71 protein-coding genes (1 of these 71 running past the window's edge) are annotated in these 52,514 nt (G+C 61.5%); 28 read left to right on the top strand and 43 right to left on the bottom strand.

Going from position 1 to position 52,514, the window contains the following annotated elements; translation table 11 throughout:
* The 27 genes from GGD62_RS38170 to GGD62_RS38040 all read right to left on the bottom strand — a co-directional run.
* Positions 1-2,433: the 5' portion of a phage tail tape measure protein gene (locus GGD62_RS38170; protein WP_183713949.1), read on the bottom strand. 129 nt of this gene lie to the left of the window's left edge; 2,433 of the gene's 2,562 nt are visible here — the first part of the coding sequence; the start codon lies at positions 2,431-2,433; its stop codon lies beyond the left edge, outside the window.
* Position 2,434: 1 nt separating this feature from the next.
* The gene (locus tag GGD62_RS38165) at positions 2,435-2,572 is read right to left on the bottom strand and encodes a hypothetical protein (protein WP_183713946.1); all 138 of its coding nucleotides are present in this window, start codon (positions 2,570-2,572) and stop codon (positions 2,435-2,437) included.
* 20 nt (positions 2,573-2,592) lie between these two features.
* Complete coding sequence (locus GGD62_RS38160) at positions 2,593-2,883, bottom strand: phage tail assembly protein (RefSeq protein WP_183713943.1); 291 nt, start codon at positions 2,881-2,883, stop codon at positions 2,593-2,595.
* Between the two features lie 63 nt (positions 2,884-2,946).
* Positions 2,947-3,450, bottom strand: coding sequence for a phage major tail tube protein (locus GGD62_RS38155; protein ID WP_183713940.1), 504 nt, complete (start codon positions 3,448-3,450; stop codon positions 2,947-2,949).
* 12 nt (positions 3,451-3,462) lie between these two features.
* Positions 3,463-4,872, bottom strand: a complete 1,410-nt coding sequence (locus GGD62_RS38150) for a phage tail sheath C-terminal domain-containing protein (protein ID WP_183713937.1) — start codon at positions 4,870-4,872, stop codon at positions 3,463-3,465.
* An 85-nt stretch (positions 4,873-4,957) separates the two neighbouring features.
* Positions 4,958-5,635 (bottom strand): hypothetical protein, encoded by a 678-nt coding sequence (locus GGD62_RS38145; protein WP_183713934.1) that lies wholly within the window; start codon positions 5,633-5,635, stop codon positions 4,958-4,960.
* Positions 5,632-6,579: a hypothetical protein gene (locus tag GGD62_RS38140; protein WP_183713929.1), complete on the bottom strand. Its 948-nt coding sequence runs from the start codon at positions 6,577-6,579 to the stop codon at positions 5,632-5,634. Before GGD62_RS38140 ends, GGD62_RS38145 begins: the two co-directional genes overlap by 4 nt.
* A 6-nt stretch (positions 6,580-6,585) precedes the next feature.
* The gene (locus GGD62_RS38135; RefSeq protein WP_183713926.1) at positions 6,586-9,801 is read right to left on the bottom strand and encodes a DUF4815 domain-containing protein; all 3,216 of its coding nucleotides are present in this window, start codon (positions 9,799-9,801) and stop codon (positions 6,586-6,588) included.
* Entirely contained in the window at positions 9,801-10,499 is a 699-nt protein-coding gene (locus GGD62_RS38130) for a hypothetical protein (RefSeq protein ID WP_183713923.1), read from the bottom strand. The genes GGD62_RS38135 and GGD62_RS38130 overlap by 1 nt, the downstream gene beginning before the upstream one ends.
* Positions 10,483-11,334, bottom strand: coding sequence for a hypothetical protein (locus GGD62_RS38125; protein ID WP_183713920.1), 852 nt, complete (start codon positions 11,332-11,334; stop codon positions 10,483-10,485). The genes GGD62_RS38130 and GGD62_RS38125 overlap by 17 nt, the downstream gene beginning before the upstream one ends.
* The gene (locus tag GGD62_RS38120) at positions 11,334-12,191 is read right to left on the bottom strand and encodes a baseplate J/gp47 family protein (RefSeq protein ID WP_183713917.1); all 858 of its coding nucleotides are present in this window, start codon (positions 12,189-12,191) and stop codon (positions 11,334-11,336) included. The genes GGD62_RS38125 and GGD62_RS38120 overlap by 1 nt, the downstream gene beginning before the upstream one ends.
* A complete protein-coding gene (locus tag GGD62_RS38115; RefSeq protein ID WP_183713914.1) occupies positions 12,191-12,604 on the bottom strand; it encodes a GPW/gp25 family protein in 414 nt (137 codons plus the stop codon). Before GGD62_RS38115 ends, GGD62_RS38120 begins: the two co-directional genes overlap by 1 nt.
* 53 nt (positions 12,605-12,657) lie before the next feature.
* The gene (locus tag GGD62_RS38110) at positions 12,658-13,374 is read right to left on the bottom strand and encodes a hypothetical protein (RefSeq protein ID WP_312014329.1); all 717 of its coding nucleotides are present in this window, start codon (positions 13,372-13,374) and stop codon (positions 12,658-12,660) included.
* Between the two features lie 113 nt (positions 13,375-13,487).
* On the bottom strand, positions 13,488-14,015 hold the full coding sequence (locus tag GGD62_RS38105; protein WP_183713908.1) for a hypothetical protein: 528 nt from the start codon (positions 14,013-14,015) through the stop codon (positions 13,488-13,490).
* Position 14,016: 1 nt separating this feature from the next.
* Positions 14,017-14,370, bottom strand: coding sequence for a hypothetical protein (locus tag GGD62_RS38100; protein WP_183713905.1), 354 nt, complete (start codon positions 14,368-14,370; stop codon positions 14,017-14,019).
* Positions 14,370-14,813: a hypothetical protein gene (locus GGD62_RS38095; RefSeq protein ID WP_183713903.1), complete on the bottom strand. Its 444-nt coding sequence runs from the start codon at positions 14,811-14,813 to the stop codon at positions 14,370-14,372. Before GGD62_RS38095 ends, GGD62_RS38100 begins: the two co-directional genes overlap by 1 nt.
* On the bottom strand, positions 14,813-15,871 hold the full coding sequence (locus GGD62_RS38090; RefSeq protein WP_183713902.1) for a major capsid protein: 1,059 nt from the start codon (positions 15,869-15,871) through the stop codon (positions 14,813-14,815). Before GGD62_RS38090 ends, GGD62_RS38095 begins: the two co-directional genes overlap by 1 nt.
* 39 nt (positions 15,872-15,910) lie before the next feature.
* Entirely contained in the window at positions 15,911-16,273 is a 363-nt protein-coding gene (locus GGD62_RS38085; RefSeq protein ID WP_312014328.1) for a head decoration protein, read from the bottom strand.
* An 11-nt stretch (positions 16,274-16,284) separates the two neighbouring features.
* The gene (locus GGD62_RS38080; RefSeq protein ID WP_183713899.1) at positions 16,285-17,577 is read right to left on the bottom strand and encodes a S49 family peptidase; all 1,293 of its coding nucleotides are present in this window, start codon (positions 17,575-17,577) and stop codon (positions 16,285-16,287) included.
* Positions 17,574-19,190, bottom strand: a complete 1,617-nt coding sequence (locus GGD62_RS38075) for a phage portal protein (protein WP_312014327.1) — start codon at positions 19,188-19,190, stop codon at positions 17,574-17,576. The genes GGD62_RS38080 and GGD62_RS38075 overlap by 4 nt, the downstream gene beginning before the upstream one ends.
* Positions 19,187-19,393, bottom strand: coding sequence for a hypothetical protein (locus tag GGD62_RS38070; RefSeq protein WP_183713896.1), 207 nt, complete (start codon positions 19,391-19,393; stop codon positions 19,187-19,189). Before GGD62_RS38070 ends, GGD62_RS38075 begins: the two co-directional genes overlap by 4 nt.
* Before the next feature lie 52 nt (positions 19,394-19,445).
* Complete coding sequence (locus GGD62_RS38065; protein WP_183713893.1) at positions 19,446-20,315, bottom strand: macro domain-containing protein; 870 nt, start codon at positions 20,313-20,315, stop codon at positions 19,446-19,448.
* The gene (locus GGD62_RS38060; protein WP_183713890.1) at positions 20,312-20,818 is read right to left on the bottom strand and encodes a TIR domain-containing protein; all 507 of its coding nucleotides are present in this window, start codon (positions 20,816-20,818) and stop codon (positions 20,312-20,314) included. The genes GGD62_RS38065 and GGD62_RS38060 overlap by 4 nt, the downstream gene beginning before the upstream one ends.
* Before the next feature lie 221 nt (positions 20,819-21,039).
* Entirely contained in the window at positions 21,040-21,312 is a 273-nt protein-coding gene (locus GGD62_RS38055) for a hypothetical protein (RefSeq protein WP_183713887.1), read from the bottom strand.
* Positions 21,313-21,327: 15 nt separating this feature from the next.
* Positions 21,328-23,274, bottom strand: a complete 1,947-nt coding sequence (locus tag GGD62_RS38050; RefSeq protein ID WP_183713884.1) for a phage terminase large subunit family protein — start codon at positions 23,272-23,274, stop codon at positions 21,328-21,330.
* Between the two features lie 174 nt (positions 23,275-23,448).
* Entirely contained in the window at positions 23,449-24,030 is a 582-nt protein-coding gene (locus tag GGD62_RS38045) for a terminase small subunit (protein ID WP_183713881.1), read from the bottom strand.
* Positions 24,031-24,032: 2 nt separating this feature from the next.
* Positions 24,033-24,614, bottom strand: a complete 582-nt coding sequence (locus GGD62_RS38040) for a deoxynucleotide monophosphate kinase (RefSeq protein ID WP_183713878.1) — start codon at positions 24,612-24,614, stop codon at positions 24,033-24,035.
* A 728-nt stretch (positions 24,615-25,342) separates the two neighbouring features.
* Here GGD62_RS38040 and GGD62_RS38035 point away from each other — a divergent pair.
* The 7 genes from GGD62_RS38035 to GGD62_RS38005 all read left to right on the top strand — a co-directional run bounded on the left by GGD62_RS38035 (position 25,343) and on the right by GGD62_RS38005 (position 28,146).
* Positions 25,343-25,588 carry a hypothetical protein gene (locus GGD62_RS38035; protein ID WP_183713875.1) on the top strand — a complete coding sequence of 82 codons (246 nt, stop codon included), beginning with the start codon at positions 25,343-25,345 and terminating at the stop codon, positions 25,586-25,588.
* 50 nt (positions 25,589-25,638) lie between these two features.
* A complete protein-coding gene (locus tag GGD62_RS38030; RefSeq protein WP_183713872.1) occupies positions 25,639-26,049 on the top strand; it encodes a hypothetical protein in 411 nt (136 codons plus the stop codon).
* An 11-nt stretch (positions 26,050-26,060) separates the two neighbouring features.
* The gene (locus GGD62_RS38025; RefSeq protein WP_183713868.1) at positions 26,061-26,300 is read left to right on the top strand and encodes a hypothetical protein; all 240 of its coding nucleotides are present in this window, start codon (positions 26,061-26,063) and stop codon (positions 26,298-26,300) included.
* Positions 26,301-26,303: 3 nt separating this feature from the next.
* Positions 26,304-26,903, top strand: a complete 600-nt coding sequence (locus GGD62_RS38020; RefSeq protein WP_183713865.1) for a hypothetical protein — start codon at positions 26,304-26,306, stop codon at positions 26,901-26,903.
* Entirely contained in the window at positions 26,903-27,532 is a 630-nt protein-coding gene (locus GGD62_RS40665) for a hypothetical protein (RefSeq protein WP_210318056.1), read from the top strand. Before GGD62_RS38020 ends, GGD62_RS40665 begins: the two co-directional genes overlap by 1 nt.
* A gap of 10 nt (positions 27,533-27,542) precedes the next feature.
* Positions 27,543-27,827 carry a hypothetical protein gene (locus tag GGD62_RS38010; protein WP_183713862.1) on the top strand — a complete coding sequence of 95 codons (285 nt, stop codon included), beginning with the start codon at positions 27,543-27,545 and terminating at the stop codon, positions 27,825-27,827.
* 109 nt (positions 27,828-27,936) lie between these two features.
* Positions 27,937-28,146, top strand: a complete 210-nt coding sequence (locus GGD62_RS38005; protein WP_183713859.1) for a hypothetical protein — start codon at positions 27,937-27,939, stop codon at positions 28,144-28,146.
* A gap of 453 nt (positions 28,147-28,599) precedes the next feature.
* Here the strand turns inward: GGD62_RS38005 and GGD62_RS38000 are convergent, their stop codons facing one another.
* The 5 genes from GGD62_RS38000 to GGD62_RS37980 form a co-directional block, all read right to left on the bottom strand.
* Positions 28,600-28,884: a hypothetical protein gene (locus tag GGD62_RS38000; protein WP_183713857.1), complete on the bottom strand. Its 285-nt coding sequence runs from the start codon at positions 28,882-28,884 to the stop codon at positions 28,600-28,602.
* A gap of 541 nt (positions 28,885-29,425) precedes the next feature.
* The gene (locus tag GGD62_RS37995; protein ID WP_183713854.1) at positions 29,426-30,067 is read right to left on the bottom strand and encodes a hypothetical protein; all 642 of its coding nucleotides are present in this window, start codon (positions 30,065-30,067) and stop codon (positions 29,426-29,428) included.
* Complete coding sequence (locus tag GGD62_RS37990; RefSeq protein WP_183713851.1) at positions 30,067-30,444, bottom strand: hypothetical protein; 378 nt, start codon at positions 30,442-30,444, stop codon at positions 30,067-30,069. The genes GGD62_RS37995 and GGD62_RS37990 overlap by 1 nt, the downstream gene beginning before the upstream one ends.
* A 57-nt stretch (positions 30,445-30,501) precedes the next feature.
* On the bottom strand, positions 30,502-31,530 hold the full coding sequence (locus GGD62_RS37985) for a PIN domain-containing protein (RefSeq protein WP_183713848.1): 1,029 nt from the start codon (positions 31,528-31,530) through the stop codon (positions 30,502-30,504).
* Positions 31,531-31,580: 50 nt separating this feature from the next.
* Complete coding sequence (locus tag GGD62_RS37980; RefSeq protein WP_183713845.1) at positions 31,581-32,432, bottom strand: hypothetical protein; 852 nt, start codon at positions 32,430-32,432, stop codon at positions 31,581-31,583.
* A 493-nt stretch (positions 32,433-32,925) separates the two neighbouring features.
* Here GGD62_RS37980 and GGD62_RS37975 point away from each other — a divergent pair, with 493 nt between their 5' ends.
* The 13 genes from GGD62_RS37975 to GGD62_RS37915 all read left to right on the top strand — a co-directional run bounded on the left by GGD62_RS37975 (position 32,926) and on the right by GGD62_RS37915 (position 38,029).
* The gene (locus GGD62_RS37975) at positions 32,926-33,309 is read left to right on the top strand and encodes a hypothetical protein (protein ID WP_183713843.1); all 384 of its coding nucleotides are present in this window, start codon (positions 32,926-32,928) and stop codon (positions 33,307-33,309) included.
* 81 nt (positions 33,310-33,390) lie between these two features.
* Positions 33,391-33,639: a hypothetical protein gene (locus tag GGD62_RS37970; protein WP_183713840.1), complete on the top strand. Its 249-nt coding sequence runs from the start codon at positions 33,391-33,393 to the stop codon at positions 33,637-33,639.
* Positions 33,636-33,902, top strand: a complete 267-nt coding sequence (locus GGD62_RS37965) for a hypothetical protein (protein WP_183713837.1) — start codon at positions 33,636-33,638, stop codon at positions 33,900-33,902. Before GGD62_RS37970 ends, GGD62_RS37965 begins: the two co-directional genes overlap by 4 nt.
* A 44-nt stretch (positions 33,903-33,946) precedes the next feature.
* Positions 33,947-34,621: a hypothetical protein gene (locus GGD62_RS37960; RefSeq protein ID WP_183713834.1), complete on the top strand. Its 675-nt coding sequence runs from the start codon at positions 33,947-33,949 to the stop codon at positions 34,619-34,621.
* 2 nt (positions 34,622-34,623) lie between these two features.
* Positions 34,624-35,037, top strand: coding sequence for a hypothetical protein (locus tag GGD62_RS37955; protein ID WP_183713831.1), 414 nt, complete (start codon positions 34,624-34,626; stop codon positions 35,035-35,037).
* Entirely contained in the window at positions 35,034-35,288 is a 255-nt protein-coding gene (locus GGD62_RS37950; protein WP_183713829.1) for a hypothetical protein, read from the top strand. The genes GGD62_RS37955 and GGD62_RS37950 overlap by 4 nt, the downstream gene beginning before the upstream one ends.
* The gene (locus tag GGD62_RS37945; protein WP_183713827.1) at positions 35,278-35,529 is read left to right on the top strand and encodes a hypothetical protein; all 252 of its coding nucleotides are present in this window, start codon (positions 35,278-35,280) and stop codon (positions 35,527-35,529) included. The genes GGD62_RS37950 and GGD62_RS37945 overlap by 11 nt, the downstream gene beginning before the upstream one ends.
* Entirely contained in the window at positions 35,529-35,735 is a 207-nt protein-coding gene (locus tag GGD62_RS37940; protein WP_183713824.1) for a hypothetical protein, read from the top strand. The genes GGD62_RS37945 and GGD62_RS37940 overlap by 1 nt, the downstream gene beginning before the upstream one ends.
* A 10-nt stretch (positions 35,736-35,745) precedes the next feature.
* Positions 35,746-36,093: an HNH endonuclease signature motif containing protein gene (locus tag GGD62_RS37935; protein WP_183713821.1), complete on the top strand. Its 348-nt coding sequence runs from the start codon at positions 35,746-35,748 to the stop codon at positions 36,091-36,093.
* Between the two features lie 11 nt (positions 36,094-36,104).
* A complete protein-coding gene (locus GGD62_RS37930; protein WP_183713819.1) occupies positions 36,105-36,524 on the top strand; it encodes a lytic transglycosylase domain-containing protein in 420 nt (139 codons plus the stop codon).
* A gap of 335 nt (positions 36,525-36,859) precedes the next feature.
* Positions 36,860-37,102, top strand: coding sequence for a hypothetical protein (locus GGD62_RS37925; protein ID WP_183713816.1), 243 nt, complete (start codon positions 36,860-36,862; stop codon positions 37,100-37,102).
* Positions 37,103-37,222: 120 nt separating this feature from the next.
* Positions 37,223-37,480 (top strand): hypothetical protein, encoded by a 258-nt coding sequence (locus GGD62_RS37920; RefSeq protein ID WP_183713812.1) that lies wholly within the window; start codon positions 37,223-37,225, stop codon positions 37,478-37,480.
* Positions 37,481-37,768: 288 nt separating this feature from the next.
* The gene (locus GGD62_RS37915; RefSeq protein WP_183713809.1) at positions 37,769-38,029 is read left to right on the top strand and encodes a hypothetical protein; all 261 of its coding nucleotides are present in this window, start codon (positions 37,769-37,771) and stop codon (positions 38,027-38,029) included.
* 13 nt (positions 38,030-38,042) lie between these two features.
* On the opposite strand, the gene GGD62_RS37910 is transcribed toward GGD62_RS37915, so the two are convergent.
* From GGD62_RS37910 to GGD62_RS41225, 10 genes are all read right to left on the bottom strand, one after another.
* Positions 38,043-40,550, bottom strand: a complete 2,508-nt coding sequence (locus GGD62_RS37910) for a bifunctional DNA primase/polymerase (protein WP_183713806.1) — start codon at positions 40,548-40,550, stop codon at positions 38,043-38,045.
* A 12-nt stretch (positions 40,551-40,562) separates the two neighbouring features.
* Entirely contained in the window at positions 40,563-40,913 is a 351-nt protein-coding gene (locus GGD62_RS37905; protein WP_183713802.1) for a DUF6511 domain-containing protein, read from the bottom strand.
* The gene (locus GGD62_RS37900) at positions 40,900-41,166 is read right to left on the bottom strand and encodes a hypothetical protein (RefSeq protein ID WP_183713799.1); all 267 of its coding nucleotides are present in this window, start codon (positions 41,164-41,166) and stop codon (positions 40,900-40,902) included. Before GGD62_RS37900 ends, GGD62_RS37905 begins: the two co-directional genes overlap by 14 nt.
* 10 nt (positions 41,167-41,176) lie before the next feature.
* The gene (locus GGD62_RS37895; protein WP_183713796.1) at positions 41,177-43,111 is read right to left on the bottom strand and encodes a DEAD/DEAH box helicase; all 1,935 of its coding nucleotides are present in this window, start codon (positions 43,109-43,111) and stop codon (positions 41,177-41,179) included.
* Entirely contained in the window at positions 43,111-43,746 is a 636-nt protein-coding gene (locus tag GGD62_RS37890; protein ID WP_183713793.1) for an MT-A70 family methyltransferase, read from the bottom strand. The genes GGD62_RS37895 and GGD62_RS37890 overlap by 1 nt, the downstream gene beginning before the upstream one ends.
* Complete coding sequence (locus tag GGD62_RS37885; protein WP_183713791.1) at positions 43,743-44,000, bottom strand: hypothetical protein; 258 nt, start codon at positions 43,998-44,000, stop codon at positions 43,743-43,745. Before GGD62_RS37885 ends, GGD62_RS37890 begins: the two co-directional genes overlap by 4 nt.
* 5 nt (positions 44,001-44,005) lie before the next feature.
* Positions 44,006-45,118, bottom strand: a complete 1,113-nt coding sequence (locus tag GGD62_RS37880) for a hypothetical protein (RefSeq protein ID WP_183713788.1) — start codon at positions 45,116-45,118, stop codon at positions 44,006-44,008.
* Between the two features lie 101 nt (positions 45,119-45,219).
* Positions 45,220-45,810 carry a DUF669 domain-containing protein gene (locus tag GGD62_RS37875; protein ID WP_183713785.1) on the bottom strand — a complete coding sequence of 197 codons (591 nt, stop codon included), beginning with the start codon at positions 45,808-45,810 and terminating at the stop codon, positions 45,220-45,222.
* A gap of 42 nt (positions 45,811-45,852) precedes the next feature.
* A complete protein-coding gene (locus tag GGD62_RS37870; protein WP_183713782.1) occupies positions 45,853-46,635 on the bottom strand; it encodes an ATP-binding protein in 783 nt (260 codons plus the stop codon).
* Between the two features lie 12 nt (positions 46,636-46,647).
* Positions 46,648-47,154, bottom strand: a complete 507-nt coding sequence (locus GGD62_RS41225) for a helix-turn-helix domain-containing protein (protein ID WP_246800462.1) — start codon at positions 47,152-47,154, stop codon at positions 46,648-46,650.
* A 133-nt stretch (positions 47,155-47,287) separates the two neighbouring features.
* On the opposite strand from GGD62_RS41225, the gene GGD62_RS37860 reads away from it, so the two are divergent.
* The 8 genes from GGD62_RS37860 to GGD62_RS37825 all read left to right on the top strand — a co-directional run bounded on the left by GGD62_RS37860 (position 47,288) and on the right by GGD62_RS37825 (position 51,010).
* A complete protein-coding gene (locus GGD62_RS37860; protein WP_183713779.1) occupies positions 47,288-47,983 on the top strand; it encodes a S24 family peptidase in 696 nt (231 codons plus the stop codon).
* A 90-nt stretch (positions 47,984-48,073) separates the two neighbouring features.
* The gene (locus GGD62_RS37855) at positions 48,074-48,481 is read left to right on the top strand and encodes a hypothetical protein (RefSeq protein WP_183713775.1); all 408 of its coding nucleotides are present in this window, start codon (positions 48,074-48,076) and stop codon (positions 48,479-48,481) included.
* Between the two features lie 4 nt (positions 48,482-48,485).
* Positions 48,486-48,755 carry a hypothetical protein gene (locus tag GGD62_RS37850; protein ID WP_183713772.1) on the top strand — a complete coding sequence of 90 codons (270 nt, stop codon included), beginning with the start codon at positions 48,486-48,488 and terminating at the stop codon, positions 48,753-48,755.
* A complete protein-coding gene (locus tag GGD62_RS37845; RefSeq protein ID WP_183713769.1) occupies positions 48,752-49,906 on the top strand; it encodes a DNA-directed DNA polymerase in 1,155 nt (384 codons plus the stop codon). Before GGD62_RS37850 ends, GGD62_RS37845 begins: the two co-directional genes overlap by 4 nt.
* The gene (locus GGD62_RS37840) at positions 49,899-50,390 is read left to right on the top strand and encodes a hypothetical protein (RefSeq protein WP_246800460.1); all 492 of its coding nucleotides are present in this window, start codon (positions 49,899-49,901) and stop codon (positions 50,388-50,390) included. The genes GGD62_RS37845 and GGD62_RS37840 overlap by 8 nt, the downstream gene beginning before the upstream one ends.
* A complete protein-coding gene (locus GGD62_RS37835) occupies positions 50,377-50,589 on the top strand; it encodes a hypothetical protein (protein ID WP_183713766.1) in 213 nt (70 codons plus the stop codon). Before GGD62_RS37840 ends, GGD62_RS37835 begins: the two co-directional genes overlap by 14 nt.
* Positions 50,589-50,813, top strand: a complete 225-nt coding sequence (locus GGD62_RS37830) for a hypothetical protein (protein ID WP_183713761.1) — start codon at positions 50,589-50,591, stop codon at positions 50,811-50,813. Before GGD62_RS37835 ends, GGD62_RS37830 begins: the two co-directional genes overlap by 1 nt.
* On the top strand, positions 50,810-51,010 hold the full coding sequence (locus tag GGD62_RS37825; protein ID WP_183713757.1) for a hypothetical protein: 201 nt from the start codon (positions 50,810-50,812) through the stop codon (positions 51,008-51,010). Before GGD62_RS37830 ends, GGD62_RS37825 begins: the two co-directional genes overlap by 4 nt.
* Here the strand turns inward: GGD62_RS37825 and GGD62_RS37820 are convergent.
* Entirely contained in the window at positions 51,000-52,358 is a 1,359-nt protein-coding gene (locus GGD62_RS37820) for a DUF6538 domain-containing protein (protein ID WP_183713754.1), read from the bottom strand. The genes GGD62_RS37825 and GGD62_RS37820 overlap by 11 nt on opposite strands.
* Positions 52,359-52,514 lie beyond the last annotated feature (156 nt).

Below are 52,514 nucleotides of genomic sequence, written 5' to 3'. Positions count from 1 at the left end.
GCTGCGCGAGACCGTCGTGTTGTTCTCGCTCGAACTGGCGACCGCCGACGCGCCATCCGAGGTCAGGCGGCGCAGCGTGTCGTTGGGCTCGATGCGGCCGGACATGCCGGGAACGAAAAGCTCGGGGCCTTGCTCGCCGACAAGGTAGGGCTTGCCGAAGCTCACAGGCCCGCCCATAGCGCGAGCGCCAGCGATGGGCGCAGGGGCCGCCCCGCCAGCCGGGGCTCCCTTGCCCCCGCCGCCGCTGCTAAAAATGCCCTTGATGGCGCTGCCCAGGGACATCGCCTTGTCGATGGCGGTGCCGAAGAAACCAATGAGGCTTTGGATCGCGGAGATTACCGACCGAACGCCCGCCGCTGCAACGCCGCCAACCGTCTCGCCCCACTCGCGCCACTTCGCGTTGGTCGCGTCGAGCGGGCCGAGCAACTGCGTCATCCAGTTGTAGACGGAGCCCAGGCTATCGGCGATGGCCTTCACGGCCGGACCGGCCGGGCCGAGACCTTCCATGAAGCCCTTCCCGAACCCCGCGAAGAACTCCTTGATGCCCGACCAATTGTTGTAGACCCACACGCTCAAAGCCGTCAGGGCGACGACCAGCGCCGTGATGATCAGACCGACCGGATTAGCGACCAGCGCCCACATGGCGAGGCCGATGGCCCGCAGAGCCGTCAGCGGGAAGAGCAGGATCGACCGCCCCAGGGCGAGCAGAGAGCCACCGAGAGCCGAGAGCGTCGCCCCTGCCCCGAGGGCCGTCAGCATGCGGAAGCCAAGGGTCATCGCCGCCAAGCGGCCTACGGCGGCAGCGCCGACGCCAGCGATCACCCCGGCGAGCAGCCGGAAGGGCAACAGCATCCCGAGCACCGCAAAGTTGATGCCGCGCATTGCGAGCAGCCCGACACGCCCGAGCGCGCCCAGGACGAAGAGCAGCGGACCGGCGGCGGCAGCCGCAGCGGCGAAGTAAACGCCGGTCTTCAACAGCGCCGGGTTCGAGGCCGACAAGCTTTGCAGCGTGTCGGCGAGCTTCGTGAAGGCGTTGGCGATGTCGTTGCCGACCGACTCGACGATGGTGTTGCGGAACTTCTCCCAGGCAGCCCCGAGCTTGAGCAGGACGGCGGGCAAGCCTTGGTTCGCGATCTTGTATTGCTTCTGCGAGTAGCCGTCCGACTTCTCTTCGACTTCCTTGATCATTGCGGGCAGATCGGCCTTCAGCAACGCCATGTAACGCGAGATATGGCGCGCTTCGAGAATCTGCGCGATGTCGCCGGTGGTCGCGACACCCTCGTCCATCTTCTTCTTCAGGTCGGTCATGAACTTCGTGATGTCCACCTTCGACCCGGCAGCCGCGACGGCATCGTTCACGGACTCGGAAATCTTGTCGGCATCGACCGCAGACGAACTGCCGATCGCTCCCTGAACCGCCTTGGTGATCGCGGCCGACAACCCCGCGTGATCGCCCTTGTTGTTCTTGATCGCATCGACGATCTGACCCTTCACGCTGCTCGCGTCGATGCCATCGGCCTTCAGGTTCTCAAGGACCGTGTCGGCAGTGACGGGGCGCGCCTGGGTGTAGTCGGACAGGTTCATGCCGATCCGGCTCAACGCCTTCATGCCACCCTTCGGCATCTTGACCAGACGCACGATGGCCGAGCGCAGTGCGACGCCCGCTTCGGAGCCGAGCACACCGGCCTTCGCGAAGGCCATGACCATCGCCGTGACGGAGTCCAGCGAGTTGCCGGTCGTCGCAGCGACGCCGCCCGCATACTTGAACGACTCCGAGATGTCCTTCATAGACGCGACGGTCGAAACGGCAGCGTAGACCATGCGGTCGGTCACGACCTTTGAAGACTTCATCGCCTGCTCATAGGTCTTCATGGGCATGCGGAATTGCGTGATGGTCTTGCTGAGCGACGCGCCGACATCGGCAGGCGTCATATCGCCCGCCAGTGCTGACGCAGCCAAGACCTGTTCGAGCGCGCCCTTGGCCTGCTCGAACGTGAAGCCCGCCTTCAGAAGCTCGGTCGCCGACTTCATGATGCCGGTCGCGCCGCCAGCGTCATACCGGCCAGCCAAGTCCTGCGCCATCTTCGAGAGCTCTACGCGCTGCTCTTTGGTCGCTTCGCCCAACGCCTCGACCATGTTGCCCGCCTTGGCGAACTCGGCCGCGTCCTTGATCATGCTCGCGCCGAACCACGCAGCGGGCGCGGTGACGCCGAGCGATGCGTTGCGGCCATGGCGCTGCATCGCGGCCATGCGCTTCGAAGTGTTGGCGAGATGTTGGTTCACGGCCGCGAACGGCGCGTTCATTTTTGCAGCCATGCCAGCGAGCGAAGCCCCCAGGCTGTTAACCTGGGTCTTCGCTGCGTTGACTGCGGCGTTGAGGCTGGGGCTGACCTTGCCTCCGATGTTGACGAATACGGAGAAGCCGGTCGCCATGCTACTTTGCCTTCATCGCCCTGTTGATGTCGGCCTGAAGCTTCGTCGCGTCTTCAAGCCAGCCATAGAAGTCGTCGAGGGACATTTCCTCGACTTCCGAGATCGTGAAGCCGCCTTTGGTCAGCCGAATGAGCGTCAAAATCCCCTTGCGGAGATCGCTTAGCTCGACTGACCCCCACGAAAAGCATCGAGTTGCGCGCCCAGCTTCATGGCGTCGATCTCGTCAAGCTCGGCGATCACGTCCGGCGAGACGTTGCAGAGGTCGGCCAGAAGCAGGATGCCCTTGTCGGCATCGTGGCCCTTGAACTTGGCGGCCTTCAGCGAGTCCTTGGTCTTCGGCCGACGCATGGTCAGCGACGAATAGGTCTTGCCGTCCTTGTCGAAGGGGAAGTCGAGCGTGATATCCGCCGACAGCCGCATGTCCTTCTTCGCTTCAACTTCGTCAGTCACAGTCTAAGTCTCCCGCTCAGTTGTGGCCGACCCGCCGTAGCGAGGTCGGCCGTTGGTGGTTGGTTACATGCCCATCGCAGTGCGAATGGAGGCAAGCTGATCCACGCCGTTGACAATGCGGATCATGTTGTCGATGTCGATCTCGACGACGACGGTGTCCTGAATTTGAATCTTCAGGTACCGAATGGACATCTCGGCTTCGTTCTGCGTCAGGTCGCCTGCTTTCCAGGTGCCCAGCGTGTTCTTCTTGAAGCCGCCGTGGAGATCGACAGTCATCGGGACCGCAGTCTCGCCGTCGCGCTGAAGAGCGCCGCGAAGCTGGATACGGGCGGCGTTGCCGTCCATGTTGCCCCAAAGGCCGAGAATCTGGTTGGCGTATTCGCCGAAGGTGAACTTGGCGGTCAGAGTCTCCAACCCCATGTCCAACTCGACATTGCCGTCCATACCTCCGCCGCGATACTCTTCGGTCTTCACCGAAAGTTCGGGCAGTTCGACCTCGCTCACGCGACCGGCATAGCCGACGCCATTCACGAAGCTGTTGAAGTTGCGAAGTACGCGCGGGATCATCTTTCGTCCCCGTTATGCGAAGAGGTTGCGGATGTAGTCCGAGACGAGATGCGACCGGAAGGTCACGCGCTCGGCCGGGTACGGCGGGGTGAAGTCATACGAGAACGTCACATGACCCTGGGAGATGTCGGCTTCCGTGTTGAACTCGGGATCGACCCAGCAGTCGCCGCCGAGGATTGCACCACGCACGCGAAGCTGGCGCATGTACGCCCTCACCGATGCGGTCACGTCTTCGAAATACTGCTTGGTGATCGCGCGATCCACCGCCCAGCGATGGGCCTTCGCGATGGAGATGTCGATCATGTCTCCGGTGCGCGAGACGGACAGGAAGGCGAACTTCGGATCGGCCGAGCAGGTGCGGTTGCCCCACAGATACCAGCCTTCGTCGCGGATGAACGTCGCGATCTCGTTCTCGTTGAGAATGTTCGCGCGGCTGTTCTTGTCGCCGTAGGCGTAGTCGATGGGACGACCGAGGCCGCCGATGCCATAGATTTCCTTGTTCGACGGCGACTCCCAAAAGCCCTTCTCGTTGTCCACGCGCGAGATCAGGCCCGCTACTCGGGCGGACGAGCGTTCGAGCGAATAGGTGTTGGTCTTTACGGACCAGCCGGACACGGTCGGATCGACGATGAACACGCGACGGGTGCCGTGGTCGTTGCGATAGGCGAACGCAGCGGCATCAGTCGTCGAGGGACCATCGGCGATGATGTGCGCCTTGAAGCCATCGGCGAGTTGCTTCAACTCGCTGACGACCGGGTTCGCCGCAGCGCCGATCTGGATCGTCACGGTCGCGCCGGTGCCGTCGCCGTTGATGGTCGCGGTCAAGGGCGAGACGATGCCGTAGCCGAGCGACTGAAATTCGAGGCCGGTGATCTTGCCGCCGGTGACGATCGGCGCCGCGGTCGGCAGCACCGCGCCCGCACCGCCGCCGGTGAAAGAAACGGTCGCCTTGGTGTAGTTCTGGCCCTGCGCGGTCACGGTATGACCGGCGACGCCGAGCGGACGCTGATGCGTGAAGCCGGGCGCGATCAGGATCATCGGGGAGACGCCGCACTCGGCTTCAGCCGCGCGGAAAACGTGAATGCCGGTGAACGCGCCAGTGTCGGCATCGACGCCGCCGATGACCTTCGAAAGCTGCTCGTTCTCGGTCTGCGCGTCCGCGACGCGGACCACGACGATGAGCGCACCGCCCTGGTCGTAAATCGCGTCGATGGCTTGCGGCAGCGTGCCGGTCGCGCCGATCATGGCCGCCGCCTGACGACGGTTGACGAGCACAGGCGTATCGAGGGGGAACGCCACTTCGTTCGCGGCGGGAGCGGTGCCGATCAATCCAATGACGGACGAGCGGACGGTCTGGATCGGCCGGGGGCCGCTATCAACGACGACAGTCTCGACGCCGTGAAGGAAATCGGTAAGGGACATCTGTTCTCTCAATCCTCAGTATTGGGATTGAGCGTACCCTAGCGACCACCCTGCTCGGCGTCGGGACCGTTTCGGTATCCCTTCGTTATGACCAAGTGAACGTGATGGAAGCGCCGGTGCCGGGCTGCCCAGCGTAGCCGCCACCGAAGAAGCCGGGATCGACACAACTGCCGCCGCCGCCCGGTGCGCCGACAGTGCCGGACAGGACCGCGCCCGGCGTTAGCTGGCCCACAGCGAAGGTCTTGCTGGCGAGGCCGCCTGCGCCACCATTTCCGCCGCGCCCGCCACCATACGAGGGAGTGTAGGAGCCAGCGCCGCCAGCGTTGCCGCCGCCGGTGGTGTTGGTCGTGCCGCCAGACGCACCGCCAGCAGCGCCAGCGCTGCCATTGATCACCTCTTCGACACCGTCGATGTAGTTCGATTCCGTTCCCGGCTGCCCCCCGTTGGCGACGAGCCCGTTCCAGCTCGTAGCGCCGCCAGCGCTCCCCGGCGTGCTCGGGTACCGAGTGCTGTCATAGTCGGTCGAGTAGTAGAAGCCGCCGCCACCGCCGCCTGCGCCACGGAGAGTGACAGTGAGGGTGTTGAAGTTGGGTACGGTGAAGTTGAACGCGCCCGCCGTGCTGAAGGTCCGCGAGCCCGGAACAACCGGCGGCTTGGAAGCCCTGGGGATGGGCATCACCCCAGGGATGATCGCACGCGGCCGAATGATCGAAGGGCTCACGAGAAAGCGCTTCGACTTCGGAATGAGAAGCCGATTGCTCATGCGATCTTCCCGCCGCTGTAGAGGATGGTGTCGGCGATCCGCTGACCAGACAAGTAGACGTACTGGTCAGTCGTGGTCGGTGCCGTGCCGCCGATGGGATACCACGTCGCCGCATCGGGAGACGATTGGTTGCCAAGAGCGATCGTGAGGCTCGCGGTGCCTTTGCTGATACGGATGCCGAACGCCTGACCGTCCTTCAAATTGGTCGGAACGAGCGTGATGTTGCCCGTCGCCTGAACATGGAAGTTCAGACGAGAAGCAAAGTCGAGCGATACGGTGCCCGACGCCCCGCTGATGGCCAGCGGCGCCGCCGATCCCCACAACGAATTGACGCTCAGCAACTTGCTTGCAGTGTTCGAGCAGAAGTCGGCGACCGTTGAGACCGCGCCGGACGCGAGCTTCGCATAGGTGATCACGCCATCTGCGATAAGCGCTGCGGAGTCGATGGTCGCCTTCAGCGCAAGAGCGGCGAGGCCCAGGTTGGTCCGCGCCGTGGCGACATTGGTCAGATCGGAGAGATTCGCCGACTTCGAGAGCTTCGCGCCGATAGCCGCATTGAGCACGTCCATCGTGTCGCGGTCATTCTCAATTGCTGCGGCGATCTCACCGAGCGTGTCGAGCGTCGTCGGCGCGGTGCCGACAAGGTTGGCGATTGCAGTCGAGATCGCGGAGGGTACGGTCGCGCTGATACCCGCCGAGATCATGTCCTTCACACGCTTCACGACGGGGACGGCAGCCGTCGAAGTGCCGGCGTTCGCCTCCGCTTCCGTGGCGAGACGGACGATGCCCACGACGGTCTCGGACGCGACCGCCGAGTCGCCCTCCATCGCGGTCATGTCCGCGCTGATTTGCTCGATGGCTTCGCGGATTCGCTGCGCATCCTCACGCGCGATGTTGTCAGGATGCGGAAGCGGATAGCCGCGCGTAGAGTTGTCGTTCGGCATGGCGTATTAACCCGTGGTGGACTTGACCGCGACGGCGCGGATGTTGCGAGCATTCGAGCGAGCGGCGGGACCGCCACCGATCTTCACGTAGGCGCGCGACACGGCGAGATTGACGTGGTCGAGCATGTACTGACGCTCTTCCCAGCCATCGCCAAGCTGCGTCGCCTTTTCGAGCGTCAGCGCATTCGGGGCTGACCACACCGGCAGGCCAGCGTTGACGCCGGTCTGAATCTTCGCCTCGAACGTCGAGTTGCCGGGCAGATACACGTCGAGGATCAGGCGAACCTTCGAGTCGGTGCCTGCCTCAAAAGCGCGCGTGATATAGTCGCCGGTGGCCTGGATCGCGCCCGCCACAACCTGAACGTAGGGGAGCATGATCGGCCAGAGGTTCGTCTTTCCGGTCACGCGCAGACGGACCTTCAGCGTGCCGGTGATGGCCTGGGGCAGCGAAACGTTGACCGCAGGGGCGGTCACGTACTTCGCACCATTCGGAGCCTCGAACTCGACTTCGATAGCGGTGCCTTCGGGACGCTCGGCCGCGAGCAGCGGCATCAGGTCCGAGCAATCCACGACGGGCAGATCGCCGACCTCAATCGTGCGAACCGCTTGGGCGAACTTGGCGCAGCGAAGGCGGAAGCCCAGCGAGCGGCCAGGCTTCGGCAGCCAGGTACGCGAGTCCGAGCCGTCGAGGAAGGTGCCCAGCGGGAAGGCGTTGCTCGTCACCCAGCCGTTGATCTGGTCAAAGCCGCCCAGGTCTGCGATGGCAACCGAATGGGTCGAGTCTTCGGTCAGAAGCGTGATGGCGTAGCTGCGATCTTCGCGCAGGGTGACGGGACGTTCGAACGAGGCGAACGTCCAATCGCTTTCGACACGGGGAGCAACCGAGAGCGGATCGATGACCTTGACGTTGTGCATATCAAGGATCGACTCTGCGACGACGCGCTCGGTCGGAAGGCCAAGCTCGACCTCACGGATTTGCACCCTCACCGGCTTATTCTTGTCGCCAACCTTGGTGAACTTAACGTCCACGCCGAGCGCCTGCCGGGGCTCGCTCAGACGGAAGGTCTGCGCCAGCGGATCGGCGCTGTACCAATAGGTGGTGACGATGGTGCGCTCGTTGGTGATCGTGGTCAGCCAACCGTAGGCCGTGTAGAGCGCGTTCGCGGTCGAGCCGCCGACGCCCTCGAACGCGACGTGCTTCACGCCGACCGGAACGTTCGCCGGAATCTGGAACGCCGAAGTCAGCGTGCCGTGTTCATCGGCGCGGATCGTGCCCGCCGGAGTCACGTCGATGTCGTCGAACGTCACCTTCTTCAGGACTTCGTTGTAGCCCCACTTGTGGATGGTGAAGCCCACCGAGCGCTGCCGAATGGTCTCTTCAGCCACCGTCGCGTTGTTGACGATGCGGTCCGTGGTCTCGGTCGTGGTGCCGATCAGCGGCCCAGCGGCGAAGTTGGTGCGCTGCCACGCGACCCTCGACGTGAAGACCGAGGTCCAAACGTCCTGCGTGTCGGTCCAAAGATCGACGGACGGGTTGAGCGCGACATCGGTGGCCGGGGGTCCGAACGATGCATAGGGGTTGATCTTCGACTCGCCGGTGATCTGGCGCTGCTCGAACACGTTATCGAACGTGTAGGTGAGCGCCGTATCGGCGGGCATCGTCGTGACGGTCGGGATGATCGGCAGCCAGAGCAGGCCGCCGAAGATCGCGCCGGTCTGCGGAAGGCCCTGATCGCGCATGTCGTCGTCGAGCAGCGGATCGACGAAGACGCCCCGCTTCGATGAGACTTCCTTGCGATCCACGTCTCGCTGAAGGCGCTCTTCAGCAACCAGCGCGTAGAGATCACTGACCATCGTTTCGAGGCTGCGCAGATCGGCGAAAGGCATGCGGACGGTCGCGACCTGCTTGATGGTCGGAACAAGGCCCCAATTGTTGTAGACATCGGCCAGCTTGTGCAGCGTCGGCGCAACCGTAGTCGGCTGCGGAGCGTACAGGGAGCTAATGCCCTTCAGGTAGGAGATCACGCCTTGCTGATCGACCACGATGGCGTCATAGCGCGGCAGCTTGGTCTCGTACTTGATGAAGGCGGTCGTGTCGTCGGCAGCGCCGGTGATGTCGAACCCATCGCGCGTGATGTTGGTCGGCTCGGCGCTGGTCAGGTAGCGATACGTGACCTGATAAGTCGAGCCCGGCGCGACCTCCGCGCCGCTCGGCGACCAATCGACGGCCGCGCCGGTCAGCTTGTAGTCGGCGGTGGGCGCATAGACGGTCGCTCCCTGCTTGACCTGCCGGATCGAGAGCACGGTCGGATCGGGGAGCGTGTCCGACGCGCCGGTGAAGGTGCCGTGCGTCAGCGTCACCGTCTTCTCGGCGATGATCGTGACTTCCTTGATCGAGGCGATGGGCGCGAAGCGAACCTTGATCGTCTGCGTGCCGGAATTGACAGCATGCGGCTCGTCATCAAGCAGCATGATCTCGGGCTCTTCCGTAACGCGCAGGCGAGCGGACGCAGGCCGGGTCCGCTTGTAACCCCAAACGTTGATGGTTCCTTCCGAGATCGTGAAGGTCTGCTTGCCGGACTCGTCGAGGCCCAGCGCCTTGACGTTGAAGCCTTCCACGACATAGCCGCCGTGCGCCTCGCGGTCATAGCGCGCGAGCAGGTTCACCCAGGCGTCGTCCATGCCGGGTTCGTTCGGCGTGTCGATAGTGCCGTCCTTGATCGTATAGATCGGGAAGAAGTCGCCTTCCTCGCCGTCGCCCTCATAGCCCCAGCGGCCGAGCATCGCCAGCGCCGAAGCGCCGGGCTCGCCCTGCGCTCGCGTACCCGGAGCCATACCCTTCAGCGTCGGGTCCTGCTCATAGGTCACGGTGAAGGTGCGCAGACGGATGCCGATGACGACCGTGCCGACAGCCGAGATGACGAGCTTGCGGGCTTCGATATCATGCACCGCCCCGCGAATGTAGACCTTGGCCGCCGCCAACTGCGCCTCGACCTTCGCGTTGATGATCGGGCCGAGCACGATTGCGCCACCGCTTACCAGCGAACCGTCGCGCCAGAACGCATCGGCGACGCCCTTCAGCCGGTTCGCCTCGATGTCCTGAATGACGTTGATTTCGTTGGAGGTCAGGAAGCGGTCATAGTGCGCGGCAAGACGCTGATAACCCTTCGTCTTGTCGAAGGTGTTGATGTATGCCGGAAGTTGGTCGCGAGCGTCTGCCATTAGATCACCAGAACGTATGAGAATCCCTGCCGCTCACTCGGGGAGCGAACCTTGCCCGCGAAGCGGTCGAGCAGGAGTAAGTATCCCGGCTCGGCGACCTGATCGGGAGTCAAGTACAGTTGCCCTTCAGGCACTCCGGGCTTGCGCGTGCCATCCACGAAGATGCCGACCTCGCGGATCGTTTCGTTGGCAGCTTCGAGGTAGTCGAAGAGCACGCTGCAATAGAGATAGCGCGTTGCAGTCGTCGAGATCGTCCAACGCTGGCCGCCCGGCGTGCTGATGTTGCCGTTGTCGTCCGGCACGACGAACTCAACAGACGATGCGATGCGACGGCCCACTTCGTTGACCAAGGCGATCTCTCCCGAGCCCAGGGCGGGCGTGCCGTATTGAACCTGCGCTTGGACGGTTCCGCCCGGCGCGATCTGACCGCCGTTGACGCGCGTCACCGCGCCGGTGTTGGCGTTGAACGTGTAGTCACGCGGCGTCTCATAGGTGAGCGCGTTGCCAATGTCTTTCAGGGTCAGCGCCGAGATCGGCGTGTGTTCGAGCGTGAAGCGCTCCGGCGAACCGGAGAACGTCGCGTTCTTGACTTCCGTCCGCCCCCACCAAGAGTCCCCTCGCCCCCAGGCGAAAAACATGGTGCGAGCTTTCAGGGCGGCGGCGAGACCTTCGCGCCCGCTATTAACCAGAAGTGCCATCGGGTCCTCCGTAAATCGTGAACTGTTCAATGTTGGAGTAGGAGACGCTCGGCCAGGGCGTTCGCGGCCAAGGCATCAGAACGTCCTTCGCGAAGTCGATCTGTTCGCCCGAGAGCGACGCCTGAATGGAAACCACGGACGGCTCGACGACCTCGCCATCGAGCAGCGAGCGGTCGAGCACGAAGCCTTCCTCGAAGCGGGCGACGCCCTCGACCGACGTGAAGACGCCGCCGTCGAAGTCGATATTGAAATCGACTTCCTCGCCGTGCTGCTTGCCGAACGACAGCTTCGGCTTGATGCCGGTGAGATAGACGCCGGACCAATCATCGAGCAGCGCGCCGTCAAGGCGCATCATGTCGAGGCGCATCGGCCGGATGTCATAGCCGCCATAGATGCGGCCCAGGACGCTCGACGCCTTCTTCGAGAGGTTCGCCAGCCCGATCAGGTTGATCAGCGTGTCTTGGTCCGGCCGCTCCGTGAGCCCGATCTGGAACAGGCCCCAGCGCACGGCCTTATGGTCGCCGCGCTCATAGATGCCGTCGAGGCCCAGCCAATCGAAGACGATCTCATACGCTTCCACGCGGCCACGGAGCGTCTGCCAGCGCTTGCCTTCCTTGTAGAGGCGCTGATGGTCCGCGACGAACTCGGCCGCGTCTTCGAGGCCCCAATGGCGCAGCAACCACGGCAGAACGTCTTCGGGGATCACGTCGAGATAGCGCACGTCGATGATCGACTGCACCAACGCAGCATAGCGCGAGCGCGAGTCGATGGTCTGCACCACGGATCGCTGAAGCGGCGTTGAGTTGCGCGGGACGATGTCGATCAGGTTGGTCATCAATAGGACCGACCCTTGAAGTTGAGCTTGACGGTGCCGAGCGCCACCGCCTCATTAGGCTCCACGCGCGTGTAATCGTTGGCGGCGGGCGAGATCATGACAATCCGGCGGACGCCGGAAGTGCGCAGGGACGCGATCACGAAGTCAGCCGTGAAGTCCCACCCCAGGCGACGCGCTGCGGCGAACTCGGTCTTCAGTCGATCTTGGGCCGTCTGCAACTCGCCCGCCGGGGCTTCCGGCAAGAGCCACACATCAGCCTCGACGTTGACGACGCGAATAACCGCCGGGACGACCTGAACGTGATCGTTGTCGCCTAGGACAAGCGGATTGTTCAGCGCCGCATTGACCGTCGCGAGCAGGTCAGCGCTGGCGACGCCGTCGCCTTCCTTGGACAGGATCGAGACCTTGACCCCGCCCATAGCATCGCCCGTAACGCCAACGTCGGCCACGCGGAGCGGGTCGGCGGCGAAGGCGTACCTTTTGTACCAATTGTCGGTGAAGCCGCCCTGCCCCTTCTTGCGCTCGCGCAGACGGCGTCGCAGGTCTTCAAGGGACTCGCCTTCGGCCTGCGTCAAGTTCCAATCGGACGCCTGCGCGATCAGGTCCGCGCCCTGCGCGAAGTCGAGCAGCGTCGCGCGGAACGTGTCGTTCAACGACGTGACATAGAGCAGATCGCCGTAAGCCGCGTGGCGGCAGAAGTTGTTGATCGGGTCCGACCGCAGCATGTACGTGTCCCAATTGAGACCGGCGGTCTCAAGCAGGCCACGCATCTGCGTCAGGCGCGCGTCGAACAACGCCTGGAACGCGGGCTCGCGCTCGATGACAGGCAGCGGCAGGTTCGGGAGCGGCGCGTCCATCAGACGTAGCTCCCGACGATCAGATTGTCAGAGAGGACAACACGGCCGCGCGCATCGCGGGCTTCCGAGTAATCTCCGAGATGACCGCGAGGGTAATAGATGCCGTCGATATCGAATTGGGCGTGACCCTGATCCGTCATGTCGGCAAGCTCCATCTGGATGATGCGAAACCGAGGCTCTTCCGCCATCAGGGACTCGGGGCTCTTGCGATTGATCGCCTCCGGCACGGCCGCGTAGAAGTCGATCAGCGTCACCGGCGACACGGCATGGTCAACGAGGCGCGGCATCTTCGAGCCGAAATCGCGGGCCATCACGAGCGACTTCAGCGAAGTGCTCAGGATGGTCGCAATCGACTGCCAGACATCTTCGATGCCTTCGAGAGGCTTGCCGGTGTTGAGATCAATGGTCGCCATAAGGCGCACCGTGCCGCGTCGGCAGGGTCGCTTACAGCCTGATCCGGTCGCTCTTATTTCGACCGGACCGCCTTCGCGGGTTGATCGCTGACGATCTCGACCGGGATCGCCGGTCTATCGTCCTTGCCGCTCGCGCCCAGGTACGTCATGCCCGCCAGAACGATCTCGCCCGCTTCGTGCGCCGACGTTTCCGCCGTCGACTCAAAGGTGTCGCCTGCCTCGATCTCGACGTTCTCTTCCATCTCGATCTTCAGGTTCTTCGCCTTCAGCGTGATCGTGCCGTCCTTCATGACGATCTTGCAGCCCGAGCCTTCGAGCGTGATCGAGCCCTTGTCTTTGATGCCCTTGATTAGCCAGTCGCCCGTATTGCGGTCGTAACTGATCTCGCCAAGGATCTCGTCTTCCTCGCCGTCCTGCCCGTCCTGATCGCCTTCGCCGCCCTGATCGCCCTCGCCGCCTTCGCCGCCCTCGCCGTCCTGGCTCTTGGGCTTGGCGAAGACTTTGCGCCAAACACCCGCCTTGTCGGTCGTCTCCTTCTCGTCTTCATTCTCAGGCGTATACGTGCCTGCCGGGTAGACCTGCGCGGTCGCGAGCTCACCGCCCTCCGCGAGCAGCACGACCTTCTCGCCTTTTTCGAGGAAATGCGTCTCACGGTCGCCCTTCGCCCGCATGCCGCCAGCCGGGAGCCAATCCGTGATGTTATGATTGTCTTCGTCGTTCTCGTCGCCGATCAGGACGCGATACGCCGGGGGCTGGCGCTTGTAGTCCACTTCCTTGATCTTGCCGAACTTGACGACATCCTGCGCCCGCCGGTCGATGTCCGTCGCTTCCGGATCAGCAACGCCGCCGGTGCTCGCGGGATCGCGGAGAAACTTGACCATGATTACTTGCCCGCCAGGAAGTCCGCCATCGCGGCATTGATGTCGTTGGCCGTGACGCGCGGACGCCATTCAGTGCGATAGATGACCTGCCAAACGAGGCCGATAGCGCCAATGGGTCGCTTGACCTGCTCGGTGATCACGTCGATGTCGGACTCGAGCAGCCGCATGCGGGCGGACTCGAAACCGGGGATCACGAAGCCCTCGAACGCGACTTCCATCTGCTCGGCCATGTCGTCGAGCTTGTCGTCAACGGTTTCGCCGCCGAGCAGCATCGCCTCCGTGACCAGCGTCAACTCGCGCTCGATATAGGTCGCGTCGCCTTCCACCCCGTAGTCCTTCTCGGGGTTGTACTTCTCCATGCGCGCATAGACGAGAATGGCCGGGCCATCCTCTTTCAACTCTTCCTCGTTCACGGGAGCCATGCGGCTCGCATACACGCGGCTCTGCGCGGCCGTGCGATACTCGCCGTCAACACTCTCGGCGAGCCGGGCTCGAAACGCTTCTCGGATACGCTTGCGAGGATGCGCCATGTCAGTCGTTCGCCATGAGCAAGAGCAAGGTCAAGCCGGTGCCATCCGGCCGCTTGTCCTCGATCCGATATTCTTGGCCCTTGATCGTCAGCTTTTCGCCCTTTCGGCCGCCCTTGAGCAGATCGGACGTGCGGCAGAGAAACGTCGGGCCGGTGGACGTGACGCTCGCGCCCATCTGCATCTGGAACTGCGTCCCGTTCCAACGGTTCGGATTCCAGTTGCTTCCTTCGTCGTCGAACTGCCCAGGAATGTCCTTGGGCTCGACGGCTGGATCGCGGCTCACGTAATGCGCCTCAACCCCGAACTCGTCGGGGTTGAGGAAGATCAACAGATCGTTGTCGGTCTCGACCGGCATCAGACGCCCGATGCGCGCAGGGCCAAGGCAGCGTCGATCTCTTCGTCGGTAACATCGAAACCGACGATCTCTTCAATCGGCTTCTGCTTCGGCTTGCCCTGACGCTGACCGGACTTGAAGAAGTCCTTCTTTTCGTCGAGCAGGTCGATTGCGGACGAGATATCCGCGATCCGAGTGCTCGCGCCGTCCGTCTGATGCGAGGCGGGAGGGACTTCATCAGCGGACGGCGCGTCGCCGGGGGCATCACCGGCGGACTCGATACCAGCGAGCGTGCTGGCCGAACCCAAAGCGATCTCGGCCACGGCCGAGACCTGATCGTCGGCGAGCTTGACGCGAGCAGGCCCGAGGGCTTTCGCTTCATTCTCGCTCATTTCGATGGGCGTGCCGGGCGGAAGATACCGCCCGTCACGCTTGATCGTTACGAGGCCGCGATAGATCGGCATTACTTCACCTTCGCGCCCAGGGTGCCGTTCACGCGGTAGGGCGCGATCAGCGGAGCGGACTGGCCGAGGATGTACCGGACGGACGGGTCCTCCTCCTCCCAGGACTTCACGAAGAAGTCGCGGGGCTGGATACCGGCCTTCAGGTCCATGATCGCGCCGAAGTGACGGACGCCCTCGATCTCGCGCGAAGCCATGACGACTTCACCGGCCGGGAGCACGTCCTTCTCGACACCGTCGAGCGGATCGACGTACTTGTCGGCGTGGACCCACAGGCGGTAGTCGCCGAACTGAGCGACCAGACGGATACCGGGGGTGATCAGGATCGGGCCGAGCGACGCACGGGCCGACTCCAGGGTCGCCTTGGTCATGTCGATCTGAAGACGCATCGCCTTGGCGACCGCATCGGTGTCGGGACCGGCCAACTTGGCACGGATGGTCTTCCACACGTCGCTCGCCATGATCACGTCACGGCAGGTCAGCGACGAATGATCGAAGATCATCTGACCCCAATCTTCGATGTCGTCGAGCGGGTTGACGGCGGCGTTGTCCCACTTGTCCGTGCCGGTCAGGACGATGCTCAGTTCGGCATCGCGACCGAAGTCAACAAGCTGCTCGGGATAGTCGTCGCCCTTCAGGACGAGCTTGCCGGTGCGCAGCACTTCGGCCGACATGACTTCCAGACGGCGGGTCCACATATCCAACTGCTCGCTCACGGCAAAACCGATGGACGCGGCAAGACGCTGCTCGGGCGACAGGGAACCGCCGATCTTCTCGCCAGCACGGCGCTTGAACTGGCCGCTCGGCTTGAAGACGCGCTTGTCCTTGATGTAGGCCGGGGCGAGCGACTGAGTCTTGTAGCCCTTCTCGCGGATCACCTTGCCCGCGACGATGGGCGAGACGAGCGGCGAAATCAGGCGACGACCCTTCACCGAGTCGAACTTGATGTCTTCGGTATTGGAGGTCTCGGCGGTCGTGAAGAACGTGTTGAGGAAGAACGCCGGGTTGAGCGGCAGTTCCTCGACAACACGGTTGAGGGCGGTGGTCGAAAAGAGGTCCATAGGTAGGGCTTCCCGTTGCTTTCTTCGAGGTTGTCTCGGTTAGCCCATCGGCTTAACGAGCCAGATCGACTTCGTGCGGAAGACCGCATCGACCGATCCGAGGGTGTGACCGGCGCCGAGGATCAGCTTGTCCTGATCGACTTCGCCAGCGATGTAGACGATGGCCTCAACGTCAGCGGAGGTCGCATCGACCGCCTCACTGAGGATCGCGTCGGGGACCTGCGAGCCGTCGTTAGCCGCGAGGATCGACTTGAGGTACTTCTTGTCGGCCGTGACCTGACCGAGCACCGTGCCACGGTCGAGCTTTCCAGCGCCCGACTTGATCGTCACCTTGCGGGCGCGGTGGTGGCCGAGCATGAGCATGCTCGGGACGTATGCGCCTTCGTTCTCAAACTTAGCCACCTTGCGGCTCCTTAGTTGCCGGACGCGAGCTTCATCGCGCCGAGAATTGCGTTCACAGCGGCTTCGTCGCCCTGCGCCGTCTCCTGACCGTTCGACGGAGCGACGCCAGAGTTGGCTTCGGTGTCGGACTTGATGTCAGCGGCGCGCTCGGTGCGCTTGGCCTTTTCAGCAGCCACGATCATGGCCGAGAACTCATGGGCCGAAGAGCCCGTTTCGATAGCCTTTGCGGCCATGTCCTCGTAACCCGGCAGCGTCAGGCCCATGATGTCGGTGACGCGCTTGCGCTCGGCCGCGCGGGCCTCTGCGGCGACATCAATGGTCGCGGTCGTGGTCGTGGTCACGGCTGCGGTGGTGGTCTCTTCCGGCTTGGTGGTAGCGGCCGTCGCGCCAGTTTCGTCCTTCATCTCTTCCTCAACATTGGCTTGGCCTTCAGCGGCCGGATTGAACCCGAAGTGGGCCTTCGGGCTTTCACCGCGAGACAAGCTCGCGAGAACCTGTTCGAACGTCGCAACGCCATCGGCCATCCCGGCATCGACTGCCGCCTTGCCGATCAAGACATCGCCCTGCCCGAAATGTTCGAGCGCGTGTTCGACGCTGACGCCGCGATACTTCGCGACCGTCTCGACGAACACGGCGGCCATCGCGTCCACGCGCGCTTGAACGCGGTCGCGGCCTTCCTGGGTGTTGATGTCCACGCGCTTGTAGGGCGACTGCGAAGACACGAACTCGATGGTCTTGATCCCGCGCGCGGCGTCCTGTGCAGACGTGTCCCGGTAGCCCGCCACGACGCCCATGGAGCCCAGCGCAGCGGTCGGGCCGATAATGAACTCGTCGGACGCAGTGCCCAGCCAGAACGCAGCGGAGGCCGCCTGATCGCCTGCATAGGAGACGATGCGCTTACGGCCGCGCACTTCGTTGATCGCCGTGGCAAGCTCCGCAACGCCAGCGGCCTCGCCCCCAGGCGAGTGGATGTTGAGCAGGATCGCGCTGATCGAGGCGTTGTCCGTCGCGGCCTGAAGGTCGCGGCGAACGGTCTCGTAAGCGGTCGCGCCGCAGAACGTGGTCATGAGGTTGGCGCGCTTGAACAGGGGGCCAGCCACGTCGATCACGGCGACGTTGCCGCGCCGGGTCGCGCGTTCGGAACGCTCAAGCTCTTGGCCCCGATAGGCTTCGAGCATCTGCGGCGTGATCTGGTTCTCGCGCGCGGCGATCTCCATGATCTGGCGCAGAGCCCCCTCTTCCATGGCCCAATTCGCCGTGAGAGCGGCGTCGAAGATCAGCGGGTTGCGGACGTTGACGGTCATTGCTTCTTCTCGGGCTTCTTCGGCGTCGGGGTCTCTTCGTCGTCTTCGCGGTTCTCGCTCACGTCTTCCTTGACTTGCGAGCCCATGCCGGACGGAGCGAGGATTTCGGGTTCGAGCTTCGCCGCCGCTCGGGCCTGATGCTCGCGAGCGCGCTGCGCCGTGGTCTGCTCGAAGTCGTCACCGCCGCGCTCGATGATGACCGCTTCGATGGTGCGAGCGCCCAGGTTGACGGCTTCGGTCTCGGCCTTCCATTCTTTCAGCGGGTCGAGGATGATCCGCGCGGGGCCGATCCACTGAGCGCCGAGCCATGCAGCACGCTTCACGGGATCGTTGAAGAATCCGGGAGCCTCGATCAGGCCAGCGTTGATCGCGTCGGTCAGGAACCACTCGTAAACGGGAGCGCAGAAGTTGCGGACAAGCCACGTCCGGCGGTCGCGGAAGAACTGTGCAGCCATCTCCAACGACGCCCTCGACGCGCTGTAGCTCGCCGTGAAGTGCATCATGAGCAGTTCGAACGGGATCGAGAGCGCGACGCCGATCTGCCGCACAACGGATTGGAAGAACGGGTCGAAGTTCGCGGTATTCGCGGGCTGCGCCGTCTGAATCTCTTCGTCGGTGCCGATGTCAACGATAGTGCCAGGCCCCATCGTAACTTCGTTCGCGCCCATGCCGGGATACGCCCCCGGAATGGCCGGTGCGATACCATCGTCGCCCTGGGTCTTCAGGAAGACGGTGAAGAATGACGACACGACGGCCTTCATCAACTCAGCTTCGCTGTAGCGGTCGAGTTGCTTCAGGATTTCGATGACGGGGGCAAGCTGCGGAATGCCACGGTTCAGGCCGGGGCGCATGCGCTCGAAGATATGGAGCACCATCTGCTCGCCGGACTTCTTGCCGAAGGCCGGGACCTCCGTGAAGCCGTTGACGGTGTACGTCACTCGCTCGCCGGGATGCTCATTGAGCACGAAGTAGCTGACCGGCGCGCCGTCTTCGTCGATCTTGACACCGTCGCGGATCAGATACTCGCCCTGCAACTCGGTCGGCGTGCCGACGCGGTCGGCCTCGATCACGTTGAGGGCGAGCGGCACAACGGCGTTGGGACGCTTCGGCGCGCGGCGAAGAACGAACGTGTCGCCGGACTCGAACACCGCGTTGAAAACGAGGCCCTGAAGCTCATAGAAGTTCTGCGTGAGCGTGATGTCGCAAAGTTTCGACTGCGCCCAAAGGTCGAACAGCGTCTCTGCCTTGCGCTCCCACAACTCGGCGGCTTCCGGCGAGAGGCCGAGCAGCTTCGGATTCAGCTTCGAGCGCACGCGCAGGCCGGTGCCGACGACGTTGCTCTTGGAGGTCTGCTTCGCACCGGCGGCGATGGGGTTGTTGCGGCCGAGATCGCGCGAGCGGCTGCGCAGCGCCGGGAGATCGCCCAGCGAGTCGGAATCGGCCGAGCCGGGGTGCGTCTTCCAAGCCTTCAGGGCCGCGCGGTTCGACTTCGCACCGGCGTATTGGCCCATGTAATTGAGCGAGAGGCGCGCATGGTAGCGGCGCGTCGCGAAATTGGGCGCGACGCCCGCCAGAAAGCGGTCAATCAGGGTCGGGGCGACGGGTTTGATCACAGCGGGATCACCCGCTGAATGCGGAGACCGCCCCGCTTGGCCCGCTCGGCCTGCTTTTCGAGGCGCTGAGCGCGTTGATCGAGTTGGCGCAGATCGGCGCGCCAAAGCTCACGATCCTTGATCGTGTAACGCTGACCGTTCTGCTCGACCGTGGAGATCGAGTTTAAGGTCTCTTCAAGCTGCTCTTCGACGGTCTTTGCCATGACCCGAAGCTACGGGACATGGCTCGCTCGCAAGAGATCGTTCCGATCTCCCTTAGTGGTGCAGGCTCATTGCGAGATAATCGCGAATTTCGAATAGGTTAACTTCATAGCGCTTTGCATCGTCGGGATGCACCACGATAGCCAGTTTGTTTGCGAATGCCTTTTCCTGCGAAGCATCAGCAAAGGACTGAGCAATAAGTTCGATCACTTTTCTACGCGGCAACTGCAATCGCCCCCGACCGGTACCTATAGGTGGCATTGCCAATTCACCTATCTCACCTTGGCTCCCCACGAACTCCCACAGCTTTTCCAAAGAAGTGGCAATCTGCGATTGGGTTGACCCCGCGGTCCCGTGCTCATTCAACTCCGACATGGCAAGAAAGTAGAAGTTCTTGCCATGCGCCGGAATTTTGACGACCGTGCCGAACGGGTATCGTTTCTTGTTTCCGGGACTTATAGCGTCGGTGTACGGCACTCCGGCCAAAGCCTTTTTTAGCTGCTTATCGAGTTCGTCGGTCTTCCCATCAAAGAAACGTGCAACAACTTGGCCCTGTACGCTCTTCGGCGATATCAGTCCGCTTGCCATGTCCGTATCGAAAGTCGTGTTTGTGCTGACGACAATGTCTTCTTTGCTGGTTAGCAGGTCGCCGATACGCACTTCGTAACAAAAGTCCTTTTTTGGAATTTTGTAAGTGACCTTCAACACCGGCCTGCGCGAGAGCAAAACCCATACGACGGAGATCAGAAGCATCGCCCAAAAAGTGATGCCCGGCAGCGTGTCTCGCGGTATCACCTTGAACGAATCAAGAAGCCCAATGATTAGATTCTGAGCGCCAAGAGCCTTCAGAAGGTCAGCACCAGCCTGCTTCGAAAATAATGCGTACTTCCAATATGACCGTGTGAGGTACGATGCGAACCTCATATAGCAAAGCCCAGCTTCTGGTAGATGGAGTCGTTGTACACGTAAGCCCCACTCTTGCCTTGCGCGCGATAGGATTTATGGCTGACCGGCCAGTTGTCCATCGCGTATGAGATTATCTTTTGGCTAAAAGGCACGAAGACCGCTAGTTCATCCTTGATTGCGGGCGGGCATCGACCATCACTCTGCCGGGAGCCGTTCAAATTCACACCGACTATTGGCAAATCCAGGCGCAGAGCTACCTCCATTTCCCATTTGACGAACTTAGTTAGCAGCCTCGTTTTCTCGCCGATGAGGACGATGAGAAGTTTCGAGTTGGCAAACCGCTCGCGTAGCTGCCGCTTGATGCTTTCTTCCTGACTTGAGTCACGCGCAGTATTGAGGTCGTGCGCATTGTGGAAATTAAAGTCATGGTGCTCGTTGTCTTTCCATGCCTGCATCAGTCGATAATAGTTCATGTCAGTATCACCATCGAAACAGATGTAAGTCTTGTTGCGATACGCCATGGCAGATTCCTTCTTCTAGGCCGGGCCAGGGGGTGATGGACCGTTTAGGGACCAACGCCCCTGGCCGATTCAGGCCAAATGCAATATTTTCAATGATTAAGATGGGACACGGCAAGTTGCTTCGACATCTGTCCACAACTTACGAAAAAACACAAGCGGAGGGCGATCCTCTCGCCTAACTACCCGCTTAGCCAGGAAATGAGAGAGCGGCAGATAGCGCCCTATCGCGCTCGCTTGGGCGCTTCTCTGAAGATCACGACATCGTCAGGCGGCACGCCACCGGCGAGATAGATGCGCAGAAGCATCTCGATAGTGCCGGACACTGCCGACTTGCCCTTCTCCATGTTGTAAACGTGGTCGGTGCCGTGGTCTTCAGACAGCCCAAGGGCGCGCACAAGCTCTTGCGCGGTCAGCGCGGCGCCTCCGGGCTTCCACATTTGGCCCAGCTTCGCACGGGCGGCTCGAACATCATCTCCGGTCATCATGCTCTTCATCTAACCGCTCGATTCTTAACTTTCAACGCCACGACTGCGGATGCGCCGACGCCCAGGAACGGCCTGGGGAGCCGCCGGGGCGGGTTCTTCGCGCGCGACGGTCGGCTGCGGAGCGGCATTCAGCGCGTTCGCCGCTGCGGCGCGCAACGCCATCAAACGGCGCTCCATATTGATCCCGAGCGAGAGCCGAGCCGCGATGTTGTAGACGCGGAGATCGAGCGGTTCGTTGCGCTGATGGACCTTGTGCCATTCCTTCGTGACGAAGCCCTTCCTATCGGTCTTCAGCACGGCTTTTTCGGCGGTCAGGCCCTCGAAGAACTTCTTGTCATAGGTTTCGAGCAGCGGGTAATGGCAGAATCCGGGGCCGGGTTCTTTCACTTCGAGCCGCTTGTAATGCATGTCCTTGGCCTGATCCACGCCGAGCACGAAGATCGTGACGTTTTTGGCCTTGTTGACGGTGCCCTTCACCGGCCAGATCGGACGGCCGGGGCCGCCGACGCCCTTGATCGCGTAGACGCGCCGCGCAATGCGAGGGCGCACGAAGTTGTAGACGTGTTGGGTGAAGTGACCGCCAGAGTCGATGCAGGCCGCCTCCACGCGCATCTCGACACCGGACGGATGCTTGAACGTGCGCAGCAAAGCGTTATCGACGACCTCCCAAAAGCCGGGCGTGTTCGGCGCTCCATAGTGTACCTTGTAGTCGAGCGACCACGATTCATCGTCCTGGCCCCAACCGCACCACTCGATTTCGGCGCGGTCGTCCTGAATATCGACCGACCCGGTGACGCAGCCGACACCGGCCGGGAGGATGATCGAGGCATCGTACTCTTCGCGACGGGCATAGATCGAATCCGGGTTAGCGCGCTCGCCACGCTCTTCCCAGGTCTCCGCAAGACGCGTGTTCACCCAGGTCTTCAAGCGCTCGGGGTGCTTCTTCACCAAGACGAAGTCGCGCGCCATCTCGCCGAGGGCGCGCCACGGTGACGCGATGCGGTTCAAATGGAAGCCCGCGTGCCCCTTCACTTCCGGCTTCGTGGCGATCCACGCGCCGCGTTGGATCGCCTTCAGCCGCTCGGCCTCGCTCCACCCGTGATCGCACACTTCGCCGGTGTCGGGATCACTGTATTCGCAGTGATAACGCGCCGACATCGGTTCGTTGTCGGGCCATCTGACCTGCGCCCAGCGAAGATGTTGCATGTGGCCGCACTTCGGGCACGGCACGAAGAACCGGCGTTGATCGCTTTCCTCATAGGAGGACTCGATGCGCGACGCGCCCTTGATCGTCGGCGTCGAGACCAGCGCGATCTTGCGATTCCAGAACGTCGTGGTTCGTTCGATAGCGAGCGAGACCGGGTCGCCTTCCTTACCGGCGCTCGCCTCATAGCGATCAACTTCGTCGCAGAGCAGAATGCGGATCGGACGCGACGCGAGCGATGCAGGCGAGTTTGCGCCCGCCATGGTGATATGCCCGCCCGCATATTTCTTGTGAAGGATCGTGTCTTCGGAGTCCCGCGCGCTGTTGCCGAGCTTCGCCGCGAGCGGAGGCGTGTCGCGGATCATCGGCGCGAGACGATCCTTCGAGTAGGCTTCGGCCATCTGCAACGTCGGTTGCAGAATGAGCATCGGGCACGGGTCGAGATGGACGTGGAAGCCAGCCACGTTGTTGATGACTTCCGTCTTCACCGTCTGCGCCGCGACCATACAGGTGATGATCTCAATCTCGGGGTCGGCGAAGGCATCCATGATGCCGCGCGACGGCTCGACCCGAGCAGTTGACCACTTGCCCGGCTCCGAAGACGCTTCCGGCGAGAGCACGCGGTATTCGTCCGCCCACTCCGAGACGGTCAGCTTCGGCGGCGGACTGAAGCTCTGCGCAATGATCTCGCGGACCTGCGCACGAAGCCGAGCTTCATACGCAGCGTCCTCACGAAATTCATCAACTACGGCGACGGCGGAAGTCATTAGGCATCCGGCTTGCGCTGATATTCAGGGCAGCGCTGACGCGCATCGGTGGGCTGGTCAAAATGGATCGAGGCGGCACGCTGACACACGCCATGCCACTCCCCTTCCCGTTTCCAGGCGGTGCAGACTTCGCAACTGTTAGGCGGCCACTTCATCCACGAAGGCTTGAACTCACTAGTCGTCATCTTCTTCTTCGTTCTGCTCGACAGGTTCGGACGGCGGCTCGACGTGAGGCTCTTCCTCGACCGGATCGTCCGCCGACATCTTGATTTCGTTCAGTGCTTCGAGGATCAGCCGCTCAACTTCGTTGACGAGCTTCTTCGTGCCTTCAGGAGCGCCGACTTCGAGTTGGATCGCAGGCCGTAGCTTGGATGGGATGCCAAGCAGTCGCGCGCGAGCGTTGGCGATCTCGTTCGAGAGCACCTTGGCGACCATGTCGATGGGGCGCACAAGCTCCATCTTCGTCGCCAATTCCAACTCTGACAGCTTCGCCTTCGCGATCTCATTGCGGAGGCGCGCCTTGTCGATGGTGATCTCTTCGCCGCCTTCCTTCAGCGTCGCGGCCGTATGTGCCTTGCGCTCTGCCCGCTCACGCGCGAGCAGCCACTTCAGCACGTCTTCCGTGTCGAACTCGAACTGCTTGCCACGGCCGCCGTGCGACTTGACCGGCATTCCGTTCTCGACCCATGCGGAAACCGTCGGCAGCGAATAGCCGAAGATGTCCGCAAGCTCTTGGCGGTTGACGGTCTTTCCCATGATCAGCCGATCACGTTGCTGCGGTCCGTCCGCGCAACCAGATCGGCCACGACGATGTCCATCTGCCGGAAGGTGGACGCCATGTCGCCCTGATAGTTGAGGACCGAGCGATGGGCCTTCACTTCGGCCTGCGCCTTCTCGGTGCGATGTTCCTGGGGGGTCAGGCCGGGGCGAACGATCTCGACCACCCAACCGCCCATGCGGTCGATGGCTTCACCCTCATTAGCGTACCGCACGTCCTCGAAGACGACGCGGGCCGGTGCCTGCATGTAGAGCCGGTCGGTCTCGGTGCCGATGAAGAAGTCCGAGCCCATGTGATCGCGGCCCCAAAGCCCCCCGAGCCCTTCCATGGCGTGCCGGGGTGACTTGCCGCCCAGCCAGGGCGACGGCTGCTCCTTCAGGTCGCCGTCGATCATGCGCTCGATGGTGGCTTCGTCGCAGCGCCGGTAACGCAGGTAGGCGCGCAGCATGTCCTTCAGCGCGCCAGCGAACCGGCCGCGTACAAACCCGTGATTATCGATGAGATGGCGGGCGACGGTGGTCTTGCCGGACCCGATAAGGCCCTTGAGGCCGATAACGATCATGGATGGAGGCTCCGATTGAGAGCCATACGGTCTCAATCGGTATTGTTTCTTTCGAGCGCGTTTCGGTATCCCTTCGCCGCGCCGGACAGCCGCCGGACCAAACTATCAATTTCCCCCTATGGAAATCGCCAATCTGATGTTTTGAGGGGCAAGCCGGGTGGGCTCGCCGCCCAGGCTCCACAACCGCGCCGAGAACAGAAACCCGCTTTTGAAGTTTTATCTCTAGCGGAGTCGGGCGGTCGCGCGTCACCCGCATGGGGGAGCGCCCCGGAAGGACCCAAATACCTTTGTGCGTTGCAATAAGAGAATAATCTTCTGTTGACGTCGCGATGTATAGAAGAAAGTGGTTGTTTCCGCTTAATTCATCTCAAAGCGGCCGTAACCATCGGTTGTATCCCCGACACAACCGCTTGCATGCTCTGCCATCCGCAGAGGCCAGATAAGCCAATGATTTCAACGTATTGAAAGCGGTTTCGCTTTCGATCTTGCGCGCTTTCGCAACCATTCGAGCGCGCTCGAAACAGCCTGGTTAAGCGAGGTCCAGCACGTAGATATTGCAGCGCTTTCTTCGCAGAAACCGCTTTGTGCTACGCGTTTTCCGGCTTTAGACCGGCTTGCCATGGCCCGTCCGTTTTCCATCCGTTGAACCCAATTGACATCCGCCGGCTTTAATCGGTATTGGCTGTCTAGCGACGGATGGCCCGTCGCAATCAACGGATGGAAGGCCCATGCTGCACTCAATCAAGACAACCCGGTTTAACGTCACGGTGCGCCGTATCGCGACGGGTTGCGACTTTCACATTTCCCTTTTTGCACGGGATGAGGCGACCGCTTGCGAGCGCGCAAAGGATCGCGCGCGCTTCGCCGAACGTATCAGCCGCGCCAAGCTGGCGACCTTGGAAGCAAACGGCATTGCCGTTTTCCGCGTCGTTTCGTCCGGCATCAGCCCCGACCAATCGCGGCCCATTGGCTAACAGCCCCGCCCCTCGCCTTTCCCCTCTCAATCAACCCCAGGGATTCAATCATGACGACTCGTGACGACGGCGGACTCTCTCAGGCAATCGCGCAATTCCATTCAATCGTTGAGATGGTTTCGGCGCTTCGCAAGGCTGACAACAGCCGCGATGACGACGCGCGGGACAACGCGCGCCAAGCAATCGAGGATGACGCGCTTAGCGTTGAGGTCCGCACCGGATGGTTTAACCCGTACAGCCGCGACGCGGACCGCGCACCGGCGGAATATTGCATCCTGCTTTGCACCGGCGGACCGGCCGTCCGTATCGTCGGCAATCTTTCGGAGCATTGCGAGCCCGAGTCCGCAGTCATCGAATATCAGGATTGGTTCAAGCCTTGGACGCGCTGGACTCCCGGTAACGCGCATAACGTCGAGTCGATCTTGCTCGATTATGCCCGCGTCTTTCATTTCGGCGAATAGGACCGCGACCAATGCAGATTATTGGCCGCAAGGTGATTGTTTCGCCGGCAGAGGTCGCGGCGTTCAACGCGCAATGGCCCTGCTCCACACTCCGCGCGACGCGCGCTTACTGGTTTGAGTTTGATCAGTCTGGCGACCTTGTCGATACGGATTGCCCGCAACAGGACGATGGCCCCGCCGCGCTCGCAATGTCTCAAGACTGCCAAGCGCTGCTTTTCGACGACAAGACAGCCGATTGGATGGAAGGCTAACCCATGCCCGAATTTATCTTGGAAATTGGCAGCGTTGAGCATCAGCGCACGTTCAACGCGCTAGACGGTTTCACGCGCGGTTATATTGAGGCCCTGTTTTTCACGGATGAGGAACAGTTGTGCGAGGAAAGCGACGGGGAACGGGAAATGCCGTCCGTTGCGTTCAACATGGCGACCATGGAGTCGCGCTTCGTTGGCGGAAACTCGTTTGGCTTTGCCGACCTCGCACCGTCCGCGCTCGAGTCCATCATTCGGGACTGTGAAGCATTCCAGCGCGACAACGCCGCGCTTTTGGACTCCGCGTATGAGCGCGACAACTACGACTCGGAGCAGGCCGGGCGGGATTTCTGGTTTACGCGGAACGGCCATGGCGTTGGCTATTGGGACCGCTCGCAACTGGAAAACGACTCGGACGAATACGAGTCGCTAACTGCCGAAATGGTCGCGGCTTCTAAGTCTGGCGACAACGCGGCATGGAACGCCGCACTAGCGAAGCGTGACGCGCTTAAGGCCGCGTCGCTTGGCGAACAACTCTCAAATGCAGCGCGCAAATTTAGCGGTCGCGACTCCTACGTTGGCAGCGACGGAAAGGTTTATCTCTAATGACTATCTCCGCAGAAACCGCAAACGATATCCGCAACCGTCTTTCCGCCTTCAATGATTGGCTTGGCGACCGCACAAGCTATCATCCTTCGGAGGTCCCCGCGCATCTTAAGCCGGTGACTAACGAGGAACGTAGCGCGCTCGAAATTTTCGAGTTTCTGCGGGACAAGCCGGAAAGCTATTTCCTTTACATCAGCCGCGACAAGGGACTCGCGACGACTTGGACGGGCGATGAATTGGGCCGCGTCGTCTTTGGTCGCACCTATCGCGACAACTTCGGAGGCGAGCGCGTCGCAATCACCGTTCACGCCATTTCGGGCGATACCTATCACGGGACCTATTACAAATCGTCTGGCGACTACGCGCGGATTAAAAAGAGCATTAAGCGCGAAACGTTCACGATGGATGTTGAATTTACCGACACCTTCGGAGGCGAGGCGAATTATTCATGGGTGAAGCGCGCAACCCTTACGTTCCCGGTTGGCGCATCGGACCGCGCCATTATGCGCGCTGCAAAGGCCGCAATGGGCCTTAGCACGGTGCGCGGCCGTCTGGACTCGCATGGCGACGCTTTCGAGTTTCGCCCGTATCGGTCCGCAACCGTCATGTTCATTTCAACCCGCTATTGAGGCCCGCGCCATGAAAATCAAAACGATTGCCGACTTTCGCGCGGCCGTGCGCAACGGGCCTTTTGCATGGCCCGGCGGATATCCGCTCTTTTTCGTGACTGCGGACGGCGCTGCAATTTCGTTCAAGGGTGCAAAGCAAGATCGCCGCAACATCCTAGAGGCAATCCGCGACAATGACGCGCGGTCGGGTTGGCGAGTGTGCGCCGTTGACGTGAATTGGGAAGATGCCGATTTGCGCTGTGACGTGACGGGCGAACGTATCGAGTCCGCTTACGCGGAGGACTCGCAATCATGATGCGCGCCTATGCCGTCGAATTGGTCCGCCTCGTTTGCGTCGCGCTTTGCATCGGGGTTTGCGTTGTCGTCGCGGGCATTGCCTGCACTCCGCTTTGAAGGGAATGAACATGGCAGAACTATTTTCAGGCCCGGTTATCGGGGTTGAATGGCAGCGCGACCCATTGGAGTCGGGCTTCGCTGTTTACACGCGGCACAACGACTCCCGCGACTTCAAACCCGCTCAATACGTTGCCACGTTCCCCGATGAAACAACGGCGGAACGCGCGGCCGTGACGCTTGGCAAGGCTTATTCCGTTCCGGTTGCGCGCGTCGATTGAGGGGCATTTCCGGACATGGTCGCAACGCGGCCATGTGGGAAGCGTCCCCCAGGGCGATTCAGTGTCAACGGGAATGGAGTCCCTCATGATGAAACGACTCGCAATCGCGGGTTTGATCGCGCTGGCAAGCCCCGCCAGCGCGCAAACCGTTTGCCTATGGGGCAAGCCGATATCGTTGATTAGTCGCATGCCAAGCGGTCGCGCGGGCTTTGACGCGCTGCTAGTGGCGCGACCCGACGACGCTAAAGCCCCTTTCTTCGTTCTGTTAGAGCGCGGAAAGGATCTAGGACCATGCCGCTAGACGCATAGGAGAACGGCCGCGCTCGAATGTGCGGCCGTTTCGCTATGCGCCGCGAGGCGTAGCAGTTGAGGGAGTCGAGCCGTGCGCCGTCATTGGTGCGCGCTCAACGGTCCGCGCGATCGATTGCGCGGCCGTTGCGGTCGCGCGCGCATTCACAAGGCTGTGACAGGTTGTCGCGTCGTCGCGCTTTCGAGCGGTCGCGACGCGGTCGCGCGCGGGTTTTGCAACCCGTCGCCATTCGCGATTAGAAGCCCGTACAGAGGCGCGCCGTTTGCGCGGTGTCGCGTAGCTTGCATCTTGAACGGCCGCATAGGCGACGCGCTGCGCGCGCTGGCGACCCGTGCGGAAATGTCGTCGTCGGTCGCGTCGCGATGCGTCCATTTACGTGCAAAAAGAATATTCCCCATCAGATCGGCCGAAATTTTGTTGTCGGTCACGACCTGCCGCCGAAAGTTGACACAACGTCGAGGGCTCGGCTCGGTGTAAGGAAAAACTGTAGCCTAAAAATTTTTTTCCCCCGCGAATTTTTGGTGGTGGTCCGCGAGGTCCACGCCACACGTTAGAAGCTCCCACCCCTTCTGCCGACAATACACGCTGACGCGCTCGATGCGCCAACCACGCATGTAGCGAATGATCGGCGCGACATTGCCATCGACGATCCCATGCACGACTTCCGCGCCAGCGCAAAAATGAGGCGCACTGATTCGAAGCAAGCCGGGGTAAATCGAAGAAGGGGCTGACATCGTCGGGATGGCCGTAGTCGGGGTTATTTGCATTTTCTGCAAAAATGCCGTGGTCGCTCTGCCGGTCGCTGTTCTGATCGTCGTCGAGAGATCGAGCGAGCGATGGGCTCAAGGTCGCGGAGATCGCGAGGGCGAGCAGGATCGTGCGTCGCCTACGTCCGAGGGGGGTGGGAGTCATTTCGCTCATGAACCTTCCCGCTCGAAGGGGGTGGGAGTCGATTCGCTCATGGACCCTCTATCGCGTCGCTGCATTGACCACCGCCCGATAGAAGTGCTGCGGAAAGCGCGCCTGAACGACGCCTGACACGGTCCCCAGGAAGTCCCAATGTTCATTGATCGTCGCGCTTCCCTGAAGAACGGCGAGCGTTTGCAGCGGCAGACGCTTCTTCGTGCGACGACGCACGATCAGCACCTTGTCGTTGACGACGATCTGGAACGTCTTCCGCTTCTGCCCGTCCACGCGCTTCAACTGCCGACGCACCACGGTATGGATCGGGGCGCTGCCGATGGAGCCATAGGGTTTGATCAGAATGCCGCCGGTCGCGAGACGGCCACTGCTATTGCGCTTCGAGTGGATCGAGAGCGCGTTGTCGGGATACTTCTCCTTGCCCGCACCGATGACATGGCGCTCCATGTACTTGTCGATGCTGCCGACGACGGCCATCAGGTTGCCGCCGTTCGCCGGGCGAATGCGGATGCCGCTGATCACCCAGGGACGACGCAGGACGAAGATGCCTGGGATTTGAACGCGCAACGCTTGCTGCGCATCCTTCGCGGTGAAGGTCAGCGCCTTGGCAGTTGCGGTGTTGATGCTGCGATCACGAAGCTGATCCAGCCGGTCGAGCATTCCCTTCGTGAGCGTGAGCGTGATCTGCACTAGAGGTAGCTCCGCACGATCCGCTCGACTTCGTCGGCGAGCTCTTCGGGGGTGGGAGCCTTCGCGGTGATAACTGTGAAGCCCAGGTCGGTCAGCTTCTTGTGCCGATCCTTCTGATCCTTCGAGCGTGAGCCTTTCGGCGTCTTCAGTTCGATGCTGAGCAGAAACCCGCCGGTGACATAGACGCGAACGTCGGGCTCGCCCGCCGTAAGGCCCGTTACCTTGGCTTCCATGCGCTCGCGCCGCGAACGCTTGGCTCGGTTCATGTCACCGGCACAGGTGATCGGAAGCCCGGCATCTTCGAGCGCGTGAAGGCGAGCGATGACTTCCGCCTGATAGCGCCACTCGGGGATGTTGTTGACGATGCGAGTTTCCATGCGCGAATGCTCGCGCAGATCACCGCATCAAGAGAGACCGATCCGGTCTCCGTCTGGTCAGGTATCTAGCATGTCCCAATCATCGCCTAACACCCACCGCAGCGCAGACAGCTTCCCGTTCATCATACCCCAGTCAAACTTCGAGTACGGACCAAGCGTCTCCTTGCCGTATTTTCTCTCTACCTTAGCCGCCGCCTTTAGAGCGCCCTCCCAAATGTCCGCCTGAATTAGGTTCTTTCGCTTGGGCCACGGTACATCGGGCAGCTTCGCGACGATCTTCTCCTTCCCTATTTCGATCTTGTACCGAGAAACCATGTGCCGGTCGTACCAAATCCGATCTATCAGTTCCTCAATTGCATCTGAGATATCGCTCGTGCTTCGTATCGGCTGCTCGAAAGAATCATCCAGCCAAGGCACCGCATTCTTTAGGTGCAGCGCGTCGAGTGCGTCGCCAATGCTGATAAAATATCGGGATTTGATCTTGGAGAAAAATGCAGCGAGGTCCGGGTGCGGAAGCTTGCTGTTACCGTTCGGAGCGCTGAAGTCCCGTGTGTTGTGTGTCACGAAGGCAAAGCGATCACCCGGCTTACCATTTTGGCTGATGTACTCAGCATAGGCTTCAATGATCAGTGCGTCATTGAAGCTGTTTTTATCTCGATGAAACGGTGCCTTCTTCTGCATCGCCCGGTCCGAGGCGCGGATTTTCATCGCGTCACTGATCGGAATGACATCGCCAGCCTTGATCAGGGTTTCGATCTGGTCAGCAGCTTTTTCCGCTACAGCCTTTGGCGTTTTTATTGGACTCTCAACGTCGTCGAATAGGCGGTGAAGGGTTCTTGATCTTCTCTTACCACCCTGCTGGACGACGATCTCCTTCGCTCGGCTTAGGGTCGTGGCGATGCTTTTTGCATATTCGACGATCACCCGATCCCGATTCCGCATGAACTCGTCCACGATGATCTGCGGGACGATGATATCGATAAGCTTGTCGGCTCTCAGGTTGAGCAGATAATCGAAGTTCTTTGATTGGGACGGCGTTTTGGCCATATCGAGCCAGACGCACGTATCGACCAGCATCTTAAGCATCAACACCGTCCCCCGCTGCACGCCGGTTGTTCGACCATGACAGCCAATAGTCAAGCCACCAGCAAACGACCGCCCTCGCCGATCAACGGCTCGCCGTACTTGCTCATGAAGTACCGCGTCCCCTTGCGTCCGCGATCCGACGTGCGGACAACGGCCGAACGGATCACGCCCATGTTCTCGAACATCTCGCCGATGATGGCAACCCGGTCGCGAGCGATCTTGCCCTTGTTCGCGATCTCATAGGCGGCGATGCCGGATGCGCCGGCGGCTTCGATGTAGGAGATCATCCGCTCTTCGTCGGTCAGGTTCTTCGAGAGCCGACGCCTCCCCTTCGGTTGCTCGGTGAACCCCTCTGAGCCAGCCATAGCGAGGTCCGGCTGCGTCTGCGCGACGATGGGCATGGTCTGCGGCCTGTCGAGCCAGAGCGCATCACGGAGCGCCGTAACGGGAATGCTGGGGTTTGCCTTGGCGAACGCCCGGCAGAGCGTCATGAGGTTCGTCGCCTCGACCGCGATGGCGAATTTGATCTCGGCCTTGAGCGCCTGATGCTCGTTCCATGCACCGCCGGGATCGCGACCGAGCAACAGCCTGATCTTCAGGAACGTCGGATGCGCCTGGGTGAGGAAGCCAGCCAGGGCGGGATCAATCAACGGCGGCTGCTCAACTCCCCTCGCCTTCGGCCGACCTCGACCGGGACGCATCGCCGCCGGGAAAACCCTGCCGTGGCCCTGCCGCATCGAGAGCCAGATCAGCTTCTTCCGGTGCAGATAACGCGCGATGGTCTCAGCGTCGCTAGGATGGCACGGCAAGGCGTTGGCAAAGCTAACGAAGGACCATCCATCGTCGGGCACGTTGAGGAACGCCGCCTTGGCGTCCCACTCTGACATGACCTTCCTGCGCATCGGATAATATCCACTTCCATCCGTCGAAATGACGGAGGTATCCGTCATCTGGCAAAACATCAACTATCGATTCCGGGGTTTCGCCCCTATACATAGACGTAACCGCCTACACCCATATCTTCGTCAGGATATATTACTACTATATATTACTCTCTTATATGTAGGGGATACCCTCCAATGGTCCCCCAGCCCCCGCGAAAATAGGCGGTTTGGTTTTGCAGGCGTATTCGCGCAAAACCCAAACCGGCCCCAAAAGATAATATGGAATTGGCGATTTCCATGCGCGTGATCGGCCCGCTCCTTGCCGCTCGCTAACCAACGGCCTGCGGCCATCCGTCGATATTTCTAACAAAACCCTTGCGCGACGGATCATCCTTCGTGTATCCGTTGATTCCAGCGGAGCCGTCCTGATTCAGGCCGGTTAGGTCGGGAAACCACCGCAACATCGCTGATCTGAAAAACGCCCTTCGGGGCGAACGGGAGAGCTTTGCCTATGTCTCAGAACTATCCGAACGCGCCGGGATCGAAGGGCGGTGGAGCGTCGCGAGACGCCGCCGACCAGACCGTCAGCCGAGCCTCGAAGCTCCGCTCGGCCATCGAGAGCCTGATGGAGAAGGGCTACCGGCTGACCGCCGACGAGATCGCGGCGCACATGAAGGAAAGCGTCCTCGCGATCCGTCCCCGCGTCTCCGAACTGGTCAAGACCGGCGTCCTGATCAAGCTCAAGGATCGCCGCAAGAACGTCAGCGGCATGACGGCGCACATCCTGCGCCACCGCGACAGCCTGACGGCAGTCGATCTCCCCCAACCCACCGCAAAGCCGCGTCGCTCCGCTCCGCAGGCAATGCACTCGGATCAGAACGCCTTGTTCGGCTGACGCCCTGACGCATCGCCACAGGGCATCTGCGCGGTGCCCTCCACGATGCGCCAATGCATCAATCAAATGGAGTAACCGAATATGAAGAACCTTTTCTTGATCCTCGCCGTGATCTTCGCGAGCACCGCTGCCAACGCAGCCCCCGCCTGGGACGCAATCGGGTCGCCACACATGCTGGCCCCGAAGCTCGACGACGACGCACCGCGCAGCGGCACCATCATCACCCGCAAGCTGACTATCCGCGACGGCAAGGTGATCAAGTCGAAGGTCATCAAGATCGAGCGCACCAACGACGTTGACGCCGCGCGTCGCAGGTTGGGCATCAAGTGAGCCAGCTTTCGCACGAAGAGCAGATGTTGACCCGCCGGGCACTCGGACTCGAGTGCTCCAAGTCGATCTGCCGAAACCGCGTGGCCGTTCACGCAACCGGCCAAGACATCGAGATCGCCAAGCGTCTCTCGGACAAGGGTGCGATGTTCCGGCACGCCGCCGCTGACTACGGCTCGATGCGCATCTTCTGCGTCACGCCCGAAGGGGCCAAGGCAGTCGGCAAGAAGTTGCCGCCCGCTCACACTGTCCAAAAGCTCAACTGAGCATCACAGCGAACCTGCAAGAAATCCTTGCAGGTTCGCCTCCCATGAAAGCCACCTCCATGCTTCGCCTCTTCACCAACCTCGCCACCGGCGGCTTCGCCCTCGCGCTCGCAATCGACTCCTCGCTTAATGGCCACTCGCTCATGGCCGCCCTCTTCACCACCGCCGCCATGGTCCTTCTGCTCTACGGTTGGTTCGAGTTGAAGGCGCAGACCGCAACCAAGTCGGATACTGACATCCTTCGCAACAACATCGACACGCTGATCAAGCTGAACGCCCAACGTTCGGCCGAAGCCGCGACGTTCATGCACGCGCTGATCACCCTCCGCGAAGCCCTCCGCTCTGCGATGGGCCGCGACGGCATGATCGAGATCGTCGAAGACTCGCTAGCCGAAGTCAGCGACCCCGCGACCGGCGCAAGCTTCTGCCTCGACTTGCTGAACACGATGGGCGTTCCGCTCTATCCGTTGGTGAAGGCCCGCCAGGACGAAGCGTCGCAGTTCGATGACGAGATGTTCAATCGCGGCGTCTCGCACACCGTCGATCTGCTCGCCAAGACCCTCGAAGCCGAAGGTTGGGTCCACGGCGACGGGTCCGAAGACTATGACTGCGATCTCGCGCAGACGTTCATGAACATCATGAAGGCCAAGGGCCTCTACGAGGACGAATACGGCACTTGGGCCACCCTCCCCGCGATGCTCGGCGGAAAGGCGGCCTGATCATGAAACGCCCTCAGAAGGCCGCTGATACCGCGACCGAAGCCGAACTGCGCGAACTGTTCGACTGGCCCTCCGACGAAGACTTCCCGTCGAGCTTCGATGTCTGCGACGGCAAGTGGGTTCTGGACGGCGAGCGCTACGTCTTCGAGAAGGCCGACGAACAGCCCGCCCCCGGCCTGCTCAAGCTCGCCCAGGCGTTCGTTGACCGTAAGTACGTCGTTCGTGCTGACGAACGGCAAAAGTCGATGGGGCTCGGCTACGTCACCGCTGAACGCACCGATCTCGCTCGCGAGATCGCCGCATTCACCGAGCGCGCGCAGAACGCACGGATCGCTGAACTCGAAGCGGCCCTCGCCGCGTCCGAGAGGCGCGTCACGGCGCTGCGAGCAGCTTATCGCGTGGACGGTGGATCGTGAGGACTCTCGTCCGCCTCCCGATCTCCCAGGCGGCATATGCGGAGATCGCCGAGAAGCTGCGCGCCGCTGACTACGGTCACTGCTTTCTGATCGGCGGTGGCATCTCACTTGATGGCATCGCCGTCGAGCCTGATCCGAACGCGGCCATGCCGCCGCACATAGTCGAGGTTGACCCCAGGGACATCAACCGCGACCGCTTCCGCGAAATCTATGGACTCGACAAGTTGGGGAACGACAAAAGTGAAGCTTGAGAATTTCCATGCCGTCGCCGAACTGATCAAGGAACGCGACTACCTGCTCGGCCTGCTTATCCGTCTCGGCTCGGAGACGAAGATCACGATCAAGACGCCGATGCAGAGCAACCAAGACATGCGGCCCGATCTGGTCGATCGCATGCTTCCCGAGATTAAGCTGGTCATCGAGCAGGCCATCGCCTGCGTCGGCGAGAAGTTGGCCGCGCTCGGTGTATCCACTGAGAAGGATGCCGCCTAATGGCGCGCATCATGACCAACGTTGACGTGAAGATCGTCAACCGCGCTCGCGCGAACGGCAATCCGTTCGCCGAGTTGCTGCATACCTGGGTCGAAGACGGCCAACAGCGCAATGCCCTCTCTCGCGTGCCCTGGCCCGTCGATGACACGCCGCACAATCGAGCCTTCCAGATCGCGGCGTTCAAGACGCGGCAGGCGCGCGCTTAAGGCGACCGTAATGGGCACGCGGCGCGACAAGATTCGCGAGAAGGTGATGTCTCGCGTCGAGATCGTTCAAGGGACGGTGCTCGACACACCCTGCCACGTTTGGACAGGGCCAACTTCGGGGAGCAAGGGCAGAGGTAAGGACTACCCGCGCATGTGTCTCGATGGCGGCACCATGGCCGTTCATATCGTGATGTACGTGCTCGAACACGGTCCGATCCCTCCGCGCAAGCAACTCGATCATCTCTGCCGGACGCGCCGATGCGTGAACCCGGATCACCTTGAAATGGTGACGCACAAAGAGAACATGCGTCGCCGAGACGAGGCCAAGCGCTTCGAGTGTGAAGCCGTAGCGGCCTAGTAGGAGAAAACATGAAGCGCCTTATCAGCGCGGTCGCAATCGCGGCCGTGATGGGAACCTCTTTGCCCGCCTTCGGGTCCGACATCCGCTCCATCATCGACGCCGCCGCAGACGCCCAGGGCATCCCTCGCGCCCTGGCCCACGCGGTCGTCAAGGTCGAGAGCAACTACAACTGCCGCCTTCGTGGTCGCGCTGGCGAGCGCGGGATCATGCAGGTCAAGCCTGCCACTGCGCGCGAGGTCGGCGTCACCGGAAACCTGTTCGACTGCGCCACCGGCGCTCGCGCTGGCATGGCCTACCTTCGCTTGGCGATCTCACGCGGCGGATCGGGGTGCGCTGGTGTGAGTCTCTATCAGCGCGGCGTGTACGCTCGACCGCGCTGCACCGCCTACGGTCAGAAGGTGATGCGCGCATTCGCCGCGATGCATTAGCGCACCACCCTGCTCCATTCTTGCAGTCTCTGGTTTAGTGCGGAGACTTTTCGCCCCCAATTTAACCGTCTGTTTCATTGACGGATCATCCGTTGAGTTAGTAACCTATCCAAGACACAGCTAAAAACAAAAGCTGTGCCTTGGATGGCATCACCAAGGAAAGAGTCCGGGGGCTGCCCGGCTAAGAAAGGACGAACATCGTGAAGAAACGGGGCGACGCACTCGCGCTTGCTTTAGCGTTGAGTGCTGGGGAAGAAGTGACACTTGGGCCGAGCGACACTGCCATGTGCGCAGAAGCCCTACAGTTCTATGCTAACGCGCGAATGCGGTCGCGAGTGCTGAAGATCATGCGTATCCCCGCCACGATCATTGCGCTCCTGATAGGGACGATGGTGGTTTCCGGCCCCTCAGCGACCGTCAGCCGCGCAAACAGCGAGTCTTCAATGTCGAAACTCGGCAGCGTGCCGGTTGAGCACTTCGCCGATGCCGTTCGTCGCCACGTCAAGCCCCTCGACCACGTCTCTCCCGCCTCACTTGCTATTCAGCGCATGGTCGCGGCTTTCCCCAACGACGGCTAGTAGTCTCCACAATCCTTCGAAAAGATCATAGCCCGCTGCGAAGCGGGCTTTTTTCGTCCTGGGGGAAACGCCCGCAGGTTGTGCTAAGGTTCTCGCCCCGAATATTGGAGAGCGGTTGAAATGAGCGATAAGACGATAAGGACCCCAGAGCTAAACAACGTCAAAAAGGCCACAGCCATCATGTTCGCGGCGCTGGTCAAGTCCCTTGAGGAAGTGAACCCCGGATTGAAAGAGGCGTTCGTCGCGAAGCTCGACGAAGGTTATGCCAAAATCCGCAACGATACCGACGACCTCAACGCACTGGAATTACTTTCGTGGACGCGAACGATGATCACCGGGTTCGACCTCACCGGGGAGTCGAAAGCATTTTTCGATTAGGTCACGGGAAGTTGTAGTTGACTATTGATGCGACGCTAGGCTTATGAAGCTCAACGTCGGCCGACGTTTGGCTTCTGCCGCCAAGGAGGTGATCCGCCATGGAAATCACCCTAAGGGTTGACCCCCGTCTGGTTGTCGCATTCGCGATGTGGCTGGGGTCTTAAGACCCTGCAATCCCTCGCTAGGAAGGGTAATGCCGTCTCCACCGGAGACGGCCACCTTTCTGCGCTTGAATTGTGGTCATGCCGCCCCATCTATCTGAGGTTTACTCATTTGGAGGGGCTTCATTTGCGAATTGACCACGTCCATCCGACCGAAGCGGAAGACTTCGAGAACCTAGTAAAACAGGCTAAGCGCTCGCTCGATGACTTTGAGATATCAGCGACGCCCGAGCAGCCCGTGACGCGGGAAGCCAATGTGATCTCCCCTGTGTCGGGCAGCATCACAATCAAGAGCAAGAGGACAGGGCAGGCCCGCTCCTACAGAACCGGGCATATGTCCAGTTGGGTTATTCAAGCATACGACGACGTGAAGGCCGGGGTGCTTTAGCACCCCGCCCAAGTCAAAGTGCAAACCATCGGTGCGACGGACGACCGCCCGTCTTGGTCGAGGCGAACCGCTGCTCGATCTGCTTGGACTCGAGAAGCTGTTGCGTGATGTCGTTCAGGCGGCGCAGGTCGAACTCGCCGTTGACCATCTTCTTCAGCGTCGAGCTGGTCACGCCGTCCGACCCGGCTTCCTTGATCCAGCGGCGGACCTTCAGGTACTCGGCCTGCTTATCGTTGAGTGCCAGGCGGTCGCTGACCTCGACGATACAGTGCCGGGTCGAAAGCTCCGCGAGCCTCGCCGCCCACTCGACCAGATCGCGCGTGAGCACCGGCCGGGTCGGATCAACGCCAATGGCGACGACATGAGCGACGCGCAGCGCGACCTCCATGGTGCGGGTCCACAAAGCCGCCAGATCGGGCGAGCACGCCTCCCCGCGCCGCTTGAACGCCAGCCGCAACTCCATCCACAATTCCTTTGCCCCGGCACCCCAATCGGCCACGCGAGGCCGAAGGATCGGCCGCGCCGACGAGTCCGGCAGGTTGCCAGCGCCGTTGTGGGTGATGATCGCCCGGCAATCCTCAATCAGCTTGGTCGGCGCTTCGAGCGACGCCTTCGGCTCGACTCCGTCCACCGGGTCGCCGGTGATCGTGAGGACAAGCCAGCGGGGCAGGAAGCCGTCCGAAATGCCCTTGCCGGACATGGAGGGCCAGAAGTCGTGAGGCGTGGACGTGCCGTAGATCGAGAAGTTGGGGTTATAGATCGGCACGGCGGTTTCGGCCGCCGATGCCGTGCCCTTGTAGAGCGAGTCCGCCGAAGTGAACATCTGCATGAGCATCTGACGAATGCTCGACTGATGCGTCCCGGCGCGCCGGTCCATGATCTTGGCGATGAAGGCTCCGAACTCGTCCATGAGCGACAATTGCGACGGGTTGTGTTCGATGGTCTTGCGGAGCGCCGAGTCGGACAGGAAGCCTTCCGGCCCGAGATATCGATCGAGTCCAGCTTCCACGGCCAACCGGGACAGTGCCTTGCGCGGATGGTCCTTGCCGTAGCCAGCGGGGGCCAGGGCGACGATGTAGAGGTTGGTGCGCAGGTTGGTCGGCCCCGCGTGATGCCGCCCTGCGAGCGTCCCCACGAAGCCCAAAGCAGGCCCCAAGGCAAGCGGACGCGACGGGCTCGACGTGGAGGCCGTGATCCAATCCATGATGTCCCCGACCAGCCCCGGCGGATGGCACAGAGCCTCCAATTCCGCCATCGTGGGCGCGGTCTCAGCGTGATCGGCATCCGTAGCAGGATCTTCGGCGGGCTCGCCAGCGGGCTCCGCAGCCACGGTTGCGGGCACGTTATTGACCGTCGCAAGTGCCGCCACTTCATAGGGCTGCGGGTTCGCCTTGACCCACGGGGTAATCCCGGCGGCCATCTGGCGCTCGACCCAGGAAGACGGCTCCATGCTCGGCGTCGAGTCGACGACGCCCTTCTCGCGTGCCGCGATCCGCACAGCGTCCCGGTCGGCGGCCGCCGCCATCTGCGCGGCTTCCTTCCGGCGCGAGCGCAGGTCGATCTCGACCCCGAAGTTATAGCCAAGCTGCTCGCCCAGCCATTGCACGGCAGCGTCCCGCTGCGCCTCGCCAAGCTCCATCACCTTCATCACCACGTTGATCGGCGTGAAGGTCTCCATGGTGCCGAAGTCCTGAATGCCGCTCGGGTCGAACGACAGATTCGGATGGCGCTTTGCCATGGGACGGCCAGAGCCGGACGAACGCCACGGAGCGACCGCCCGGTACTTGGCCCCGAGCCACCGGCCCTTCGGCAGCGCCAGCTTGCCCACCCAAGCATGCAGGTTCGCCAGCGCGTCTTCGTTCAGCTTGCGGAAGAAGTCCGTCGAATGTACCTGACTCACGTCAGGGATTTCGTTTACGGGCTCATAGCGCCGGTCAGCCTGGGGATCATAGCCAAACGCCTTCAAGGCTTCGCCGATGCGCTCGGCGATGTCGTCCGGCAACTCGGCCAGTTGGTCGAGGCGAACGTCCATCAGCGTGTCGTCGGTCCACCAATAATACGGCTCGCCGGTGTCGGGATGGATCGAGGGCGGCAACACGGTCTGCTTGCCTTCGGAGAGAAGATCGACAAGTCCGACGCGCTCGGGCGTGCGGAAGTTGCGCGAGCGGATGGCGTCGGTGTTGCCGCGATAGAAAAGCGAGATTCCCTTCTTGCCCTTCTTCTGCACGTTCGAGTGCGGCAGGATCGCCAGCAGCGCATCCATCGCGGGCTCGAAATCGATGTCGATGCAGATCAGCCCCAGGCCACAAGCCACGCCCACACCGGCGTTCGGCCACTTGGCCCAATAGTTGATCTGCAACTGGCTCGGCCGAGTGGTGCAGAAGTCGTTCCAACCCTTGTAAGCGCGCCAGCTATCGTCGGCGTATTGCCCCGGCAACTTGCTGTTCGGCATGATCGGGATCGGGTTGTAGCCGTTCTCATAGAGGCCCGGTCCGGTTTGTGCGAATGGTGACTCGATCATTGACGTGATGCCTCAGAAGGGAGCGGTAGCCTGGGTGACACGCTTGCGCATGTTCTCGCCGTAGGAGTTGAGGATCGTGGTCAGGAAGTTGCCCCACTCTTTCTCGGACAGTTCGGACAGATTGAACTTGCCCAGGCGTTCGAGGTACGCGCCAGCGTCAGCGCCAGCGTCTTGGAGCGCGAGGGTTTCGGTCGCAGTGAGAGCCTTCGGGACCATATGGAAGACGGCCTTTCCTAGTGAGATGCATTCGGACTCTTCGCAGAGCCAAAGGATCGGCTTGCCGCCCTTCGGGGCGAAGCCGATGCCGGTTGCCTCGCGGCGGCAGACGCCGCAGCAAATCGGTTCAGGGTCAAACACGCGCATTGTTGTCGTTGCTCGCAAGACGTTGGCGGATCGCGCGCTTGATCTGCGACACGGCATTATCAGCAGACCGGCAGTCACCGGCGCTCGACGGGAAGAAGAACTTCAAGGACTTCCCCTCGCCTAGCTGCACAACAACATACGGATGCTTCGCTGCGTGGAACGGCTCGAACGAGTAGCCGTGTTGCGTCAGGTAGGCGCTTAGCTTCTGATACGACTCATTGCGTCGCATCGACCTTTGAAAGTTGTTCCCCATGTCGTCCCCATCAAAACGGAATGTCGTCGTCGAGATCGGTGTCCCAAGGCGCACGCGACTTCGGCAGCGGCGGCGTGATCTGCGCATTCCACGGAGCCGTGGGGCGGATCATCGCTGCCGGTTTGACGTGCCCAGGCATCACGGCCCGGTTGTTGTCGTTCGCGACGTGAGCCGTCTGCCAAGGCTTCGGCCTCGCAGCCACGGCCGCCCGATAGGCCGCCGCCTCTTGCGGCTTCCCGTTCAGTTCGAAGTTGCGAGCGATCATGTCATCGCGGCTCGGCAGCGGGGCCGAGACGAACGATTGCGACTGACCTTCCGGCGCGATCTCGCCCAGCTTGCGCGCGACGATCTCCCAATGCTTCCCGTTCGCCTTGATCATGATCTCGGCGGTCTCACGAAGCTCTTTCGCGCGGTTGAAGGTGTCTTGGATCGTGAACGGCGCGTCGTCCTTGCCGCCGTGCTGCCGCCACCACTTCTCGAACTTTACGCGGGCGTAGCCCTGATGCTCGGGGCAAATCCATTCCTTGTGAGAGACGGAGCCACACAGATATTCGACGCGGATGCTCGGCGTGCCGCCCGGCTTGTCGTGCCGATAGAACGTGCGCCGCTTTACCGGCACCCAATCCGGCTTCGACGTTGACAGGATCGGAGTAATGTCCGCGGTCTGCTTGATGTTCTTTTCGGGATCGCGCTCGAACTTGAAGCCGCAGTCGGGGCACTCCATGACGCTCGCATGGATCAGCGAGTGGCACTCAGGGCATTCCTTGACCGGAGCTTCACCGCCGCCCTTCCCCGGCTTCCGCACGGTGACGGCATCGACCGGGCCATGGCGACGAACATTGCCAGCGAAGTCGAGCACAAGGCAGTCGGATTTGCCGTTGCGGATGGACTCTTCGATGTCCTTGCCCATGCAGCGCGTGCCACGACCGACCATCTGCACATACAGCGCCGTCGACTCGGTCGGACGGAGCATCGCGAGCAGATCGACACGCGGCGCATTGAAGCCGGTCGTCAGCACGTTGGCGTTGGTCAAGGCAGTGATCTTGCCAGCCTTGAACTCTTCGATGATCCGGCTGCGCTCGCCCTTCTCCGTCTCGCCGTGGATCGTCTCGCATGTATAGCCGCGCTCGCGGATCGCATCGCGAACATGGATGGCGTGATCGACGCCGGTGCAGAACAACAGCCACGACCGGCGCGGCTTCTCATTGCTGCTCGCGAATCCGATCACTTCCTCCACCGCCGCCTGGGTGACGGGGTTCTTATCGATGGCGCGCTGAAGCGACTTGTTGTTGAAGTCTCCGCCCGCCCGCGTGACGCCCTTCAGATCGAACGTCGTCTGCGTTGCTTTCGAGACCAGCGGGCAGAGGTAGCCCAGGTCGATCAATTCCTTGATCGTGATCTCATAGATGATGTCGGTGAAAAGCGCGTCGTCGCCCTCCGTGAGCAGGCCGGAGTCGATGCGATACGGCGTGGCGGTCAGACCGAGGATCAACATCTTCGGATTGATCGCGCGCAGCGCCTTGATGAACTTGCCATACATGGCAGCTTCATCCGGCGGAACTAGATGCGCTTCGTCGATGATCAGCACGTCAACATGCCCGATCCGCTCCGCTGCGCGGAACATGGTCGCGATGCCGCCGAAGACGATCTGCGCGTGCGCTTCCTTGCGACGGAGGCCCGCCGAATAGATGCCCGCCGGGGCGAAGGGCCAGATGCCCATCAACTCGGCGTAGTTCTGCTCGATCAGTTCCTTGATATGCGTCGCCATGACGATGCGCGTCGTCGGCTCGAAGCCGATGAACTCTTGCGTGATCGTGCCGAGCACAAGCGACTTGCCGCCCCCGGTCGGCAGAACGATCAGCGGATTGCCGTCCGGCTTGGTCGCCCAATAGTCATAGGGCGCATCGCAGGCTTCGCGCTGGTATTTGCGCAGTTCGAGAGCCATCACAGCGCTCCCATGAAAAGCGAATTGTCATTGGCTGCGCGAGCCGGATGGCCCGGAAGGTGGAACAGGTTCGGGGTGCCGCCGGTCTTGCCGACCTCGTTGCCCCATTGGTGCCAACCGGCGCGAGCGTGGCGCGCGAACAGTTCGATGTACGGACCATCGAGAAGGCGTTCGATGCGGTTGTAGGCTTCGAGCGGTTTGGCCGAGTGCTCGCCGCGCGGCGCGAGGATGGTCTTCTCGTCTGGATCGAGATCGAGGATCAGGCGCTCGACACCCTTGCCGTTCCGCTTCGGCTTGCCGCGCGTGCCGAACAGGCAAATCTCGGGATTGGCGCGCGTCCAATAGCCCATGCCCATGTGCGGGCGCAGGCCACGGCCGACCTTCACGTAGTAGAAGAGCACAGTCTTGTAGGTGAAGCCCCACTCGGCGAGCACCTTAATGCCTTCGTCGATCATCGTGTCGATGACCCACAATCCGCACGCCGCATCTTCCGGCACGATCTCGCGAACCGGCAGCGCCTTGATCTCGTCAAGCGGCATGCAGTCATAGTGCTCTTCGGGCGAGCGGTCCTTGCCCTCCTCGCTCCACGTCTCGAACTGCCAAGCCGGGTCGGCGTAGACGAACGGAAAGTTCACTGAAGAACCTCCGTCAGATCGGGCTCATAATCGGTGTCGTTGTCGAGCGAGGCCGCTGACAGATCGAAGAAACTGATCTTCGCTTTCTTGAGCGGTTGATGGGTCGCCTTGTGGTGGCAGTCGCAGTACGACTTGTCGTCGATCGTCGGCGTGCCGCAGACGAAGCCGTACATGCCGGATTGCCCAGGCAGGAAGTACATGCACTGACCACTCTTCGTCTCGACGAAGCGGGTCTTGAACGAATAGGCGGACATGCGCGTTATTCCCCCTGCGCTGCGTAGTGGTCGGTGAGCTTGATGAACTCGGCGAAGCTGATCTCTTCGCAGAGCGGTTCGTTGTCGCGAGGATCGGGATCGTTCGGGAGCGTGGCGAACAGGCTGCCGCTTTCAGGATGGTGCCAGTAGCGACGCTCGGGCTCGGGCTTCACGCCATCGCGCCACTCGCGCCCATCGTGTAGCGTGTAAAGCGCCCACTCCTCTTCATCACTCGCGTCGATCAATTCGCCTGGGACGAGCGACGGCAGGAAGAGATGCGCCGGACAGGCTTGCTTCTGTTCGGCGAGCGAGAGCGGCTTATTCCAGCGAGCGCAGGACCACGCGGCATCGCCGAACATCTCGGGCGTGGCATGGATGCAGGTCCGGCAGGAAATGCGCGCGAACGCATGCTCATGGCAGTTGGCGAGATGGTTGCACATCGTTCGGCACTTGAAGGCCATCTTCGCGTTCGGATCGTTGTGCAGACGCGGCGGCGGATTCGGTTGCTTGATGATCCGCTCGGCGCGCGCGAGCAGCCGGATCGCTTCAGCATGGTCCGTCTCGATGCGTTCGCAGTGGACCTCGCCCGTGTTCTTGTTTCGGCAGATGTAAAGGCCGCGCTCGAAGCCGAAGAGATGGCAATAGACGTTCAACTGCACCCAATGGGTGAAATAGCCCTCGCGAACACCGAGCTTCTTCACCTTGTCCCAATAGGTGTCCTTCATCGACTTGGCTTCGACGACATGCCAAGTCTTGGGAGCTTCCGGCAGGCCGAGCGCCTTACCGTCCGTCTTTCCGCGAACATGACCCGAGACGGCCGTCACGCGGTATTGCTTGCCGCGAGCATCGACATCGTCCACTTCGCAGCCGATCATACGCAGCGCGTTGAGCAGCCGCGTTTCCTCGATCTCGCCGGTCTCGAACGTGATGGCCTTCAGGCCGTCAATCACTTCGGGCTGCGACGCCCAGCGGAACGTGTACCAAAGGGCGCGCTCGCACTCTTCACCGAGCAGCGAGATCGAGATGCCGAGCGAGTCCCAAGCTTGACTGCGCGCCTTCGCATAGGCGGCATAGATGGCTTCGGTGGTGGCGCTAAAGGGGCGCGGGATCGGTGCCATCAGGCAAGCCTCTATCGTTCGCGCCGAAGCGCGTTTTGCAGACTGAATTGTCGGGGGATGGAAGAAGGTGCCGGGGCCGAAGCCCCGGCGTTAGTCGCGTCTTAGGCGGTGCGCTGCCAAGGCATCTGCCGAGCGCCACCGGCGGCGGGCGCGGTCTTTTGCGCCTGGGTGGCGGTCGCCTGGGTCTGCTTGACGTTGTCGTTGGCGGCCGTGCTGGCCTTCACGTTGTCGTTCGCAGCCGGGGCCTTGCTCGGCGGCGGCTCGTTCGCGTTGCCACCATGGATGTACTTCTTGATGACCATGCGTTCCTTGTCGTTCTGGTTGCGATCCTTGTAGGTCTCGACATCCAGATCGGCGTAGAACGGCTGGAACAGAAGCTGGTCGGTGTCGGTCAGGTTCGCCTTGCCGATGCCGGTCGCTTCGGCGAGCGCCGCCAACTGAGCCTGACCGATCTTTTGCGCGGTCAACGTCTGATGGGTGACGTTGATGTTGCCGAAGACCTTGACGCCAGCGTACTCGCCCTCGACCACTTCGGTCTTGAACTCGAAGAGATCGCCGGTGTTCTTCGAGTTGCGCTTGACCTCGCCTTCGACGATGTTGAGAAGGTAGCGGTCGCGCGGGATGATTACGCCGCCCCCGCCTTCTGCGTCCTTCTCATTCACGTCGGCGAGGCTCACGTTCAGTTGTGCCATGTTTATCTCCTATGGCGTTCGAGAGTTTCGGTGTTGATCGAATCAGGCGGCTTCGGCGAGAGGCGCAGGCAGGTACTTGGCAAGCGCCGCGTAGCCTTCACCCTTCTTGAACTGCAACTCGGCGGGCATGCTGAAGCGGTTGCCAGCGATGAAGCCGGGGCGCTCTTCGAGGAACATCCATCGAGTGCCGCCACCTTCAGCGTGCGTAAGCTGCTTGTTGAAGCCCGCATCGACCTTCTTGATCGAAGCCTTGAAATTGAGGAACGCGATCACGTCGCTGTTCGCTTCGATGATGTCGGCGGCGTCCTTGTGGAGGTTGACGCGATAGCGCGAATACGGATCGGTCGTCGGCGATTCGAAGCGGCTGATATCGCAGTGACCGAGTTGGATCACGGCCATCTGACGGAGCGAGCGCAGCGTCATGATGCCGTCGATGTATTCGAGGAAGATGCTCGCGGCGACCTTGTAGCCCTTGCCGTAGCCGGGGTCTTCGATGTTCTTCCACCCGTTGCGGGCGCAGGCTTCCGCACGGATCAGGTTTTCGAGGCCGGTGGTCGAATCGAAGATCGCCGTGGCGTAGTTGTGCTCTTCGTTGACGAGCGCGCCGATGGCCTCACACAGGTCATTGTAGCTGCGAACCTCGATAGTGTCCGCGACGATGCCCGCCGGGACGCTTTCGCCTGCCGCCGTCTGGATAAACACCGGGCGAGGAAACTCCGCAGCCAGCGACGACTTGCCGATCTTCGGCACGCCATAGATGGTGATGATCGGTTGGTCTTCGGCAGCCGACTTCTTCTTGATGCTGCCCTTCAGTGAGATTGCCATGTGGCTCCCCGGTTAGTGCTCGACGGCGTCGAGCTTCAAAGTCTTGACCCACACCAGCCGGTCAACGAGCCGGTAGCCGGTGCGATTGATCGTTTCGATCTTCACGGAATGCGGCTCGGTCTTGGACCGGACGCGCGACATGAACATCGCGACGCTATGGTCGGGCCGGTTTTCGGTGCCGTAGAGAACGAGCATCGCCATCTCTTTCGTGACGGTGTCGTTCGAGAGCAGCGCGAGGAACAGGTCACGTTCCTTGGGGGTGAGGCGCCAGTTGGTGGGCAACGCGGCGGAAGCGCGCATAGAGTTGCGCAGATCGGCGAACTTCTGTTCGAGCGCTCCAACGCGCGCGACCAGCGCTTCGTTCGTTTCCTTAACAAAATCCATCCGTCGATACCGCTTGACATCCGTCGCCGATCCGGCTTTAAGCCGAATCAGTTGGCAACCTCTTTGTGACCCCGTTGGATTTTTTGTAACGGACGGCTGAATAGATGTCAACGGATGGCAACGGATGAAGAACAATAATCGTCGGATGGTCCGTCGCCTGATCCACGGCAGGGAATGTATTTGTTCGAGTAGCGATCCCTTTTGAACTATTCTAAAAAGGGGTTATTCGAATTGGTGATCAGTAGAGTACGGTCGGGGACTAATGAGCATGAAGTCGAGGGCAGACGACAAGAAGACACGGGCGCAGGCGCATCCCGCGCTCGACACGATTAAATCCCGCGTCGAAGAGCGGGTCGCGGCGGCAGGATTGTCGAAGAACGAAGCATCGCGTCGCGCTGGACTAGGGTTAAGCTACGTTAACGATCTTCTCGCAGGCAAATCACTCAACCCGACGCGCGAATCGCTCGCCAAGCTCGGCCAAGTTCTGGATACCGACGCTGATTATTTTTTCGGAACGCAGGGCACCCCACGAATAAGCTCGCATCCCGTTTCAAACTTGCTTCCAATCGAGATGCCGCAATCAACGGCAGGCACGATCCCATTGTTCCACATCGGCCTGCCCGACCCTGATGGCTTCTTTCCATTGGTCGCAGAGCGTCGCGCATCTTGGACTTCGCCGCTTCTCGTTAGCCGCGACGTGTACGCGATCACTGTTCCCGATGACTGCATGGCTCCGCGCTATCGTATGGGTGAGGTCGCTCTTGTGAGCCCAAGCAAGCCGGTTGTTCACGGCGGCTTCGCTGTTGTGAGGCAGACCGACGACCGCGTTGCGATTCGTCAGATCATCACGATCTCGGCCGACAAGATCGTGGTGCGCTGTCTCGACACCAATGCTGACATCGATCTTCCCAGGAAGAACGTGAAAGCGCTCGAACGCGTTATAGCTTCCTGTGAATTAGTCTGATTGCTTTATCCGTTGCCATCCGTCGCTATCCGTTGACATAACGGATAGAAGCCCATATGGTCCGTTGCTGCTCGGGAGAGGCAACGGACCATGCAAAGCATCAAATTGGTAGTTTTGGAGTCGCCCTACGCTGGGGCGGTCAACGATAACGTCGCCTACGCGCGGCGTTGCTTGAAGGATTGCGCCTTGCGCGGCGAGAGCGCCCAGGCCTCGCACCTTCTGCTCACCCAGGTTCTCGATGACACTAAGCCGACCGAGCGCGCGCTGGGGATCGCGCTCGGTCTCGCTTGGCGGGAGGCCGCGCACTACTCCGTCTTCTACACCGACCGGGGATGGTCGCGCGGGATGCAAGACGCGCTGAAGAGCGCGCTCGAAGAGAGGCGTCCTTTCAAGCTGCGGGCGCTCGACGGCCCCGTGAAATTTCCCAACCCGTACCTGCTCCCCCTCAACCTGTATGAGGCGGTGGATCACTCGAAGGCTCCGGCGAACGATGCGTGAGCCGATGTCGATTGCGGACAAGCTCGCGCTTCTGCGCGCGCACGCCGCCTTGGGCGAAGGCGACTCAATGGTCGCTCGCCGTCATCTCGCGACCCTCGAAGACGAAGCGATCCGCGACGAGATCGACGCGGTGATCCGCGCCGGTTTTCATGACGATGCGCTGCACCGGCTGCATCTCTTCACCAACCCCAAGTTTCCGTCCGCTGACGAGTGCAAGGCGCACGTTGGCAGCGAGCGCCATTTCCACACGTCCAAGCAAGGGAGCCTTCTGTGAAGTTCAAGATCAATCGTGACATTCTCGCTGATATCGTTGCGCGCGGCGTATCCAGCGCACCGAAAAACTCGCCCGCTGTGATCGCGAACAACGCGCGCATCATCGTGCAGGATGGCACGATCTCCATCGCCACGACCGACTTTGAGATGATGGTCGAGGCGACCGGCGCGTGCGAGGTTGAGGCCCACGGCGCAACGACCGTCGATGCGATGAAGCTGAAGTCCGTCGTGGATCGGCTGCCGAAAGGCGTCGATGTCACTTTCACCATGGACACGGCAAAGTACGAACTGATCGCCAAGGCCGGGCGCTCGCGCACCACCTTCCCCACCCTCGCCGCCGAAGACTGGCCTGCTCGCGACTACGCCATGGACGGCGCACAGTTTGCGCTCGAAGGCGCCGATCTCGTCCGCCTGTTCGGTCACACCGCCCAGGCGCTTTCGACCGTACCTAGCTCGCCGATGCAAGGCGTCTTCCTCCACGTCGCTGATGACGGAAAGCGCCTCGCCGCAGTCGGCACCACCGGCACGATCCTGTTCAAGGCGACCGTTCCTGCGCCGGACGGAGCCGACGACATGCCGCTCAACGACAACCGCCCCGGCGTGATCCTCTCGGCCGAGACCGTCAATGCCGTGCTGCGTCTCTTCGGTAAGGCCGACGTGGTGAACATCATCGTCAACGCCAACTCGGTCTTCTTCTTCACCGACTCGACTCGCTTCTGCTCCTCGCTGTTGGTCGGCACCTATCCGAACTATCTTCCGCTCGTCTCGAATCCCGCTCCCGAGAGCATCGTCGTCAGCCGCGAAGCCTGCGCCAGCACGGTCGCGCTGCTCGAAACCTTCGCTTCGAAGGAATTGGGCCATCGCTTGCAGTGCGCCGGTTCGGAAGACGGCTTCGTGGTCGCGGTCGGCAGTCAGACCGGCGGCAGCGTGGACGTGGTCGAGGCGACGATCAACGGCGAGATCGCCGCGTTCGGCATCAACGGCATGTTCATGAAGACGATGCTGAACTCGTTCCGCGCGAGCACCATCGCGCTCCATCCCGACCATCGCAATCGTCGCATCATGTTCCAGGCGGATGAGGAACATCTGACGGGCGTGATCGCCATGATGAACATCACGACCGAACTGGCATCGGGGCCGAAGCATGAGTAGGACCCGCGACCGCGCCAACCGGCGCACGGTGACGATGCCGGACCGCGTCGGCCCTCATGTGAAGCTTGTCTTCGCCGAGATGGCTCGGCTCCGCGTCACCTATGACGAGACCGAGGAAGGTTCTGGCGTTCGCCGCGCTTCGATCAAGGCGTGGCGGCGCAAGAACAAGCCGGGGCTCGAGTCTCTCGAAGCGGTGCTCGGCTTCCTGGGGTGGGACTTCGTCGCGGTGCCGCGCGCCAAAGTCTTGCCCGAGGAAGTCCGCGCAGAGCTTCAGCCCATCGCCGACAAGCTCGGCCTGACCATGCCGCAGACGGTGACGGCTCTGATCGAGATCGTCACCGGCATCCATGAGCGCTTCCCCTTCCTGCGCGACCCGACCGCGATCCGGCCGGTGCGCTTCAAGGGCAAGCGGAAAGAACGGCCGACGATCCACCCCGACCAACATTCGCTCTTGCAGGAAGCACCGATCCATGTCGCTCACTGACATTCAAGACATCACCACGCAACGCATGATCGAAGCGTGCAGATCGCGCAACGCGAAGCCGACCCTCGACTCCGTCGCGCTCGCTCTGCTCGACGCTCGCTTCCGCGCCTTCGAGATCAACATGCGGATCGACGCCGTGATCGCTGGCGTGCGCGGCGTCGCGCGCAACATCACCATCCCCGTTTTGGATGTCGCGTAATGGATCGGCGCGCTAATGAAGCGCTCAAGGAACGCCTTCGCCGGGACGCAGTCGATCCGGCGAAGGCAGAAGCGCGCCGCGTCACCATCGCAGCGAAGCAAGCCAAGCGGATGCGCGGCGTCGTGGTCGAGATCAGAAGGAAGCGGTTAAATGGGCTCGACCGTCCGCGCAACGCCGCATCTTTCGACGCGGTACCGACCGACCTCGAAGTGGTTGTGTCATGAGGAAGCCCGCCAACGACAATGAGATCACGGTCGAAATGCTCGAACGCTGCCTCGACCGGCTTGCTGACATCATGGCCCAAGCGCCCCAAGGCGGCGAAGTCTATCTGCCGATTTGGGAGCGGCTTGAGCGCGAGATCGAGACGAAGAAGGCGAGCGAGTCCACGATGGCTCGCGCGATGCGGCGAGCTAGACGATAGACGGATCGAACGGATAGACGATCTTCATCAACTCTTCATGATACAGCTTCAGCGATCCGCCCGACCCGTACTGCTCGCGGTCGATGGTATGCCCCATCAGAATCTTCCGCAGTTCGTCATCGATCCGGCCTTCCTTCAGGCGATCCTCGAAGGTGTGCCGGAAGCTGTAGAGCGTTTCCTTGCCGGTCGGCTGTAGATTGTTCTCTTTGAGGAAGCTGTTGACCGTCGCAGAAAGCGTGTTGCCGGAATCGCGATAGCGGGGGAAGCCGTCTTTGTGGCGCTTCATCACTTCGAGCGCGACGCCGACCAATGGGATGCGGCGGACCGATGACACGGTCTTCACTTCATGCGGTTCGTCGGGATCGAACGATGGCTCGACAAGGATGTGCGGCACCTTGTCGTTCAGCTTGATCCGATCCTCGCGCAGGTAGCGAAGCTCGATTGGGCGTGCGCCGGTCTCGATGCTGACCAGCACGATATGGCGGGCTTCCTCATTGAGGCCCGCGAGCGCGCCGGGCTTCAGGATCACGTCGCGTACCCACTCGATGGGGAACGGCAGCCGACGCTTCTTGAACTTCTGATTGAAGGTCAGGCCCTCGAATGGGTTCGGCCGTCCCTCGACGCCGATATGCGCGTAATACCGCTTGTAGAGGATGCTCATATCGCCCAGGCGGCGCTTGCCGAGTGAAGCCGACTTCTTGTCCGCTTTCTTGTCGGTCGGAGCGATAAGCGCCTTGAAGTGATCGTGCATCTTCTTGGCGTGGTCGCGTGTGATGTCATCCATCGCGAGGTCTTCACCGACGACCTTCGTGAAGGCATCGACCGCGTACTGCTTGACCTTCCGCCACGCCTTCTTCTGCTCTTCGCTCTTGCCGACGATCTCGACCGCCGCGATCTCGTCACAGTAAATCTTGAAGGCTTCGCTGACCAAGACCTTGGGACGGTCCACACCGCCCATGATGGCCGTCGCGACGGCCGTCGGCGTCCGCTTATCAGCGACCGCAGAGAAGCGTCTGTAGAGGTCTTCGAGTGGAAGCTGCGCAATGTCCAACGCCGGGCGGTAGGCGAACCCAAGGGCCTCCGCACGGGCTCGGGCGACCTTGTAAGCTGCCATCGCCGCCTCAGTCTTCCCGCCTTCCGTGAGCATGGACGCCCACAGAATGTTGTCGGCTTCTTCGAGGATGTCCCGCTGCGCCCTCGCCTTCGCCAGATCGTCAGTCTTGAGCGACAGCCGGATCACCGGCGCACGATCTTCGAGATGGACAACCGTCCTCGGAACGCGCCGCCAATAGTAGTAGACGCCCTCGCGTAAGAGCAGAAAGCGATCCTGATTTTCCTGCCTTACCAAGGTGCGCTCCCCGCCCGTGTATCACAGAACATATCCCGATCTGTATCACAGAATACGCGAGAACGAAAAGCGCCGGAAAAGCGCGGCGAGGATTTCGCTGCGTTTTCAATTGGGTAGCGATTTAAGGGAGAGACTTTATTGGTGCGCTCGGAGGGA

The organism is Bradyrhizobium sp. ERR14, from assembly GCF_014198235.1.
Classification (GTDB): Bacteria; Pseudomonadota; Alphaproteobacteria; order Rhizobiales; family Xanthobacteraceae; genus Bradyrhizobium.
This window is presented reverse-complemented; position numbering and strand designations above follow the sequence as displayed.

What these genes read in the sequence shown, in the direction of transcription:
- GGD62_RS38155 (WP_183713940.1), bottom strand. Translation starts at nt 3,450, where the DNA reads ATGATCCCGCGCGTACTTCGCAACTTCAACAGCTTCGTGAATGGCGTC.
- GGD62_RS38150 (WP_183713937.1), bottom strand. Translation starts at nt 4,872, where the DNA reads ATGTCCCTTACCGATTTCCTTCACGGCGTCGAGACTGTCGTCGTTGAT.
- GGD62_RS38145 (WP_183713934.1), bottom strand. Translation starts at nt 5,635, where the DNA reads ATGAGCAATCGGCTTCTCATTCCGAAGTCGAAGCGCTTTCTCGTGAGC.
- GGD62_RS38140 (WP_183713929.1), bottom strand. Translation starts at nt 6,579, where the DNA reads ATGCCGAACGACAACTCTACGCGCGGCTATCCGCTTCCGCATCCTGAC.
- GGD62_RS38135 (WP_183713926.1), bottom strand. Translation starts at nt 9,801, where the DNA reads ATGGCAGACGCTCGCGACCAACTTCCGGCATACATCAACACCTTCGAC.
- GGD62_RS38130 (WP_183713923.1), bottom strand. Translation starts at nt 10,499, where the DNA reads ATGGCACTTCTGGTTAATAGCGGGCGCGAAGGTCTCGCCGCCGCCCTG.
- GGD62_RS38125 (WP_183713920.1), bottom strand. Translation starts at nt 11,334, where the DNA reads ATGACCAACCTGATCGACATCGTCCCGCGCAACTCAACGCCGCTTCAG.
- GGD62_RS38120 (WP_183713917.1), bottom strand. Translation starts at nt 12,191, where the DNA reads ATGGACGCGCCGCTCCCGAACCTGCCGCTGCCTGTCATCGAGCGCGAG.
- GGD62_RS38115 (WP_183713914.1), bottom strand. Translation starts at nt 12,604, where the DNA reads ATGGCGACCATTGATCTCAACACCGGCAAGCCTCTCGAAGGCATCGAA.
- GGD62_RS38105 (WP_183713908.1), bottom strand. Translation starts at nt 14,015, where the DNA reads ATGGCGCATCCTCGCAAGCGTATCCGAGAAGCGTTTCGAGCCCGGCTC.
- GGD62_RS38100 (WP_183713905.1), bottom strand. Translation starts at nt 14,370, where the DNA reads ATGCCGGTCGAGACCGACAACGATCTGTTGATCTTCCTCAACCCCGAC.
- GGD62_RS38095 (WP_183713903.1), bottom strand. Translation starts at nt 14,813, where the DNA reads ATGCCGATCTATCGCGGCCTCGTAACGATCAAGCGTGACGGGCGGTAT.
- GGD62_RS38090 (WP_183713902.1), bottom strand. Translation starts at nt 15,871, where the DNA reads ATGGACCTCTTTTCGACCACCGCCCTCAACCGTGTTGTCGAGGAACTG.
- GGD62_RS38080 (WP_183713899.1), bottom strand. Translation starts at nt 17,577, where the DNA reads ATGACCGTCAACGTCCGCAACCCGCTGATCTTCGACGCCGCTCTCACG.
- GGD62_RS38070 (WP_183713896.1), bottom strand. Translation starts at nt 19,393, where the DNA reads ATGGCAAAGACCGTCGAAGAGCAGCTTGAAGAGACCTTAAACTCGATC.
- GGD62_RS38065 (WP_183713893.1), bottom strand. Translation starts at nt 20,315, where the DNA reads ATGAGGTTCGCATCGTACCTCACACGGTCATATTGGAAGTACGCATTA.
- GGD62_RS38060 (WP_183713890.1), bottom strand. Translation starts at nt 20,818, where the DNA reads ATGGCGTATCGCAACAAGACTTACATCTGTTTCGATGGTGATACTGAC.
- GGD62_RS38055 (WP_183713887.1), bottom strand. Translation starts at nt 21,312, where the DNA reads ATGAAGAGCATGATGACCGGAGATGATGTTCGAGCCGCCCGTGCGAAG.
- GGD62_RS38050 (WP_183713884.1), bottom strand. Translation starts at nt 23,274, where the DNA reads ATGACTTCCGCCGTCGCCGTAGTTGATGAATTTCGTGAGGACGCTGCG.
- GGD62_RS38045 (WP_183713881.1), bottom strand. Translation starts at nt 24,030, where the DNA reads ATGGGAAAGACCGTCAACCGCCAAGAGCTTGCGGACATCTTCGGCTAT.
- GGD62_RS38040 (WP_183713878.1), bottom strand. Translation starts at nt 24,614, where the DNA reads ATGATCGTTATCGGCCTCAAGGGCCTTATCGGGTCCGGCAAGACCACC.
- GGD62_RS38035 (WP_183713875.1), top strand. Translation starts at nt 25,343, where the DNA reads ATGCTGCACTCAATCAAGACAACCCGGTTTAACGTCACGGTGCGCCGT.
- GGD62_RS38030 (WP_183713872.1), top strand. Translation starts at nt 25,639, where the DNA reads ATGACGACTCGTGACGACGGCGGACTCTCTCAGGCAATCGCGCAATTC.
- GGD62_RS38025 (WP_183713868.1), top strand. Translation starts at nt 26,061, where the DNA reads ATGCAGATTATTGGCCGCAAGGTGATTGTTTCGCCGGCAGAGGTCGCG.
- GGD62_RS38020 (WP_183713865.1), top strand. Translation starts at nt 26,304, where the DNA reads ATGCCCGAATTTATCTTGGAAATTGGCAGCGTTGAGCATCAGCGCACG.
- GGD62_RS40665 (WP_210318056.1), top strand. Translation starts at nt 26,903, where the DNA reads ATGACTATCTCCGCAGAAACCGCAAACGATATCCGCAACCGTCTTTCC.
- GGD62_RS38010 (WP_183713862.1), top strand. Translation starts at nt 27,543, where the DNA reads ATGAAAATCAAAACGATTGCCGACTTTCGCGCGGCCGTGCGCAACGGG.
- GGD62_RS38005 (WP_183713859.1), top strand. Translation starts at nt 27,937, where the DNA reads ATGGCAGAACTATTTTCAGGCCCGGTTATCGGGGTTGAATGGCAGCGC.
- GGD62_RS37990 (WP_183713851.1), bottom strand. Translation starts at nt 30,444, where the DNA reads ATGGAAACTCGCATCGTCAACAACATCCCCGAGTGGCGCTATCAGGCG.
- GGD62_RS37985 (WP_183713848.1), bottom strand. Translation starts at nt 31,530, where the DNA reads ATGCTTAAGATGCTGGTCGATACGTGCGTCTGGCTCGATATGGCCAAA.
- GGD62_RS37980 (WP_183713845.1), bottom strand. Translation starts at nt 32,432, where the DNA reads ATGCGCAGGAAGGTCATGTCAGAGTGGGACGCCAAGGCGGCGTTCCTC.
- GGD62_RS37975 (WP_183713843.1), top strand. Translation starts at nt 32,926, where the DNA reads ATGTCTCAGAACTATCCGAACGCGCCGGGATCGAAGGGCGGTGGAGCG.
- GGD62_RS37970 (WP_183713840.1), top strand. Translation starts at nt 33,391, where the DNA reads ATGAAGAACCTTTTCTTGATCCTCGCCGTGATCTTCGCGAGCACCGCT.
- GGD62_RS37960 (WP_183713834.1), top strand. Translation starts at nt 33,947, where the DNA reads ATGAAAGCCACCTCCATGCTTCGCCTCTTCACCAACCTCGCCACCGGC.
- GGD62_RS37955 (WP_183713831.1), top strand. Translation starts at nt 34,624, where the DNA reads ATGAAACGCCCTCAGAAGGCCGCTGATACCGCGACCGAAGCCGAACTG.
- GGD62_RS37940 (WP_183713824.1), top strand. Translation starts at nt 35,529, where the DNA reads ATGGCGCGCATCATGACCAACGTTGACGTGAAGATCGTCAACCGCGCT.
- GGD62_RS37935 (WP_183713821.1), top strand. Translation starts at nt 35,746, where the DNA reads ATGGGCACGCGGCGCGACAAGATTCGCGAGAAGGTGATGTCTCGCGTC.
- GGD62_RS37930 (WP_183713819.1), top strand. Translation starts at nt 36,105, where the DNA reads ATGAAGCGCCTTATCAGCGCGGTCGCAATCGCGGCCGTGATGGGAACC.
- GGD62_RS37920 (WP_183713812.1), top strand. Translation starts at nt 37,223, where the DNA reads ATGAGCGATAAGACGATAAGGACCCCAGAGCTAAACAACGTCAAAAAG.
- GGD62_RS37910 (WP_183713806.1), bottom strand. Translation starts at nt 40,550, where the DNA reads ATGATCGAGTCACCATTCGCACAAACCGGACCGGGCCTCTATGAGAAC.
- GGD62_RS37905 (WP_183713802.1), bottom strand. Translation starts at nt 40,913, where the DNA reads ATGCGCGTGTTTGACCCTGAACCGATTTGCTGCGGCGTCTGCCGCCGC.
- GGD62_RS37900 (WP_183713799.1), bottom strand. Translation starts at nt 41,166, where the DNA reads ATGGGGAACAACTTTCAAAGGTCGATGCGACGCAATGAGTCGTATCAG.
- GGD62_RS37895 (WP_183713796.1), bottom strand. Translation starts at nt 43,111, where the DNA reads ATGGCTCTCGAACTGCGCAAATACCAGCGCGAAGCCTGCGATGCGCCC.
- GGD62_RS37885 (WP_183713791.1), bottom strand. Translation starts at nt 44,000, where the DNA reads ATGTCCGCCTATTCGTTCAAGACCCGCTTCGTCGAGACGAAGAGTGGT.
- GGD62_RS37880 (WP_183713788.1), bottom strand. Translation starts at nt 45,118, where the DNA reads ATGGCACCGATCCCGCGCCCCTTTAGCGCCACCACCGAAGCCATCTAT.
- GGD62_RS37875 (WP_183713785.1), bottom strand. Translation starts at nt 45,810, where the DNA reads ATGGCACAACTGAACGTGAGCCTCGCCGACGTGAATGAGAAGGACGCA.
- GGD62_RS37870 (WP_183713782.1), bottom strand. Translation starts at nt 46,635, where the DNA reads ATGGCAATCTCACTGAAGGGCAGCATCAAGAAGAAGTCGGCTGCCGAA.
- GGD62_RS37860 (WP_183713779.1), top strand. Translation starts at nt 47,288, where the DNA reads ATGAAGTCGAGGGCAGACGACAAGAAGACACGGGCGCAGGCGCATCCC.
- GGD62_RS37855 (WP_183713775.1), top strand. Translation starts at nt 48,074, where the DNA reads ATGCAAAGCATCAAATTGGTAGTTTTGGAGTCGCCCTACGCTGGGGCG.
- GGD62_RS37850 (WP_183713772.1), top strand. Translation starts at nt 48,486, where the DNA reads ATGTCGATTGCGGACAAGCTCGCGCTTCTGCGCGCGCACGCCGCCTTG.
- GGD62_RS37840 (WP_246800460.1), top strand. Translation starts at nt 49,899, where the DNA reads ATGAGTAGGACCCGCGACCGCGCCAACCGGCGCACGGTGACGATGCCG.
- GGD62_RS37835 (WP_183713766.1), top strand. Translation starts at nt 50,377, where the DNA reads ATGTCGCTCACTGACATTCAAGACATCACCACGCAACGCATGATCGAA.
- GGD62_RS37830 (WP_183713761.1), top strand. Translation starts at nt 50,589, where the DNA reads ATGGATCGGCGCGCTAATGAAGCGCTCAAGGAACGCCTTCGCCGGGAC.
- GGD62_RS37825 (WP_183713757.1), top strand. Translation starts at nt 50,810, where the DNA reads ATGAGGAAGCCCGCCAACGACAATGAGATCACGGTCGAAATGCTCGAA.